The organism is Ruegeria sp. AU67, from assembly GCF_900312795.1.
Taxonomy (GTDB): Bacteria; Pseudomonadota; Alphaproteobacteria; order Rhodobacterales; family Rhodobacteraceae; genus Ruegeria; species Ruegeria atlantica.
In genome coordinates this window covers 55567-113237 of sequence record NZ_OMPH01000041.1, presented here as the reverse complement: position 1 = coordinate 113237, position 57671 = coordinate 55567, and the positions used below count along the sequence as shown (strand labels likewise).

53 protein-coding genes, 1 tRNA gene, 1 pseudogene and 1 riboswitch (2 of these 56 only partly in view) are annotated in these 57671 nt (G+C 58.5%); of the genes and pseudogenes, 21 read left to right on the top strand and 34 right to left on the bottom strand.

The genetic code is table 11. The features are described from left to right. The 3 genes in view from DK510_RS22160 to DK510_RS22150 are tightly spaced (each overlapping or abutting the next) and all read right to left on the bottom strand, a layout consistent with a single transcriptional unit that may run on beyond the window. On the bottom strand, positions 1–76 hold the 5' portion of the coding sequence (locus DK510_RS22160; protein WP_109313958.1) for a monovalent cation/H+ antiporter subunit D. The gene continues 1469 nt to the left of window position 1, outside the view; 76 of the gene's 1545 nt are visible here — the first part of the coding sequence; its start codon is at positions 74–76; its stop codon lies off the left edge, out of view. Further along, on the bottom strand, positions 73–432 hold the full coding sequence (locus tag DK510_RS22155; RefSeq protein WP_108860216.1) for a Na+/H+ antiporter subunit C: 360 nt from the start codon (positions 430–432) through the stop codon (positions 73–75). Before DK510_RS22155 ends, DK510_RS22160 begins: the two co-directional genes overlap by 4 nt. Continuing rightward, complete coding sequence (locus DK510_RS22150; protein WP_109313957.1) at positions 432–3302, bottom strand: monovalent cation/H+ antiporter subunit A; 2871 nt, start codon at positions 3300–3302, stop codon at positions 432–434. Before DK510_RS22150 ends, DK510_RS22155 begins: the two co-directional genes overlap by 1 nt. Before the next feature lie 218 nt (positions 3303–3520). On the opposite strand from DK510_RS22150, the gene DK510_RS22145 reads away from it, so the two are divergent. Together DK510_RS22145 and DK510_RS22140 are read left to right on the top strand one after the other, a co-directional pair. Then, positions 3521–3994: a rhodanese-like domain-containing protein gene (locus DK510_RS22145; RefSeq protein WP_109313956.1), complete on the top strand. Its 474-nt coding sequence runs from the start codon at positions 3521–3523 to the stop codon at positions 3992–3994. After that, the gene (locus tag DK510_RS22140; RefSeq protein ID WP_109313955.1) at positions 3991–4806 is read left to right on the top strand and encodes a PHB depolymerase family esterase; all 816 of its coding nucleotides are present in this window, start codon (positions 3991–3993) and stop codon (positions 4804–4806) included. Before DK510_RS22145 ends, DK510_RS22140 begins: the two co-directional genes overlap by 4 nt. Here the strand turns inward: DK510_RS22140 and mdoH are convergent, their stop codons facing one another. The 13 genes from mdoH to cbiE form a co-directional block, all read right to left on the bottom strand. After that, a complete protein-coding gene (gene mdoH, locus DK510_RS22135; protein WP_109313954.1) occupies positions 4807–6675 on the bottom strand; it encodes a glucans biosynthesis glucosyltransferase MdoH in 1869 nt (622 codons plus the stop codon). After that, a complete protein-coding gene (locus tag DK510_RS22130; protein WP_109313953.1) occupies positions 6672–8171 on the bottom strand; it encodes a glucan biosynthesis protein in 1500 nt (499 codons plus the stop codon). Before DK510_RS22130 ends, mdoH begins: the two co-directional genes overlap by 4 nt. After that, positions 8168–9385, bottom strand: coding sequence for an OpgC family protein (locus DK510_RS22125; RefSeq protein WP_109313952.1), 1218 nt, complete (start codon positions 9383–9385; stop codon positions 8168–8170). Before DK510_RS22125 ends, DK510_RS22130 begins: the two co-directional genes overlap by 4 nt. A 32-nt stretch (positions 9386–9417) precedes the next feature. Continuing rightward, on the bottom strand, positions 9418–10788 hold the full coding sequence (locus DK510_RS22120) for a tetratricopeptide repeat protein (RefSeq protein ID WP_109313951.1): 1371 nt from the start codon (positions 10786–10788) through the stop codon (positions 9418–9420). 181 nt (positions 10789–10969) lie between these two features. Continuing rightward, positions 10970–12154 carry a CaiB/BaiF CoA-transferase family protein gene (locus DK510_RS22115; RefSeq protein WP_109313996.1) on the bottom strand — a complete coding sequence of 395 codons (1185 nt, stop codon included), beginning with the start codon at positions 12152–12154 and terminating at the stop codon, positions 10970–10972. Beyond that, a complete protein-coding gene (locus tag DK510_RS22110; protein WP_109313950.1) occupies positions 12141–13760 on the bottom strand; it encodes a thiamine pyrophosphate-binding protein in 1620 nt (539 codons plus the stop codon). The genes DK510_RS22115 and DK510_RS22110 overlap by 14 nt, the downstream gene beginning before the upstream one ends. Before the next feature lie 78 nt (positions 13761–13838). Next, positions 13839–14297 carry a DUF302 domain-containing protein gene (locus DK510_RS22105; protein WP_109313949.1) on the bottom strand — a complete coding sequence of 153 codons (459 nt, stop codon included), beginning with the start codon at positions 14295–14297 and terminating at the stop codon, positions 13839–13841. Between the two features lie 100 nt (positions 14298–14397). Continuing rightward, entirely contained in the window at positions 14398–15141 is a 744-nt protein-coding gene (gene cobF / locus DK510_RS22100; protein WP_109313948.1) for a precorrin-6A synthase (deacetylating), read from the bottom strand. Further along, the gene (cobA, locus tag DK510_RS22095; RefSeq protein ID WP_109313947.1) at positions 15134–15862 is read right to left on the bottom strand and encodes a uroporphyrinogen-III C-methyltransferase; all 729 of its coding nucleotides are present in this window, start codon (positions 15860–15862) and stop codon (positions 15134–15136) included. Before cobA ends, cobF begins: the two co-directional genes overlap by 8 nt. Next, complete coding sequence (locus tag DK510_RS22090; RefSeq protein WP_109313946.1) at positions 15859–17187, bottom strand: cobyrinate a,c-diamide synthase; 1329 nt, start codon at positions 17185–17187, stop codon at positions 15859–15861. The genes cobA and DK510_RS22090 overlap by 4 nt, the downstream gene beginning before the upstream one ends. Continuing rightward, positions 17180–17974, bottom strand: coding sequence for a precorrin-4 C(11)-methyltransferase (gene cobM, locus DK510_RS22085; protein WP_109313945.1), 795 nt, complete (start codon positions 17972–17974; stop codon positions 17180–17182). Before cobM ends, DK510_RS22090 begins: the two co-directional genes overlap by 8 nt. Next, positions 17971–18339 (bottom strand): cobalamin biosynthesis protein, encoded by a 369-nt coding sequence (locus DK510_RS22080; protein ID WP_109313944.1) that lies wholly within the window; start codon positions 18337–18339, stop codon positions 17971–17973. The genes cobM and DK510_RS22080 overlap by 4 nt, the downstream gene beginning before the upstream one ends. Next, on the bottom strand, positions 18336–19535 hold the full coding sequence (gene cbiE / locus DK510_RS22075; RefSeq protein ID WP_109313943.1) for a precorrin-6y C5,15-methyltransferase (decarboxylating) subunit CbiE: 1200 nt from the start codon (positions 19533–19535) through the stop codon (positions 18336–18338). Before cbiE ends, DK510_RS22080 begins: the two co-directional genes overlap by 4 nt. Here cbiE and DK510_RS22070 point away from each other — a divergent pair. Then, positions 19534–20283: a cobalt-precorrin-6A reductase gene (locus tag DK510_RS22070; RefSeq protein ID WP_109313942.1), complete on the top strand. Its 750-nt coding sequence runs from the start codon at positions 19534–19536 to the stop codon at positions 20281–20283. The two genes, cbiE and DK510_RS22070, sit on opposite strands and share 2 nt — an antisense overlap. Here DK510_RS22070 and cobJ read toward each other — a convergent pair. The 8 genes from cobJ to DK510_RS22030 form a co-directional block, all read right to left on the bottom strand. After that, the gene (cobJ, locus tag DK510_RS22065) at positions 20256–21008 is read right to left on the bottom strand and encodes a precorrin-3B C(17)-methyltransferase (RefSeq protein WP_109313941.1); all 753 of its coding nucleotides are present in this window, start codon (positions 21006–21008) and stop codon (positions 20256–20258) included. The two genes, DK510_RS22070 and cobJ, sit on opposite strands and share 28 nt — an antisense overlap. After that, positions 21005–21733, bottom strand: a complete 729-nt coding sequence (locus DK510_RS22060; protein WP_109313940.1) for a precorrin-2 C(20)-methyltransferase — start codon at positions 21731–21733, stop codon at positions 21005–21007. Before DK510_RS22060 ends, cobJ begins: the two co-directional genes overlap by 4 nt. Next, positions 21730–22359, bottom strand: a complete 630-nt coding sequence (locus DK510_RS22055) for a precorrin-8X methylmutase (RefSeq protein WP_109313939.1) — start codon at positions 22357–22359, stop codon at positions 21730–21732. The genes DK510_RS22060 and DK510_RS22055 overlap by 4 nt, the downstream gene beginning before the upstream one ends. Next, complete coding sequence (locus tag DK510_RS22050) at positions 22359–23486, bottom strand: cobalamin biosynthesis protein CobG (RefSeq protein WP_109313938.1); 1128 nt, start codon at positions 23484–23486, stop codon at positions 22359–22361. Before DK510_RS22050 ends, DK510_RS22055 begins: the two co-directional genes overlap by 1 nt. After that, positions 23483–26776, bottom strand: a complete 3294-nt coding sequence (gene cobN / locus DK510_RS22045) for a cobaltochelatase subunit CobN (RefSeq protein ID WP_109313937.1) — start codon at positions 26774–26776, stop codon at positions 23483–23485. The genes DK510_RS22050 and cobN overlap by 4 nt, the downstream gene beginning before the upstream one ends. 3 nt (positions 26777–26779) lie before the next feature. Next, a complete protein-coding gene (cobW, locus tag DK510_RS22040) occupies positions 26780–27835 on the bottom strand; it encodes a cobalamin biosynthesis protein CobW (protein ID WP_109313936.1) in 1056 nt (351 codons plus the stop codon). Beyond that, complete coding sequence (locus tag DK510_RS22035) at positions 27832–28221, bottom strand: DUF1636 domain-containing protein (RefSeq protein WP_058274172.1); 390 nt, start codon at positions 28219–28221, stop codon at positions 27832–27834. The genes cobW and DK510_RS22035 overlap by 4 nt, the downstream gene beginning before the upstream one ends. 83 nt (positions 28222–28304) lie before the next feature. Beyond that, positions 28305–28515, bottom strand: a riboswitch (cobalamin riboswitch). A 285-nt stretch (positions 28516–28800) separates the two neighbouring features. Then, positions 28801–28874: transfer RNA gene (locus tag DK510_RS22030), tRNA-Cys, on the bottom strand. A gap of 227 nt (positions 28875–29101) precedes the next feature. Between DK510_RS22030 and DK510_RS22025 the strand changes: the two genes are divergently transcribed. The 3 genes from DK510_RS22025 (at position 29102) to DK510_RS22015 (ending at position 32108) form a co-directional block, all read left to right on the top strand. Beyond that, complete coding sequence (locus DK510_RS22025; RefSeq protein WP_109313995.1) at positions 29102–29755, top strand: protein-L-isoaspartate O-methyltransferase; 654 nt, start codon at positions 29102–29104, stop codon at positions 29753–29755. Between the two features lie 95 nt (positions 29756–29850). Beyond that, a complete protein-coding gene (locus DK510_RS22020) occupies positions 29851–31269 on the top strand; it encodes a TolC family outer membrane protein (protein ID WP_109313935.1) in 1419 nt (472 codons plus the stop codon). A gap of 74 nt (positions 31270–31343) precedes the next feature. Next, positions 31344–32108: a hypothetical protein gene (locus tag DK510_RS22015; RefSeq protein WP_109313934.1), complete on the top strand. Its 765-nt coding sequence runs from the start codon at positions 31344–31346 to the stop codon at positions 32106–32108. 3 nt (positions 32109–32111) lie between these two features. On the opposite strand, the gene DK510_RS22010 is transcribed toward DK510_RS22015, so the two are convergent. Beyond that, positions 32112–33569: a cobyric acid synthase gene (locus DK510_RS22010; protein WP_109313933.1), complete on the bottom strand. Its 1458-nt coding sequence runs from the start codon at positions 33567–33569 to the stop codon at positions 32112–32114. Positions 33570–33629: 60 nt separating this feature from the next. On the opposite strand from DK510_RS22010, the gene DK510_RS22005 reads away from it, so the two are divergent. Next, complete coding sequence (locus tag DK510_RS22005) at positions 33630–34199, top strand: cobalamin biosynthesis protein CobQ (protein WP_109313932.1); 570 nt, start codon at positions 33630–33632, stop codon at positions 34197–34199. Positions 34200–34272: 73 nt separating this feature from the next. On the opposite strand, the gene DK510_RS22000 is transcribed toward DK510_RS22005, so the two are convergent. Then, a complete protein-coding gene (locus tag DK510_RS22000; protein WP_008757056.1) occupies positions 34273–34593 on the bottom strand; it encodes a DUF6280 family protein in 321 nt (106 codons plus the stop codon). A gap of 218 nt (positions 34594–34811) precedes the next feature. On the opposite strand from DK510_RS22000, the gene efp reads away from it, so the two are divergent. Then, positions 34812–35375 (top strand): elongation factor P, encoded by a 564-nt coding sequence (gene efp / locus DK510_RS21995; protein ID WP_058274164.1) that lies wholly within the window; start codon positions 34812–34814, stop codon positions 35373–35375. Between the two features lie 58 nt (positions 35376–35433). On the opposite strand, the gene DK510_RS21990 is transcribed toward efp, so the two are convergent. Then, the gene (locus DK510_RS21990; protein WP_109313931.1) at positions 35434–36378 is read right to left on the bottom strand and encodes an ABC transporter transmembrane domain-containing protein; all 945 of its coding nucleotides are present in this window, start codon (positions 36376–36378) and stop codon (positions 35434–35436) included. Positions 36379–36484: 106 nt separating this feature from the next. Beyond that, on the bottom strand, positions 36485–37222 hold the full coding sequence (locus tag DK510_RS21985) for a folate-binding protein YgfZ (RefSeq protein ID WP_109313930.1): 738 nt from the start codon (positions 37220–37222) through the stop codon (positions 36485–36487). Positions 37223–37296: 74 nt separating this feature from the next. Between DK510_RS21985 and DK510_RS21980 the strand changes: the two genes are divergently transcribed. Further along, a complete protein-coding gene (locus DK510_RS21980) occupies positions 37297–37971 on the top strand; it encodes a TIGR04283 family arsenosugar biosynthesis glycosyltransferase (protein WP_109313929.1) in 675 nt (224 codons plus the stop codon). A 7-nt stretch (positions 37972–37978) separates the two neighbouring features. Here DK510_RS21980 and DK510_RS21975 read toward each other — a convergent pair. Then, positions 37979–38734 (bottom strand): annotated as a pseudogene (locus tag DK510_RS21975) (hypothetical protein); the annotation flags it as partial. Positions 38735–38812: 78 nt separating this feature from the next. Further along, on the bottom strand, positions 38813–39700 hold the full coding sequence (locus tag DK510_RS21970) for a MurR/RpiR family transcriptional regulator (RefSeq protein WP_109313928.1): 888 nt from the start codon (positions 39698–39700) through the stop codon (positions 38813–38815). Positions 39701–39836: 136 nt separating this feature from the next. Here DK510_RS21970 and DK510_RS21965 point away from each other — a divergent pair, with 136 nt between their 5' ends. The 10 genes from DK510_RS21965 (at position 39837) to DK510_RS21920 (ending at position 51299) form a co-directional block, all read left to right on the top strand. Continuing rightward, the gene (locus tag DK510_RS21965; protein WP_234999200.1) at positions 39837–40592 is read left to right on the top strand and encodes an N-formylglutamate amidohydrolase; all 756 of its coding nucleotides are present in this window, start codon (positions 39837–39839) and stop codon (positions 40590–40592) included. Then, the gene (locus DK510_RS21960) at positions 40589–41173 is read left to right on the top strand and encodes a TRAP transporter small permease subunit (RefSeq protein ID WP_058274159.1); all 585 of its coding nucleotides are present in this window, start codon (positions 40589–40591) and stop codon (positions 41171–41173) included. Before DK510_RS21965 ends, DK510_RS21960 begins: the two co-directional genes overlap by 4 nt. Beyond that, positions 41170–42489, top strand: coding sequence for a TRAP transporter large permease subunit (locus tag DK510_RS21955; protein WP_109313927.1), 1320 nt, complete (start codon positions 41170–41172; stop codon positions 42487–42489). The genes DK510_RS21960 and DK510_RS21955 overlap by 4 nt, the downstream gene beginning before the upstream one ends. A 50-nt stretch (positions 42490–42539) precedes the next feature. Then, on the top strand, positions 42540–43574 hold the full coding sequence (locus DK510_RS21950) for a TRAP transporter substrate-binding protein (protein WP_058274157.1): 1035 nt from the start codon (positions 42540–42542) through the stop codon (positions 43572–43574). A 148-nt stretch (positions 43575–43722) separates the two neighbouring features. Then, the gene (locus DK510_RS21945; protein ID WP_109313926.1) at positions 43723–45417 is read left to right on the top strand and encodes a Na/Pi cotransporter family protein; all 1695 of its coding nucleotides are present in this window, start codon (positions 43723–43725) and stop codon (positions 45415–45417) included. A 40-nt stretch (positions 45418–45457) separates the two neighbouring features. After that, a complete protein-coding gene (locus tag DK510_RS21940; RefSeq protein WP_109313993.1) occupies positions 45458–46819 on the top strand; it encodes a glutamine synthetase family protein in 1362 nt (453 codons plus the stop codon). 131 nt (positions 46820–46950) lie between these two features. Then, on the top strand, positions 46951–48333 hold the full coding sequence (locus tag DK510_RS21935) for an aldehyde dehydrogenase family protein (protein ID WP_109313925.1): 1383 nt from the start codon (positions 46951–46953) through the stop codon (positions 48331–48333). A gap of 67 nt (positions 48334–48400) precedes the next feature. Continuing rightward, on the top strand, positions 48401–49546 hold the full coding sequence (locus DK510_RS21930; RefSeq protein WP_109313924.1) for an iron-containing alcohol dehydrogenase: 1146 nt from the start codon (positions 48401–48403) through the stop codon (positions 49544–49546). Positions 49547–49620: 74 nt separating this feature from the next. After that, positions 49621–50460, top strand: a complete 840-nt coding sequence (locus DK510_RS21925) for a DMT family transporter (protein ID WP_109313923.1) — start codon at positions 49621–49623, stop codon at positions 50458–50460. Positions 50461–50528: 68 nt separating this feature from the next. After that, entirely contained in the window at positions 50529–51299 is a 771-nt protein-coding gene (locus DK510_RS21920) for an alpha/beta hydrolase (protein WP_109313922.1), read from the top strand. 18 nt (positions 51300–51317) lie between these two features. Here DK510_RS21920 and DK510_RS21915 read toward each other — a convergent pair whose 3' ends face one another. The 3 genes from DK510_RS21915 to DK510_RS21900 all read right to left on the bottom strand — a co-directional run bounded on the left by DK510_RS21915 (position 51318) and on the right by DK510_RS21900 (position 54997). Next, positions 51318–51599, bottom strand: coding sequence for a hypothetical protein (locus DK510_RS21915; RefSeq protein WP_109313921.1), 282 nt, complete (start codon positions 51597–51599; stop codon positions 51318–51320). Between the two features lie 726 nt (positions 51600–52325). After that, entirely contained in the window at positions 52326–54284 is a 1959-nt protein-coding gene (parE, locus tag DK510_RS21905; RefSeq protein ID WP_109313919.1) for a DNA topoisomerase IV subunit B, read from the bottom strand. Positions 54285–54442: 158 nt separating this feature from the next. Then, positions 54443–54997, bottom strand: coding sequence for a hypothetical protein (locus tag DK510_RS21900; RefSeq protein WP_109313918.1), 555 nt, complete (start codon positions 54995–54997; stop codon positions 54443–54445). A 190-nt stretch (positions 54998–55187) separates the two neighbouring features. On the opposite strand from DK510_RS21900, the gene DK510_RS21895 reads away from it, so the two are divergent. Further along, the gene (locus DK510_RS21895) at positions 55188–55796 is read left to right on the top strand and encodes a carboxymuconolactone decarboxylase family protein (RefSeq protein WP_109313992.1); all 609 of its coding nucleotides are present in this window, start codon (positions 55188–55190) and stop codon (positions 55794–55796) included. A gap of 6 nt (positions 55797–55802) precedes the next feature. Here DK510_RS21895 and DK510_RS21890 read toward each other — a convergent pair whose 3' ends face one another. Next, entirely contained in the window at positions 55803–56678 is an 876-nt protein-coding gene (locus DK510_RS21890) for an alpha/beta fold hydrolase (protein ID WP_109313991.1), read from the bottom strand. Positions 56679–56804: 126 nt separating this feature from the next. On the opposite strand from DK510_RS21890, the gene ppk2 reads away from it, so the two are divergent. Continuing rightward, a protein-coding gene (ppk2, locus tag DK510_RS21885) for a polyphosphate kinase 2 (protein WP_109313917.1) crosses the window boundary here: on the top strand, positions 56805–57671 show its 5' portion. The gene runs 57 nt beyond the window's last position; the window shows 867 of its 924 coding nt (coding positions 1–867); the start codon lies at positions 56805–56807; the stop codon falls past the right edge of the window.

Sequence of the window (57671 nt, the reverse complement as noted above, 5' to 3'; positions counted from 1 at the left end):
GAAAGCGCAGGACCATAATGATGAACGGGGCCAGGATCGCGGGCAGGACGATTGGCGCAACGATCCAATGGTTCATGCGTCTTCTCCCGGCGCGTCAACGCTGTCATGGGCGTTCATGTCGATATGGTCATCCTTCGAGGACAGGTAGGCGCTGAGTGCGATCATCACGATCACAGCGGTCATTCCGAACGAGATCACGATGGCCGTCAGCACCAAAGCCTGCGGCAGCGGATCGGTATAGGGCACCTCTTTGTATTTGTTCAAAACGGCAGGCGCGTCCAAAGCCAATCGGCCCGTTGCGAACAGGAACACGTTCACGGCGTAAGTCAGCAGAGACAGACCCAGAATGACAGGGAAGGTCCGGCGGCGCAGGATCAGGAATATCCCGGCAGCAGTCATGACGCCAACGGCAGAGGCTACGAGCGCTTCCATCAGACCTGCTCCTTGTTTTCTTCTTCTTGCGGCGGATTATCCCGCAATGGGTTGATATCCATCGGGAATTCCTGCGCCATGCCCGGTTGCCACGCGAACCTAGACAGGCTGTCCAGCGCCAGCATCACCGCCCCCAGAACAGCCAGGAAAACGCCGGTGTCAAACAGGATGGCGGTGGCCCATTCGAACTCTTCTAGCGGTGGCCAGTGAATATAGCCAAAATCGCTGGTCAGGAACGGACGATCGTTAAACCACGCACCCAATCCGGTGGCGGCAGCGATAAGGACACCCCAGCCGATGGAGCCATGGTAGTAGAACCTCTGGCGTTCGATGGCCCAAGTATAGCCGCTTGCCATGTATTGCATCAGGAAGGCGATTGCGACGACAAGGCCCGCGATGAAGCCTCCGCCCGGCTGATTGTGGCCGCGGAAAAAGATATAAGCCCCGACCATCAGCGCGATGGGCATCATCATTCGGGTCACGACCACCATCATCAACGGATGCGAGTCCCCCGACTGTGGCCAATGCGGTTTCCTGTTCAGCAGATAGCTTCGGACATTGGTGCCCAAAACAGCCTCGGTCAGGGCAAAGATGATCAGCGCGGCAATACCCAGAACGATGATTTCGCCAAAGGTATCAAAGCCCCTGAAGTCCACGAGGATGACGTTGACCACATTGGTGCCGCCACCACCTTTGTAAGAATTCGCCAGATGGAATTCCGAAATCGTCGGAAAGGCAAAATCCCGCAGCAGCAGCGCATAGATCAGCGCGCCCGAACCAATGCCCGCCACGACTGAAATAGCCGCGTCGCGCCAGCGGCGCGCGGCGCTGCTGTCCCAGGGCGTATCCGTGGGCAGGAAATTCAGCGACAGCAACAGCAGGATCATCGTGACCACTTCGACCGAGATCTGCGTCAGCGCCAGATCCGGGGCGGACAGATAGTTGAATGCCATCGAAACGATCAGGCCGACAACACCAATCAGCACCAGCGACAACAGGCGATTGCGGTGGAACCACATAATCGCCAGCGTTGCACCGACAAGGCAGATCCATCCGATAAGCGGAATAATCTGAATGGGCAGCGCCTCCCGCGTTTCGGGTCCAATCGTGCCGGTTGTATAGGCATAATAACCCAGCGCGAGGGTGAAACCGATCATAACGATCGCGTAACGGCTGAGGACGCCGTTATGCAAAGTATCGGTGATCAACCGACTGAGTTTTGTCAGCATGCCAATCACAGTGTCAAAGATCACCTTGGCCTCGGGACGCGGCAAAGCATTCCAGATTTTCTCTTCATGCCGATGCAAGCTTAGCAGGAACAAACCGCCCAGTGTCGCGACCACGGACATATAGAGGGCAGGCGTAAAGCCGTGCCACAGTTTTAACGAGTAATACGGCAGTTTCTCACCGCCAATGACCGCACTGGACACAACTGCAAGCAGGGGGCCCACGATGGCGGCAGAGTTCAGCCCGATCAGTACAACCAGCACGACAAGGAAGGCAGGAGCCAGCCACAGACCAACTGGCGGATCATGCGGATGGGCCGGGTAATCATGCCGCTCCGGGCCCAGGAACACGTGGCTGACAAACCGGAAGGAATAGGCCGCTGAAAACAGCGCCGCCAACAATGCCAGACCCGGCACAAGATAATGAGAGTGCAGCCATGTGGTGTGAACGGTCTCTTCCAGCATCATTTCCTTGGACAGGAACCCGTTCAGGGGCGGTATGCCCGCCATCGACAGCGCAGCGATTGTGCCAATCGTAAAGGTGATCGGCATCAGATGACGCAGACCACCCAGACGTTTGATATCCCGCGTACCGGTTTCGTGATCCACGATCCCTGCGGTCATGAACAGCGCAGCCTTGAACGTGGCGTGGTTGATGATGTGAAATATCGCGGCTACGGCGGCGATCTTTGTGCCAAAGCCCAGCAACATGGTGACCAACCCCAGATGCGACACGGTCGAAAACGCCAGAAGGGCCTTGAGGTCATCCTTGAACAGAGCGATCACCGCGCCCATCAGCATGGTGATAAGTCCAGTTGTGGCAACAATGTAGAACCAAGCGTCGGTGCCGGCCAAAACGGGCCACATCCGGGCCATCAGGAACAACCCGGCCTTCACCATGGTGGCCGAGTGCAGGTAGGCAGAAACCGGTGTCGGGGCCGCCATGGCGTGGGGCAGCCAGAAATGGAATGGGAATTGCGCCGACTTGGTAAAGCAACCTAGCAGGATCAGGATCAACGCGGGCAGGTAATAGGGTGACGCCTGGATCAGCTCTTTGTTCTGCAAAATTACGCTTAGGTCATAAGACCCGACGATATTGCCCAGGATCAGCATCCCGGCGATCATCGCCAACCCGCCAGAGCCGGTCACTGCAAGCGCCATCCGCGCACCTTGACGTCCTTCGGGCAGGTGTTTCCAATATCCGATCAACAGGAAGGAGCTAAGCGACGTGAGTTCCCAAAAGATAAGCAAAAGCAGTATGTTGTCGGACAGAACAATCCCGACCATCGCGCCCTGAAACAGCAGAAGATAGGTGTAGAACTGCCCCATCGGGTCCTCGCGCGACAGGTAAAATCGTGCGTAGAGGATGATAAGTAACCCGATACCAAGTATCAGCAAAGCAAACAAAAATCCCAAGCCATCCAGCATGAAATTTGCGTTCAATCCAAGGGCTGGTATCCACTCGAACCGGGCGGTCACAACATCGCCTCGCATCACAGACGGGATGTGGATCAACAGACCCATCAGCGCCAGAAATGTGGTCAACCCAGCAGCAGAAGCAGCTGCATTTCGTCCTGCCCTGATCAGAAGAGCTGGAAAAACAGCGCCGAGAAAAGGAAGGGCCGCGATGAGGAATAGGGACAAGTGCGATACTCCGTTCTGGGCGGTCAAGTAGTACTGATTTTGTAAGGATAATTTTCTTACTGTCCAGCTAATACAACTCATTTGCCGCGCGCCAACACAGCGAGGCTGCGGCTTTTGCCTGCAAAAATGACGTGAACTTGAACTGCCAGGATAAATTCGGCGCGGATTCCAAATCTGCGCTGTGATAGAAACCCCGTGTCAGGTCAGGAGGGTGCGACGTGGCCCGAAACTTAAACCGATCCCGCAGGTGGATCTTGATTGGAGGCTGTGCCGCAGTGGCGGGGGGATTTGCGATACGCGAATACCGGCTTATTCCGCCTGACTATTCGGGACGGCAACTTAGCGTGCAGGATGCGCATAGGCAGGCCGCGGCCGGAGACGTGTTGTTGCTGGACATTCGCACCCCGAAAGAGTGGCAGTCCACTGGGATCGGTGAGGGCGCGAAATATTTGGACATGCGCCGTGACGATTTCATTCCCGCTCTGACGCAGCTCGTCAAAGGTGACAAGGGCGCGGCAATTGCGTTGATCTGTGCGCGGGGCGTGCGTTCGGCGCGGTTGAGCAACCGGCTGACCGAAGCAGGATTTACGAATATCATTGATGTGCCCGAAGGCATGTTGGGGTCGGCCGCTGGGCCGGGATGGGTGCGCGCCGGATTGCCGGTTCGCGACTACGACAGGAGTGCAGTATGATCCGGGAATTAACACTGGCAACGGGTTTGGCGCTGGTCGGGCAGTCGGGGCTGGCCGCCTGTGCCGATCTGGAGGGTATGTGCGAAACCGCCTCAGGCGGGTACCATATCGAATTGCCAAAGGATGAGAACCCGCCACTGGTGGTGTTTCTGCACGGCTATGGTGGCAACGCCACCGGTACTTTGAAAAACCGTGGCATGGTGGAACCGTTGCTGGCGCGCGGCTACGCTGTAATGGCGCCAGAAGGGTCGGAGCGCAACGGGCGGCAAAGCTGGAACTTCTTTCCGGGCTGGGAAGGGCGCGATGAAACCGCATTTTTGACCGAGGCGGTGCAGGATGCCGCGGATCGGTTTGGTGTGGATACGGACCGGGTCGTTCTGGGCGGGTTCTCGGCGGGCGCGTTCATGGTCTACTACCTTGCCTGCGCCGCGCCCGATACGTTCTCGGCCTATGTGCCCGTTTCAGGTGGGTTCTGGCGCCCTGATCCTGAATCTTGCGATGGCCCGGTGCGGATGTTCCACACCCATGGCTGGACGGACAACGTGGTGCCGCTGGAAGGGCGCTTGTTGGGCGGTGGCCGGTTTCATCAGGGCGATATTTTTGCCGGGCTCGAGATTTGGCGCGTCGCAAATGGTTGTGTCGATACCAAGCCCAGCGGGTTCTCGACCACCGGACCTTTCATGCGCCGCTACTGGGGCGGATGTGACGATGGCAGCGCGCTGGAGTTTGCGCTGTTTCCCAGCGGTCACATGGTGCCCAAAGGCTGGGCCGACATGATGATCGATTGGTACGAAGGTCTGCCGGGTGGGTGATCACTCGGCAGGAGTCATCACGCCCTTGCCTTCGATCACCTTCTTCAGTTCATCCCTGTAGCGACGGGCCGAGCGTGTAATTGCGGGCTCGTTAAAGTCTTCCTTCATGCCAACCATACGGCGGGCTGCTCCGGCCGATACTCCGCTGAGCGCCGACAAGGGAATGGCAAAGGCAAGGCTGATCGCAATCGGGGCCAACCAGACTGATACAAGACCGGACAGGATGCCCGCGCTAAGGGCAACGCCGCTGATCGTTTCGACCGTGTGGCAAAGAATCAGCGTGCGCAGACCATAGCTGCCGCCATCCCGCGCCTGTGGGGACCAGCCCTTTTGGATACCAAAGGTGGTGCGAATGACGGCGATCATCTGTTGCACCATCAGAATAGGGGCGTAGAGGATCGACAGAACAACCTCGGCCAGGAATGAGGTCAGGAATTTGCGCCCGCCACCGAATTCGGCATAGCGCACACCGCTGAGTGGCAGGGCCAGAACACCCAGCACCTTTGGCGCAAGCAGCATCGCGTACATGACCAGAATGATCAGCACATGGCGGGTTTCCGTCATCTCGGGCCATTGCGGGAACAGTGGATTGTCTGGGCTGAAATAGTGCAGGACCGAGGCATCCTCACCCTGACCGATCAGCGCCCACATCACCAGCAGCGCAAACCAAAGCGGCGACATCAGATATCCGACTGCGCCGTGGAACATGTGGAACCGTGAAACCGACTGAAATCCGGCTGAGCCCAACAGCTTCAGGTGCTGCAAATTGCCCTGACACCAGCGCCGATCGCGCAGGGCGTGATCAATTAGTGTCGGCGGCGTTTCTTCATAAGACCCGCGAATGCGGGGCAGGAACCGCACACCCCAACCGGCCCGGCGCAACAGACCGGCCTCGACGAAGTCATGGCTCATGATCAGTTTTTCTTGACCGTTCAATGCCCGCAGTTTTGGCAAACCCGCGCAATTGGCGAATGCTTGGGTGCGGATAATGGCGTTATGACCCCAATAGTTGCCTTCCTGCCCGCACCAGCGCGCAAGCCCTTCGGCAAAAGCAATTCCATAGACGCCATTGGCGAATTGCTGCATCCGCGCAAAGACCGATTGTGCACCGATCAGCTGAGGATAGCTCTGAATCAATCCAGCGCCCGGGTCCCGCGCCAACGCATCGGTCAATCGGGCGATGGCGCGACCGGTCATCAGACTGTCTGCGTCCAAAACCAGCATCGCATCCCACTCGGCACCCCAGCGGCTGACCCAGTCGGCGATGTTGCCAACCTTGCGGTCGGTGTTTTGTTCGCGACGGCGGTAATACAATTCCAGCCCGGGGGCGAGGGTGGTACGCAGCGCCTCGACACTGGCTTGCTCCTGTGCCGCGATCTCGGGGTCGCGCGTGTCCGAGAGGATGAACATGGCATAGTGATGCTGCACACCGCGCGCCTGCAAATCTTCAAGCATGGTCCGGGCATTGCCCAGCACGTTCCAGGGAACCTCGTTATAGACCGGCATCAAAAGGGCGACACGCAACGGCTGGGCGCGACCCTGACATACGGGACGCTCCTGCCGGGACAGGGAGACCATGCCCAGCAACACAGTGCAGACCGTGAAGGAGATCCAGAAGAAGTTGAATGAAATTAGTGCCAGAAGGATGGCCTCGATCAGGTTGATGCCTTCGGCGTCGAACCAGTCCGTCATCACCCATAACAGTCCCAGCGTCGCCGCCATTGCGGGCGAAAAAGCCAGCGCACGCCAGAACCCGGCCGAGGGACGTTTGGCATCAGGAACCTGTGCATCCCGAAACCCTGCGCTGAAATCCTGCGCAGGCATGGCCAGAGGCGTCTCGGGCGGCATGATATGAAGATCTCTGCTCATGAGGTCCAACGGTAAAGCCAGACCTCAGAGGCTGGCTGTTTGTCTTTCAGCAACTGCGCGCGCAATTCGACATGGTCGCGGTCGCCGGGCTTGAACGAAAACGCCAGCCGCAAACCGCCTGTGTCGGGGTTGCGTTGCAGCACACCTTCGGATGTTTCGGCATGCGGCGAGTCCACGAAGATGGTCATCGCCTCTGGGTCGTCAAACAGCTCGCTTTCTTCAAAATCGATGACGGCCAGACGCCCTTCACCAAACGTGTTGTCGCCCATCGCGGTGTTGATCACGCGCGCCATCGGTGTGCGCTGGGGCTCATGCCCCCAGATCAGGCGATAGGACAGGTCGACCTGGCTGCCAGCCGTATAGGGTTCGGCAGGGCGCCAGTAGGCAACGATGTTATCGTAGATTTCCTGATCCGCCGGAATTTCAACCAGCGTGACCGCACCTTTGCCCCAATCCGCACCGGGTTCGACCCACAGGCTGGGGCGTTTGTGATAATTCGCCTCAAGATCCGCGTAATCCGAGAACTCACGCTTGCGCTGCAACAGGCCAAAGCCGCGCGGGTTGGTGTCGACGAACGACGAAATCTGCAGGCGGGTCGGGTTCGCCAATGGCCGCCACAGAACCTCTCCAGCACCGTTGCGCACCAACAGACCATCGCTGTCGTGTACGGCAGGGCGGAAGTCGTCGAACCGGCTGTGGTTGGTCTGATCGAACAGGAACATCGACGTGCCGGGGGCGATACCCACATGCGTCAGCTCTTCGCGTGGGAACAGCGTGGCTTCGATATCCATCACACAGTCCGCACCGGCGGTGACATTGAACCGATACGCTCCGGTCACGCTGGGGCTGTCCATCAGCGCATGGACGACCATGTCGCGCTGGCCGGGTTTTGGGCGTTCCAGCCAAAATCGGATGAATTCGGGGAATTCCTCTCCATCCGGGTCGCCAGTTTTCAGGGCCAGACCACGGGCAGAGAGGCCATAGACCTCATGCAGGCCAATAGCGCGAAAATAGCTGGCCCCTTGCCAGACGCAGAACTCATCGGTCTTGCCGGGACGGTGCATTTCGGTGCGCAATCGCAGGCCGGAGAAGCCCAGCGTGTCGTCGATTGGCAGTTCCGGGACGTCCTCGGATTTGTCGAACATCTCAAGATCAAACGCGATCGGAGTAGCCATTCCATTTTCGACGGTTTCAACTTTAACAGTGCGCGGGAAGTACAGGCCTGGTGTGAAAAAATCGACGTTGAAAGGCGTTTCGGTTTCATACCAAAGCGCGCGGTCTAGCCGGAATCGGATCGAGCGATATTGCTGGTACGTCAGATCCTGCCATTCCTGCGGCACCATCTCGCGTTCCGCATAAGGCCGGCTGGCCAGATCGCGGGCCATCTCAATGACGACGTTGCGGTCAAATGGGACCTCGCCGCCGGTGGCGAAGGTCGCGGGCGCAAATGCAAGCGCCGACGTTGAAACCAGAAATGCGCGACGTGTAAAATTCATTTCTTAGACTTCCAAGGTTGTGACTTAAACCAAGCGGCCATGTATGCCACGCCGATGATCATCGCAAAGCCAATCATGTTGGCGACGAAAACACTGGCAACATCCCGCCCACTCAGGTCCAGACCGACGCCGATAAGTCGTGCTGCAGCCATCGAAAATACGAACACCGCCAATGATTGTTGCCCAACTTTAGTGATGACGGTCAGCAGGAATTGCCAGACTTTGGCCGCGGTACCCTGACCGGTTGCAATCAGGCGATGCCCATGTTCCCCGGCGACAACCCAGCCCAGATACGCGAGTGACAGGAAATGCAGATAGCGGAACAGGCCAAAATCGGTTTTGTCACGGAACTCTTTCGTCACGGGCCAGACCTTGCGGATTTCGTCAGCCAGATCGGGGGCCGCTGCGTTGATCCATGTGAACACCTTCCACGAACCAAAGGGCATCGAGAAGATCAGGAACAGTGCTGCCGCCCAGATCAAGGTTTTCGATACCGGGGGGGCAGGTATCCAGCCGCGCATGAAGGCGAAACCAGTGAAAAACAGCAGCTGCCAACCGAAAGGATTGAAGAACCACTGCCGCTCAGACCACGGCTCGGCGGGTAGGTCCAGAACGTCGGTCTGCGCGACCAGCCAAATCGCGACGGATGCTGCGGCGACCGCCCAAAACCCGATCCGGTGGAGGCCCAGAAACATGGGCATCATCGCCAGAACCACCAAGTACATCGGAAGAATGTCGAAATAGTTCGGAACATAGGTCAGCGTGAACAAACCCACGATCTGAGGCGCAGGATCGTTGAAGAAGTGCTGCAGGTTCAAAGACGAAACGTAGGTCTTTTCAAACAGCCCTGATTGATCCAGCGCCGCCATTGACATGGCGACAAAGAAGAACAGGCAGATATGCGCCCAGTAGACCTGCCAGATACGGAACGACACGCGGGCCGTTCCAATCCACCACCCCTTGCGCAGGAACGCTCCGCCAAAGGCAATCGCCGACGCCATGCCCGAGCAGAACACGAAAATCTCGGTCGCGTCCGAGAATCCAAACCGCGCGGGAATCCACTTAGCCCATGGATCGTTCGGGATATGGGCGATCAGGATGATGAACATCGCGATGCCGCGATAGAAATCCAGGCGCGGGTCGCGCGTGCGGACAGGGGCCGCCGCAGAGGCAGCCACTGGCGCAAAATCAGAAGCGGGCGAAACTGTCGCCATACGTATTCTGTCCTTCTTGGTCTTAGTTTTTGTTATTCAGCCGGGACGCTTTGTGCGTCTCCGTTGTCGCGTGCTGCATCGATCAATGTGCGGCGCGCAAGAGCGTAATTGTCTTCGCCCCCGGCTCTTTTGGCGCGACGGTCATCCAGGATGCGCTCGACAGCATCCAGACGGCCGGCGCGCAGGCCGGAATCAATTGTGATGCGCTCGAATACATCACGTTGGGCGTGGCTTCCACCTGCCAGTTGCATACCTGCTCGGGCGTTCGACAAAAAGTCGAAAGCGTCGCCGTAAAGGCCTTCGCCAAAGGCCTCAAGCCCCTTGGCGGCTGCAATGCCCGGATCGGACATGCGGATCGGGGTGTCCCCCTGATTGCGCTGCGCATCTTTCTGAATACGCTGCAACATCTTGCTGGTCGCCTCTGGGCGATTGTCGCCGGTCAGGGCCAGAAGGTAGTGAAGATCGGCAAAAATCAGGCAGCCGTCTTCGGTCCGCGCCGCACTGAGATCCGCCAGTTCTTCCCAGCGGTTGCCCACATTGACGCCCTCAAGCTCAAGTCGTGACAGCAAGGACGTGGCGTTCGAGATATCGCGGTAGTCGTCGGTTTTGTCCTGACGGATGTAGTTGTCATACAGCTCCATTACCTGATCGACCTGACCCAGATCCAGATGCATCAGCGCCTTGTGCCACCAGACGTGATAGCGGAAGTTGTTGCAGTGGGTCCAAGCCTCTTCGCGTCCTGCCAACCAATCAAGGCCCAGCTGCGCGTTGCCTGTCATCTCATGCACGTGTGCAACGGCGTGCAGACCCCAGGCATCGTCCGACACCATCCACAGCGCCTGCCGACCTGCGATTTCGGCCTTTTCGTAGGCACCGGTTTCTTCCAACGCAAAGGAATGACAACCCAGCAAATACCCACGACCTGCATGATCGGGTTCGTACGCCGGCAGAATCCGCTCGATCGACCGGCGCATGCCTTCCGCGTCGCCAAGTACAAATCGCGTCGCGTGGCTGAGTTTCATTGCCAGCGAGTCTTGTGGGTGGTCGCGCAGAATCTCTTCGAATTTTTGTATGGCTTGCGTGGGCAGGTCAGCCAGATACAGACCCAGCGCTTCGACATACAGTCGCTCGCGCGCTGAGACCGGCTGGCGTTCCATGGCACTGTTGGCGGCTGCCATCGCTTCGACGGCGACCGGCATCATCTCGCGACGGCCCAGCAGGACCATGAACAAGCCTTTGATTGCGTGACCCAGGGCAAAATCGGGTTCAAGCTCCAGAACTTTGCCAAGATGCTGCGGCGTCACGGCGGCATGGGCCATGAACCCAAGCAGAACACCATCCCAGGCCTCGGCACTTGCCGGGTGGCTGAGGGTGTTCATCTGTCCGAAAACGTCTTGCTTCATGTTCATGTTCCGATCCAATCGAGAATATCTACATCACCTGATGTAGCAGAGACTCTGGGTGGGTCGTATCAGTATCGGCCCTGCTCTCGAATTGGTGAAATGCCGTGTGGGCAAAAATTGAAAAAAACCGCCGATTCAATGGCATGTTTCAGCAACATGCCGCCGAAATGGGCAGAGTGTTTCAATCGTCAAAGGGGTGTTCAGCGCGCAAAACGGCCTGCGTATCGGCCCCAAAGACGGGCGGAGCAGCCCGATATGTTACAGGTGTGCGCGACAGTTTCAGCGGATTCCCGATCAGTTGAACATCACCCGGTGCGGCCTGCATCGCGATCTGCATCTGGCGGGCTTCGACCTGATCGGTTGAAAAAACCTGATCCAAAGTCTGTACTGGACCAACCGGAACCTTGCGGGCTTCGAGCTGCTCAATCATGGTCTCTGAAGCATGGGTCTTCACCACCGGACGCAGCACGGCGTTTAACGCCTCACGATTTTCCAGCCTAGCTGGGTTGGTGGCGAAACGCGGATCATCCGCCAGATCGGGGTGATCGATGAATTCGCAGAACCGGCGGAACTGACTGTCATTTCCGACGGCCAGAATGACGTGGCCATCGGCGGTTTCATAAACGTCATAGGGTACGATGTTCGGATGCCCGTTACCGCGCCGTTGCGGTACGGTGCCTGAGGTCAGATAGTTCGCACCTTCGTTGATCAGCCACGCGATCTGCGCATCTACCAGCGCCAGATCAATCTGCTGGCCTTCGCCGGTCTGATCGCGGTGGCGCAGGGCCGCCAGAATGCCGACACTTGCGTACATTCCGCACATCACATCGGCGATGCCCACGCCCACCTTCATCGGCGCGCCATCGGGTTCGCCTGTTAGCGACATGATCCCGCCGTACCCCTGTGCCATCAGGTCATAGCCCGGCTTGGACGCATTTGGCCCGGTCTGGCCGTAACCCGATATCGAGCAATAGACGAGGCTGGGGAAGTCTTGCGACAACGTGGCGTAGTCCAGACCGTATTTCGCCAATCCGCCGGGTTTGAAGTTCTCGATCAGAATGTCCGCATGCGAGGCCAACCGTTTGATTTCAGATTGCCCCTCGGTCGTGGTGATGTCGATAGCCACGGATTTCTTGTTGCGGTTGGCCGACATGAAATAAGCGCTTAGATCGGACCGGTTGCCTTGCGCATCTTCGACGTAAGGAGGGCCCCATTGGCGGGTGTCATCCCCGCCGGTCGCGGGGTTTTCGATCTTGATCACGCTGGCCCCCAGATCGCCCAGCAACTGCGTGCAGGTCGGTCCGGCCAAAATGCGACTGAGGTCCAGGATTTTGACGCCCTTCAGCGGTCCTTCAGATCCGGCCATCATAGCCCCCACGGTCAATTTCTGCGGCAATCACGGTGAATGAGTTGGCTTTCATCGCCTCATTCAGGGCATTGCGCAGTTCCTCGCGGTTGCGAACGGTGTGACCTTTACCGCCAAACGCCCGGCCCATGGCTGCAAAGTCGTGATGGTCGAAATCCACGCCCCTGTTGCCCATCTGGCGCTGGCGCTGTTTCAGCTCGATCAGCGCAAGGCTGGCATCGACAAAGACAAGAAAGATCGGGTTTCCGCCCATTTCGGCGGCAGTCGACAGCTCTCCGGCTACCATCAGGAACCCGGCGTCGCCCGAAAAACTGATGACTGGGCGGTCCGGTTCGGCCAGTTTCATGCCAATCGCCATTGGCACGGCGCAGCCCATGGTACACAGCGCCGAGGACTGGATCAGTCCGCGTTCCTCGGAACAATCCCACATCTGACTCAGCAAGATACGATGCGCGCCACTGTCGGCTGTAGCCAGTGTTTCGGCAGGCAGGGTTGCACGGGTTTCGGCGATGACAGCGGCGGGGCCCCATTCCTCATCGGTCGGGAACGCCTCAGCCAGCGCGGTTTTGACCCGTGTGGGTTCGCCGTCCGGCCACGTTTCGCGGGCAGGGTTGCCCTTTGCCATGGCCTCCAACGTGGCACCCGTATCGGCGACCATATTCAGGCTGGCCTGATGCATATAGTGGTCATTGACCACAGCCGAGATGTCGATGACTCGCTTTTCTTCAGGGTCCCAGACCTCGCGCCAGCCGGGGCGCATCTCGATCGGGTCGTAGCCAAGGCACAAGACCAGATCGGCCTGTTCAACCAGCGGCAAAAGGTGTTTGTCGGCCAGCGGTGACAATCCGGCCCCGCCAAGGCAAAGGGGGTGATCTTCGGGCACAACTCCCTTGGCTTTGTAGGTGGTTACAAAGGGGATGCCGAAATGTTCCAGAAACGCCTGCACAACATTGCGCGATCCGTCATACAGCACGTCCAGCCCCACAATCGCAATGGGACGTTCCGCGTCAGCCACCCAACGGCGCGCTTTCTCAAGGCAATTGCCCTCGGGCGCGACGGCGGCAGCCTTGACCAGTCGCCGCTTCTTGACGCTGGATACGCACATATCCGCAACCGAGATCGGAATATCGATATGCACGGGTCCGGGGCGCGGCTGGTTGGCCAGCGATACGGCCTTGTCTGCCACGATATCCGCGCCCTGTGCCGTCAGTTTAAAGGTTCCTTTGGTGATCGAGCGATAGACCTGTGCGTGATCCATAACCTGATGGGTATAAGTCAGCGCTTCATCCGCATCGACGCAACCGGTCAGCACGATCATCGGCACCCGGTCCTGCAAGGCGTTGGCGACCACGTTGATCCCGTTCATCGCGCCGGGGCCAAGCGTCGCCACCAGAATAGCAGGTGCGCCGTCGCGGTGATGCACGGCTTCGGCCATGAATCCGGCGGCGTTTTCGTGCTTGGTCAGGTGAAAGGTGATCCCCGCCTGTTCCAGCGCATCCACCAACGTCAGAACCTCGCCACCGGGCATACCAAAGGCATGGCGGCATCCGGCCTCGTAAAGTCTTTGGGCCAAAAGGTCCGCGGCGCGGGGCGAAAGGTCCTGCATTAGTTATGCTCCGAAATAATACGTCATTGCAGATTGCGGAGGACGCGTCCGGACGCAAGCAGGTTCACGGCAGTGTGACTAATTGACTGCGGATTCCGCCACTGCCTGAAACTTTTCATCCAGTTCCGTCGCAATTTCTTGCAGTGGCTCACCGCCTTGCTGGGCATAGGGGGCAAAGACGTGGCTTGGGGTTTTGTAGGACAAAGTCGCCGTGCCGTCCGCATTCTCGGTCACGTAGAATCGGATGGGCGCTTCGATCATTGCGTTGACCGAGGTTTCCAGAACCCGCACCGCGTAGTCGTTGTTAAAGGCACCGATTACCAAGTTTCCGGGAATAATGATGCCACGGGCCGCCGCCGCCTTGGTGGGCCCGGCCTGCGTTACAACAATCAGACCATTTTCTTTGACAGCGGCCTTCGTATCCGCGACCAAAGCATCATAGCTTTTGTCGGTGAAGTGAACGGCCCAGCCCGGCAGCGGTTCTTGCGCCAGCGCGGGAAGGGCCAGTAAACACAGTACGGTCGAAATAGCCTTCATCGTGCTGTCCTCATGGGTATGGGTACGAAATTGATGCCAGAAACTCGTATTTCGCGCAGTCACAATCCCGTGGGTAGCAGTCGCAGAAGTTGCCTTCGGATCAGTCCACGTGCCTTTTCAGGAGATAGATGTCCATGATCCAGCCATGATCCGCCCGCGCTTTTGCCCGCGTTTCGACTATCAGCGACGCCATATCAGCCAAAGGACCGTGGATCAGGATTTCTTCCTTCATCCCCACATAAGCGCCCCACCAGATTTCGTAGTCAGCCATCTCAAGGCTTTGAAACGAACACTCGCCGTCCAGCATAACAGCTACTTTTGAAGCGTTTAGCGGCCAGCCTTCATCCCGAATGCGCCGACCGGTAGTCACGACATACGGCGCGCCCAGATCGTTAATCGGTATCGCATGCGCCGCGGTCAGCGCCTGAAGCGCGGTGATACCGGGGATTACGCGCGTCTCCGGCTGGGGTTGTAGCCGCGAGGCGATACGCAGCGAACTATCGTAAAGCGAGGGATCGCCCCAGATCAAAAGGGCAACCCGCATTGCATCGGGATGCGCCGCGATCGCCTCCTGCCACCGCAGAGCGATGGCATCGTGCCATTCATCAACGCCGCGCAGATACCCATCATCGGCGCGTCGTTTGGGAATATCAAAATATGCGATCTGTGGCGCGGTGTCGGTCACCTGCGCGATAATCTCTTCCCGCAAACCGGCCAGATCGGCCTTGTTCTCGCCCTTGCGCGGGATCAGGATCAGGTCTGCGTCCCGAATGGCATTAGCGCCTTGAAACGTCAGGTGGTCCGGATTCCCGGTGCCAATACCGATCAGAGTTAAGTCAAACATTGTCGGTCTCTGCCAGAGGGCCATAGAGGATCAGGGCAGGGGCCGTGCCGATCTCAGCGCCCAGCTTGTCCGCCAACTCACCAACCGTAGATCGGTGTAGCACCTGATCCGGGGTCGAAACGGATTCGGCCATCAGCGCCGGCGTCTCCAGCGGCAAGCCATGTTCATTCAGTGCCTTGACCAGTAACGGAAATGTGCGCTTGCCCATGAATACAACTGTAGTGGCATCTGGGTCGGCAAGGGCGGTCAGATTCAGATCATCGGGCAGCTTGCCACTGACATCGTGGCCGGTGACGAATTGTACGCGGCGCGCCGTGAGTCGCCGTGTCAGGGGAATGCCAGCTGCCGCTGCTGCGGCAACCGCCGAAGGGATGCCAGGGATAATCTCATATTCGATCCCTGCCTCGCGCAGCGCCACCAGTTCTTCTTCCAGACGTCCAAACAGACCGCCATCGCCGGATTTCAGTCGCACGACGCGGGCACCGGTTTTGGCATAGTCCACCAACAGGCGGCTGACGTGGTCTTGTTTCGGTGACGGGCGGCCGGCGCGTTTGCCGACGCCAACAAGGTCTGCGTCCTGATGCACATGGCTCAGGATTGGGCCACTGCTGAGGTCATCGAACAGCACCGCGTCCGCCTTTTGCATACGGTCCACGGCCTTAAGCGTTAGCAGTTCCGGATCCCCGGGACCGGAGCCAATGAACGAAACGAAACCGCTCATGCCTGCGCCTCTGCGATCAGATGAAAAAATGTTCCGGTCACGTTGCCCCGAAATGATCCAGTTTGTGGTCCCTCAACCTCTTCAGCATCGAACACCCGGGCCAAAGGCGCATCGGGTTGTTCCACGATCGAAGAATAGTGAAACTCATGGCCACGCAATGTCGCTTCAGCGGCATACCCTGCCATTGGGGCCAACAATTGCGCCTTGCGATACCCAAGATTGAACTTTCGCTTCTCATGGGAGGTCACGAGCCCAAGCAGACCTGCCATTTGATGTCGGACCCCTTCCTTGTCGACCAGAGCTTCGCCCAAGGCCATATACCCACCGCACTCACCATGAACGGGTTTTGTCTCCGCATGTTTGCGCAGACCGCTCAGGAATGTGTCGGCAGCAGCCAAAGTGCCCGCGTGCAATTCAGGATAGCCACCGGGCAACCAGACCATGTCGGCATCCGCAGCCGGGGATTCGTTGGCCAGCGGTGAAAACGGCAGGATTTCCGCCCCTGCTGCGCGCCAGCCTTCCAGCAAATGCGGGTAGGTGAACGAAAACGCCGCATCCCGTGCCAGCGCGATCCGCTGTGCCGGAGGCCGCGGCAGCGCGGCTGACGATGGCCCCTTGGGGCCTGAGGAAGCCGCCGCCTTGATCGCCTCAAGGTCCACGTGTTCGCGAAGGAACGCGGCATACCCGGCAATCGCGCTTTCCAGATCTGGGTGCTCGACCGCCTGAATCAAACCAAGATGCCGCTCGGGCAAGGTCAGATCTCCACGCCGGGGCAACACGCCCAGAACCGGCAATCCTGCTCGCTCCATACCCAACCGGGTCAGGCGTTCGTGGCGTGGGCTGGCGCAGCGGTTCAGGATCACACCGGCAACGGGCAGCTCGGGATTGTACATCCGAAATCCCAGCGCAGTGGCCGCCGCAGATTGGGCCTGACCGCCCACATCCAGCACCAGAACCACGGGCCAGCCCATACGCTGTGCGGTTTCGGCACTTGATCCGTGCCCAAGCTCTCCGGGCTTGGCAACGCCGTCGAACAGGCCCATCGATCCTTCGGCCACGACGATATCCGCGCCTTCGGCTTGGGCAGAAATCGCGTTCAGCAAAGGTTCGGCCATCGCCCAGCTGTCCAGATTGAACGAGGCGCGTCCCGCTGCGGCACGGTGAAAGGCTGGATCGATATAGTCCGGTCCGCTCTTGAACGGTTGCACCGTCAGGCCATCCTCGGCTAGCGCCCGCAACAAGCCTAACATGACGGTGGTTTTACCCGTCCCGGAAGACGGCGCAGAAATCAGTAGTCCCGGAGGGTTGGTCATCCCGTCATTCATTCTCGGGGCTCCAGCTTGACCAAGGGCTGTCCGCGCTTTGCGGGCGATACCGGCGGTCGTAATCTTTTGAATAGAGACAGCTTTCGTCAAAGCCTTCGCCCGCAAGTGCCGGGCCAACCATGATCAGAGCGGTGCGAGAGATACTCTCGTCCAGTGCGTCTTTCAGGGTCGCCAACGTGGCGCGAATGATCCGTTCGTCCGGCCAGCTGGCGCGATATACCACTGCCACCGGGCAGTCTGCTCCATAGGCCGGGGTAAGTTCTGCGATCACATTGTCCAGATTTCCGATCGACAGGTGAATGGCCAGGGTTGCGCCGGTGCGGGCAAAGTTCTCAAGCGTTTCGCCTTCGGGCATAGAGGACGCGCGGCCGGGCGTCCGGGTCAGAACCACAGATTGCGCCAGTCCGGGCAAGGTCAGTTCCGTTCCCAGCGATGCAGCCGCTGCGGCGAACGATGGGACACCGGGGGTCACGCTGACTTGAATGCCCATCGCCTTCAATCGCCGGATCTGTTCACCCATTGCCGACCAAACCGACAGGTCGCCGGAATGCAGACGTGCAATGTCATTGCCAGCCTTATGCGCTGCCTCGATCTCGGCCATGATCTGATCCAGATCCATTGGCGCGGTGTTGATGATCTTTGCGCCCTCGGGGCAGTGGGCCAGAATCTCCTCCGGCACCAGCGATCCTGCATACAGGCACACCGGGCACGACGCGATGATATCACGCCCCCGCAGGGTCAGAAGGTCGGCAGCGCCGGGTCCGGCGCCGATGAAATGAACGGTCATGTTTGTCCTCCGATGGCGACGGCGCAGGTCGCAAGCCGGTCGTCCGAAATCTGTCTGGGTGAGGTCAGCCGCGCGCCTGTTCCGGCGGCGGCAAGGGCGGATGCTTCGGCTACGCTGCCGGTGCCATAGGTGGCACGGCTGCGGTTCGAGCAGGTGAGAGTGCGCTGTCCCGCCAGATCGGCAGCTGCGATGAAATGCAGGGGCAGGGCGGTCTCTGCGGCAAACTCCGACAGCGCGGCGTGACCTTCCTTGTCGGCAACAGTGGCCAGCGCGTCGACGTTTTGCCCAACGCTGGCCCGCTCAAATACAGCGCGCAGGCTGTCCACGGTCGCCGTTGATGAAAACCCCAAACCTGCGATGATCATAAGATTACGCTCCACTGCACCACCGGATATGCGGATTTCCAGCCGCGCCGAGGTCCCAGTGCCGAAGCCTGCGCCAGTTCGATGCGCAAAAGTTCTCCGCCTAGTTTTTCGTGCCATTGCGCCAGTAAGGCTTCGCTTTCCAGCGTCACAGCATTGGCGACCAACCTGGTGCCGGAGGGCAGGGCGGTGTGCAACCAATTCAGCAATTCGGTACTCAGGCCGCCGCCGATGAATACCGCATCCGGAAACCCAAGGCCGTCCAGCGCGGTCGGCGCGGTGCCATGCACCACTTGCAGCCGGTCTTGCCCTAACGTGTCGGCATTGCGGCGAATGCGGTCCGCGCGATCCTCGCGGGGTTCGATCGTGGTTGCGGTCAGGGTCGGGTCGCACATCAGCCACTCGATACTGATCGAGCCGGTGCCGCCGCCGATATCCCACAGATGCTCGCCGCGCTTGGGGGCCAGCGCCGACAGGGTCAGCGCCCGCACTGGGCGTTTGGTGATCTGGCCATCATTCTCGAAGATCTCATCCGGCTTACCCGAGGCCTTGGGCAGCGCCTGTCCTTCACCCGCAACTTCAAGCCCAACGCAGACCGGATGATCGAACCCGCCCAGCAGGGCTTCGGTCAGCGACACGCTGCGCGACCGTTCGCGGGGGCCGCCAAGGGCTTCCATGACATGCAATTGCGTATCGGCAAAGCCAGTTTCGTTCAGATATGTCGCAAGCTCGGCCACCGCAGCGCCGTTGCGCAGCAGCAGGATGGCGCGCAATCCAGGCGAAAGATGCGGGCGCAGACGAGTCAGCGGGGCGGCGTGCAGACCGAATGTCTGCGTACTTTCTAACGGCCAGCCCAGACGTGCCGCAGCCAGCGAGAACGTGGACTGACCCGGATGGGCTGTCCATTCTCCGGCGTCGAAGTTGCGCGCGATTACCGAGCCCGCGCCGAACCAGAACGGATCGCCCGAGGCCAGAACAACCGTTGGGTGTCCGCGAAACCCGGTCAGGATCGGCAGGCCGTCGGAAAAAGGCACGGGCCAATCTACGCGCTGTGCGCCTGTGTCGGGGATCAGTGACAAATGGCGCGGCGGGCCCATGATGATTTCGGCACGCTCCAGTACTTGACGACTTGCGGGTGACAGGCCATCCAGTCCATCTTCGCCCAAGCCCAAAACGCTTAGCCACGGAGCTTCATGCATGACCAACCTCCTGATCCTTGGTGGCACGACCGAGGCAAATGCACTGGCCAAATCTTTGGCCGATCAGGGCATCCCGGCAACCTATTCCTATGCCGGTCGGGTAGACAATCCAAGACCGCAGCCCCTGCCGGTGCGTGTTGCAGGGTTCGGAGGTACTGAAGGCCTGGCCCGTTACCTGACGGACCACGCGATCACTCATGTAGTCGATGCCACCCATCCCTTTGCCGCGCAAATAAGCACAAACGCCATTTCCGCGTGCTGCGAGGCCGGGGTGCCCCTTGCCGCATTGACCCGTCCGGCATGGCGCGCGCAAGATGGAGATCGTTGGCAGCACGTTTCTGACATAGGCGCGGCGGTTACCGCTCTGCGCGGTCCTAAACGGCGCGTTTTTCTGGCCGTTGGCCGCCTGCATCTTGAAGATTTTGCGGCTCAGCCCCAACATCATTTTTTGCTGAGGTTGGTGGATGAACCGGATGCACTGCCGCTGCCCGATTGCGAGGCGATCGTGTCGCGCGGACCTTTCACTGAAGCAGGGGACCGGGCGCTGATGCTGCAGCATGGCATTGAACTGGTTGTGTCCAAGAACTCTGGCGGCACCGGTGCACGCGCCAAACTGGATGCCGCGCGCGCTCTGGGCGTACCGGTGCTGATGATTGACAGGCCGACCCTTCCGCAAAGGACCGAATTGTCGAACGTGACGCAGGTTCTGGACTGGTTGGCTCATTCCGGGGTGAACCTCGGGGTATAGACGATCGGTGCGCTGTCACGGTTGATGACGCGCGTCAGGGATGACCCGACAATGACGACGGTTTGCATGTCAGCCATGTCAGGCGTCGCCTCGGCGAGTGTCGAAATCCGGATCGCCTCATCCGCGCGGGATACGGCACGCGCGAACAGGATCAGGCGCTCGGGCTCGCATTCTTCGCGTAGGATTTCCAGTGTTTTTACAAAGCCTTCCGGGCGGGATTTCGAGCGCGGGTTATAAAACGCCATCGCGAAATCCGCCTGCGCTGCTAGGCGAAGACGTTTTTCAACCAGCGACCAGGGTTTCAGATTGTCGCTGAGGTTGATGGCACAGAAATCATGACCCAGCGGTGCCCCGGCCCGCGCGGATGCCGCCAGCATCGCGGTTATGCCGGGAAGGACGTCTATGTGGATGTTACGCCACTCGGCTGGACCGTTTTCCAGGGCTTCGAACACCGCAGCCGCCATAGCGAACACACCGGGATCGCCCGAGGAGACAACGACCACGCGTTTGCCCTCAGCCGCCATCTGCAACGCGTGTTGGGATCGGTCGATCTCGACACGGTTGTCGCTGGCATGCAACGTCAGACCAGGGCGCTCGGTCACGCGCGCGACATAGGGGATGTACCCGACCACGTCCGTGGCATCCGTCAACGCAGCTGAAACCTCGGGGGTTACGAGATCTTCGTTACCAGGCCCCAGACCCGCAATCTTTACCCAACCGCTCATGGCCGCCGTCCCTGACCATGCACGATGATGATCGAGAAATAGGGCGTCACTTTTTCGCATGCCTCGGACAGTTTCGTCACCACCTGGTTCGGCATCTGTGCAAACTCGACGATCCATGCGCGGTCATACAAACCGGCTGTTTTCAGTGCGCGCTTTACCTTGTCTATATTGCGTCCGATTTTCATGACAACCAAAGCGTCAGTCTGCGCCATGCGAATTGCCAGATCTTCTTCCGGCAGGGTGCCGACCAGTACTGTAAGCACATCATCGCCCCAGGTGATCGGGTTACCCGTTGCTGTCCATGCGCCGGACATGCCGGTAATGGCTGGCACGACCTCTACATCAGCCTGATCGCGCAAGCGGCTGTAAAGATGCATGAAAGACCCATAGAAAAACGGATCACCCTCACACAGAACCACCACATCCTCACCCTGATCCGATAGGGCTTTGAGATGCGCGGCGCAGTCTTTGTAAAAGGCCGAGAGCAGTTCGTTATAGCGCGGATCAGCCAGCGGAATTTCCGTAGTGACAGGGTATTCCATGGGAAACTCAACTGCGCTGTCCGGGATCATCCCATTGACGATCTTGCGTGCCTGACCGCTGCGACCAGGCTTGCGAAAGAACGCGACGTGACGTGCATTGCGGAGCAGGCGGTCGGCCCGCACGCTCATCAGGTCCGGATCACCGGGACCAAGGCCAACGCCGTATATCTTGCCGGCGCTCATTCGGTGCGGCTCGCAATGGCGTTGATTGCGGCGACGGTGATGGCGCTGCCGCCCAGACGGCCTTTGACGATGCAAGATGGTACAGGCTGGGCCTCCCACAATGCGTCCTTGGATTCGACGGCACCGACAAAGCCCACCGGGCAGCCGATGATGGCGGCCGGGCGCGGGCAGTCGGGGTCTTCCAGCATATTCAGCAGGTGAAATAGCGCGGTCGGCGCATTGCCGATAGCGACCAGAGCGCCTTCCAGATGCGGGCGCCACAGCTCCAGCGCGGCGGCAGAGCGGGTGTTGCTCATCTCAGCTGCCAACGGGCGCACGCGCTCGTCATGCAGGGTGCAGATCACCGGGTTTTCGGCGGGAAGGCGGAACCGGGTCACGCCTTCGCTGACCATCCGGGCGTCGCACAGGATAGGCGCGCCATTCTCCAACGCGGTCCGTGCGGCTGGCACGAAACCAGGTGAAAAATGTACGAATTCTTCCAGACCGACCATTCCGGCGGCGTGGATCATGCGAACCGCAACCTGCTCTTCATCAGCGTCAAAACGCGCCAGATCGGCCTCGGACCGGATTGTGGCAAAGCTTTGCTTATAGATCGCTGCGCCGTCGGTTTCGTATTCATAGGGCATCAGGTGAGGTCCATAGTCATAAGTGTTTCGGGTGTCAGCCCGCGTTGGGAGGGCTCATCCCCCGCGCGACCGTTTTTGACAAGATCAAATCGTCCGTCGTTGCCGACCAGTGTGACATTTGCCGGACCCATAAGGGCACAGCCTTTGGCGCAACCGGATACATGCAAACTTCCTGGGATTTGGGCGGCTAAGACGCGGGCAACTTCGCGGGTTTCCACCTGAGCTTGCGGGCAGAACGGTGCGCCGGGGCAGGCGTCGGTTGTCATCAGCGGGTCGGTGCCATCAATAACAAAGTCCGGTGCTTGTATCGCCGCCCCGCCTTCCAGCAGGATCAGTCGCCACGGAGTGACGCGCAGGGCAGTGGCTCCGCTGTTTGTAACAAGGGCTAAGAGCTGTCGCGCCGGCAATTGTCCGAACGCCGCGCCATACAACACACCCAGATCGCAGACGCCGGGCTGCGGCGGTGTGCCGATGTCACCGGGCGCGCTGCCTTGCCACTCTGCTGGCAAATCCTGCGTCGCGGCCACCCGCGCCATGCGGCGGGTTTCTGGCGTGAAACGTTCGGAAAACCATCCGGCCAAGGCGATAAGCCGGTCAATTGCGTTGGTTTCTGTGACCCGGCAGCCAGTCTTGGCCCCGTCGGCGCGCAGGATGAGGCCATCAGTGCCTGCCTCGACCCGGATATCGGCCGAATCCGCCGCCAACAGGCGCTTGGGGCCAGTGTCGATGGCAAAGCCGAATTTGGCGGGCAGAGTCGGCAATTCCTCCAACCGGTCGATCAGTTCCTGTGTCAGATGTGCGGTTCGATCACCTGATCGGTATAGGGGCGACACCAGGATATTGCGGCGCATTTCAATACCGGGCTCAGCATCCAAAAGGTTCAGCGCGGCCAACTCGGCCAGCAATGCTTGATGATCGACTTCTTTTACCCCGCGCAGCTGTAAATTGGCGCGGTTGGTCAGGTCGATTGTGCCATTGCCAAATTGCTCGGCCAACTCACAAAGACCACGTGTTTGTTCGGCGCTCAAACGGGCCAGACGCGGGCGCACCCGAACCACCAGACCATCGCCCGACATCATCGGCCGATGCGCGCCGGGGCACCAACCCTGAACGACCGGGGCGCTCATCCCAGCCCCTCCAGATCGGCCCGGATCGAGTTGCGGCGGGTGTTCCAAAGGCCCGCGTCCAACAACGCGCGGAACCTGTCCTGCATCGCCTGATACGCGCGCGGGTTGGCCTCTTGCAAAAATGCGTCGACCTCGGCGTCGCCCAAAGTCGTGTCGTGATAGAGGTCGAACAGATGCGGCGCGACCGTGCCTGACAGATGGGCGAAAGAGGCCATGTGATCCAGTGTCGCTGCAATTTCGGCAGCGCCCCGAAAGCCATGCCTTTGCATGCCTGCAATCCAGTTCGGGTTGGCGGCACGGGCATGAACCACACGGCTGATTTCTTCAGGCAGCGTTCGGGCGCGCGGGTTATCCGGGTTGGTGTTGTCCAGATGGTATAGCTGCGCCGTACCACCGGTGACTTTCTTGGCGGCGGCGAATCCGGCCTCATGGGTGGCATAGTCGTTGGCCAACAGCAGATCGGTTTCGGTCAGATCCTGCAGGTGCACGAAACTGTCGGCATTCGTGACCCGTTGGGTAATGCCGTCCATATCATGTGTGATGTGTTCGCCTTCCAAAGCGAAAGAGCTGGCCTCAAGCCATGCCTTACCCGCCTGCGCGCGGGCCTCATCCGTATAGATTTCGGACAGTTGGGTCATGTTCACGCCATAGCTGCCCGGGGCCGGGCCAAAGACGCGCGCCGCCGGGGCCTGTCCGGCATAAGGGTTCCAGTCCGGGGCTTCATCGCGATCCGACAACGCGCGAACAGCTTGACCATAAAGCGCTGAAAGGGTCGGGAACACATCGCGGAACAGGCCTGAGACGCGCAAGGTCACGTCCAGACGTGGGCGACTGAGGTCAGTGATAGGTAGCACTTCGATGCCCGACACCCGCTCGGACCCTTTGTCCCAAACGGGTTTGACGCCCAGCAAGTGCAGCGCCATGGCAAACTCTTCGCCCGCCGTGCGCATCGTGGCTGAACCCCAGAGATCAACGATCAGCCCCTTGGGATAATCGCCCTCTTCCTGCAGGTGTCGCCGCACCAATTCTTCGGCCAGCTTCACGCCTTGGGTATAGGCTGCACGGGTGGGGACTGAGCGCGGATCGGTGGTATACAGATTGCGCCCGGTGGGCAGGACGTCTGACCGTCCGCGGTACGGGGACCCGGACGGGCCTGCCTCGATCCGTTTGCCAGCCAGCGCGTCGATCAATGCCTGGCGTTCGGCATCGGCCGAAGGGGCCGTGTCAAAATTGGCGGCGGCTTTGGGCACACGCCCAAAAATATGCAACCCGTCTCCGAACTGGCTTTCCTTGATGTCACAGACGAAACGATCGATCCGGGTGATCGCCTCGGCGATGCAGGTGGCCTGATCGAGACCGAGGTCGTTCTCCAGCCCGATGGCTTGCGCTTCGTCCCGAATATCTTCTTGCAGGCGGTCGCGGCGCTTGGGGTCCAGACCATCTGCGTTCGAGAACTCATCCAGCAGCGATTCCAGCCGAACCATCCGATCCGGGGTACCGCTTTCTTTCATTGGCGGTGGGATATGGCCGAGCGTGACCGCCCCGATCCGGCGCTTGGCCTGCGCGGCCTCGCCAGGGTCGTTGACGATGAAGGGGTAGATGACAGGTAGATCGCCAATCAGTACCTCGGGCCAGCATTCGTTGGACAGTGCCACAGATTTGCCTGGCAGCCATTCCAGCGTACCGTGCGCGCCGATATGGATCAGTGCATCCGTACCAAGACCTTTGCGCAGCCAAAGGTAGAAGGCCACGTAGCTGTGGCGCGGGGTACGCGACAGGTCATGATAATCGTCATCACGCAACTCGGGCGTGCCGCGTTCAGGTTGCAACGCGACCAGCGCCTTGCCGCGGCGCAGGGCGGTGAAGTGGAACGCGCCATCTGCAAAGGCCGGATCATCCTCGGGCTTGCCCCAGACGATTTCGAGGTCTGCGCGCAGTTGTTCCGGCAATTCTGCCAGCGCAGTCAGATATTCGCCAAGCGACCACGTAATCCGCGCGTCCAACAACGTATCAGAAATCGGCTGGGCAGGAGCGGTGTCATACCCTTCGCCCTGCAGGTCGGCCAGCATCGCCTCGGCCGAGGCCAAAGCATCGAGGCCCACCGCATGGGCCATCTGCCAGTCTTTGCCGGGATAGGTGGACAGCACCAAGGCGGGGACCTGATCCCCTTTGGGCTTGTCGTTCAGGTTCAACCAGCCGGTGACCCTGTCGATGATAGCCTCGATCCGTTCCGGTTCAGCCCGGTGGGCAAAACGGGAATACTCCAGATGCGGGTCACGCTTGCCCGGTTCCTTGAAAGAGGCGATGCCTGCCGAGATCCGACCGTCCACTTCGGGCAGGACGACATGCATCGCTAGATCAGCGGGCGAAAGACCGCGTTCCTCCTCGGCCCAAGCCTGGCGGCGTGAGGTGGCCAGAGCAACCTGAAACACCGGCACATTGGCGGCGTCCAGTGGAGAGGTGCCGGATGCGCCCTTGCCCGAGAAAGAGGTGGCATTAATGATCGCCGCCGGGTTCAGCGCCACGACATTTTCGCGCAGCCAATCGGCGGCAAGCGGGGCTTTCAGCGAAGGCGCGAACAAGCCAACCGCTTCGAAGCCTCGCTCTCGCAACCGGCGGATCAGCGCTGCGACCGGGGCGGTGTCCGCCGACGTCAGATATGCTCGGTAGAAGGTTACGAAGATGCGCTTTGCGTCGCCCAAAAACGCCCTATCTATTGGGATCACACCACGATCCGGGCACCATGCGCCGCATTCCGGCAGGGCCTTTGCCCCCATCACCGGCCCGGCATAAAGCCCCGCCGCAAGCGCCAATTGCGCCAAGGCCGCTTGCGCGGCGACTTCGCCGCCGATGTCACACAGATGTGCAAGCCGCCGCAAAGTCGAAACGGGTAGGGTGGAGTAGTCATCCAGACGCGTGTCCTCGCGCCCGTCGGCGGGTAGGACGGCCAGCGCGACGCCCTTGGCCTGTGCGAGCGCCAGAACTTGCTGCAAGCCGTAGGACCAGTAAGGGACACCGCCGATCAGGCGGATCAGGATGCCCTTAGCCCCCTCAAGCGTTTGCTCGACATAGGTGTCGACGGACAGCGGGTGCTTCAACGCGGTCAGGTTGGCGAGCCGCATCGTCGGCATGCGACCTTCGGACCCGCCACCGCGATGCCATCCTGCCGCGAAAGCGCCAAGGTCGCTGTCCGAAAAGGATAGCACCACCAGATCCGCCGGGCTCTGACCCAGATCGGTCGGGGTTTCGGTCTCTTCTAACCCGTGGCTTTCGCGGAAGACGACGTGCATGGCTTACTCGGCGGCCTCGGTCACACCCACGAGGATATCGCGGATTGCGGCCTCATTGATGTCGTCATGCTCGGCAATGACCACCAGACGCGAGCGGCGCTCTTCGCCGGGCTCCCACGGCCGGTCATACTGGTGACGTACGCGGGCACCAACGGCCTGCACCAGCAGACGCATAGGTTTGCCCTGAACGGCGGCATAGCCTTTGACGCGCAGAATGTTCAGATCATTGGCCAGACGTTCGATATTGGCGACCAGTTCCGCCGGGTCGGTTTGTTCGGGCAACTCGACGATGATGCTTTCGAAATCGTCGTGTTCGTGGTCGTGGTGGCCGTCGTGATGCGACGGGCGCGCGTCCATGTCATCCTCGGCGGCGGCTTCGAGGCCCAATACGACGCGGACGTCCACGGCGCCTTCGGCGACTTCCACTACGGGCAGGGGGCGGGGAGCTTCGTCGGCGATGATCCCTTTGGCCTTCACCACGCCTTCGGGGCCAGCCAGATCGGGCTTGGTCAGCAGGATGATATCCGCGCAGGAGATCTGATCCTCGAACACCTCAGACAGGGGCGTTTCGTGGTCGATCGAGTCGTCAGCCAGGCGCTGGGCGTCCACGGCTTCGACATTTGGTGCGAAACGCCCAGCGGCGACGGCCTCGGCGTCCGCCAGAGCGATCACACCATCAACGGTGATTTTCGAGCGGATATCGGGCCAATCAAACGCCTTGAGCAGCGGTTTGGGCAGGGCGAGACCGGACGTTTCGATCAGGATGTGATCGGGGCGCGGCTCCAGCGCCATCAGCGCCTCAATGGTCGGGATGAAATCATCGGCTACGGTGCAGCAGATGCAGCCATTCGCCAGTTCCATGATGTTTTCCGCCGGGCAATCCGGAATGGCGCAGGATTTCAGAATATCGCCATCCACACCCACATCACCAAATTCGTTGACGATAACGGCCAGGCGCTTGCCCTGCGGATTCTGCATCAGGTGCTTTACCAGGGTGGTTTTGCCCGAGCCCAGAAAGCCGGTGATCACAGTGACGGGGAGTTTTTCAAGGTTGCTCATTTCAGGGCTCCAATCGGGGGAATGCGGGCCGCACAGTTTTTGCGGAAATGTTCGGGGCGTTCGCGCCATTTCACCAGACCGTCTTCAGCGGCCAGATACTTGGTGACGCCTTCAACGATGGTCTCGACATGGTCAGTCTCGTCGAGGTTTTCATAAACGAAGGTCCATCGGGACGGGCCGCCACGCAAAACGATCGAGCATCCCTGATCACAGTTCGACAGACATTCCACCGGTTTCAGGTCGACGCCGTCCGGCAAGCCAGCCTGTTCAAGTGCTTTATGCAGCAAAGTGCCAGGTCGCTGGGCGTCATCTTCGATAGGTAGCCCACGGCGGCATGTCGTGCAGACCAGCAACTCGACTGGTGCGGTCTCGGTCACGTCTCTCATCCCCCTCATCCTTTATACGGGGGACGGGGTTTCATGCGGGCCACGCGTCTGCACATGGACCCGACACCGGAACACCCCGCCCGGTTTCAACTTCGGGTGCTGGCAGGTCTCCCGGCTTGCGGATGTCAGAGGCGAGCCTCTGTTGGATGTCCCGCCTTCCCGGCCTATTAGGCCAGTGGCTTTGGGCACCCTCTCCGGTCACGGTCGCGGGGGCGGCTGTGCTTGGCGGAATAACCGCTGGCACATTCCCTTTTCATCCATCCGGGGATGGACACCAACGCATGCGACATGCGGCACGGGCAGGGGCTTGTCAAGCACGACTGGGGTTTGAAAACCCGCTACGTCAGAAAAGCGACTTGCCGAAGTCAGTCAGCGGCATCCGATGCGATCCGATCACGCAGCGAGGCGCAATTCAGCCCGGCCGTCGCAGATGATTCAGCACTTCTCAGTTTGGCAATCAAGTAGTGCGGTTGTGTAAATGGAATCGCTGGACCCGCAATCGCAACATGCATCTGATACTGAACTTTAGGCGTCCGAAATTGCGAAAGCAGCGCAGAAAGCTAAGTGCTTGGAAATAAATGGAGGCGAGTACCGGAATCGAACCGGTGTACACGGATTTGCAATCCGCTGCGTCACCACTCCGCCAACTCGCCTTTTCAAGTAAAATCAAATACTTGCCGTGGTGTGACCGGCGTTTTAGCAGCTTTCGACAGGAGCGTCCAGAGGGGGGAGCGCAATTTTCAGGGCCGGGTGCCAACTTAGTCTTTGGTTGCGACGTTGTATCTTGTGAAGATTGGAAAGTTTCCGTGTCTGGACCGTTGCCGGTTTTTCAAGGATGTGGCAGAACTCAATCACCCAAGGGAGCAAGATGAGCGATCCAATGACAGATTTCGCAGCCCGCCGCCGGACGATGGTCGATACGCAGATACGTCCTTCTGATGTCACGAAGTTTCCCATCATAGACGCGATGCTGACCGTCAAGCGCGAGAATTTCGTGCCGGACGCGCAGCGCGAAGCGGCATATGTCGAGGGATTGATCGAACTGGGTGATGGGCGCTGCATGTTGGAGCCGCGGACCTTGGCTAAGATGCTGGACATATTAAATATCTCCAACGACGAGTCGGTTTTGGATATTGCTCCAACCTTGGGGTATTCGACCGCTGTTGCCGCGCGCATGGCACAGCTGGTTATTGCCGTAGAGGAAGATGAAAATCTGGCGGCCGAATCTCAGACTATCCTGATGGAGGCGGAGGCAGACAATGCGATTGTCCATGTCGGCCCGCTTGAACAAGGTGCCCCCGAACATGGGCCCTATGACGTGATAATGGTCCAGGGTGGTGTGGAACAGGTTCCGGATGCGTTGATCGCGCAACTTAAGGACCATGGGCGAATTGCGTGCCTTTTTGTCCAAGGTGCACTGGGGATCGTTCGTATCGGCCATAAATCTGGGGGTCGGGTGACCTGGCGGGACGCGTTTAATGCCAATGCACCGATTTTGCAGGCATTTTCCACGGACCGTGTATTTTCGCTATAGTTTGATAGCTGATTTTTCTGCCGCCTTGATTAGTTTAACGCAAACGCGCAAACTATCGGCAGAGCAGAGTAATTTCGATTTGAGAGGATTTCGTTATGGGTTCTATGGCGGGAGGGAAGCTGGTCAAAGCGCTGGCGCTGACTGCGGGGGTCGCACTTAGCTTTGTACCAGGACGGGCCGTTTGGGCCGACAACATAACTGACGCATTCATTGGCGCCTACAATACCAGCGGGTTGCTTGAACAGAACCGCGCATTGTTGCGCGCGGCCGACGAAGACGTGGCAATCGCATTGTCGGCGCTTCGTCCGATCATCAATTGGACGGTTGCGATCAGCAGCGACTACACACGTCGCAACATCAACAATGTGGTGACAAGAACCGACCCGAACAACTTCTTTACGGGGCTGACCCTCAGCCAACTGCTCTACGATGGTGGGGCTGCCGTTCTGGGCAAACAGTCAGCGCAAGAAACGGTGCTGTCGACCAGGCAGACCCTTGTTGATATCGAACAGCAGGTTCTGTTCCGCGGTGCCAATGCGTATCTCGAAGTGCTTCTGCAGGAAGAAACCGTACAGATTCGCTTGAACAACGTCGATGTATCGGCTGAAGAACTGCGCGCATCGCAGGACCGGTTCGATGTAGGCGAAGTTACACGCACGGACGTTGCACTGTCACAAGCCCAGCTTGCAAGCTCGCAGGCTGATCTGGCCGTTGCGCGCGGTAATCTCGATACAGCGCAAGCGGAATATGTAAATGCCGTTGGCAAATCGCCCGGACGCACAGCGGGTCAACCGAGCCTGCCAAACCTGCCTAATTCGGAACCGCAGGCCGTTAGCCTGGCGCAGCGTAACCACCCGGCTATTCTTTCGGCACAGCACCAGGTGCGTGCCTTCGATCTGATCGTTGCGCAACAACGCGCCAATCTGGGTCCGAACGTCAGCCTGAACGCCGACGCCGGTATCACCGAGACCTATGACAACGATGATAGTATCGAAGACGGGACGGTGTCGCTGAACTTCAGTCAGCCAATTTACGCTGGTGGGCGTTTGGCCGCAAGCGTACGCCGCGCCATGGCAACACGGGATGCATCGCGTGCCAACCTCTTGAATGTGCAAAAAGATATCACTCAGGGTGTGACAGAAGCCTACGCTCGTTTCCAAGCCGCATCAGCAAGTTTGCGGGCGTCGAGCGAACGGGTTCGCGCATCAAACGTGGCGTTTGACGGTATCCGCGAAGAGGCCACTCTGGGTGCACGGACCACGCTGGACGTTTTGAACGCTCAGCAGGATCTGCTGGATGCGCAGCTGGCCGAGGTCGCGTCGCGGATCGAGCGTTCGCGCGCTGCTTACCAGCTGTTGCAGGCACAGGGTCTGTTGACTGCTGAACGTCTGGGACTGGCGGTGCAAATTTATGATCCGACGCTGTATTACAACCTGGTCAAGAAAGCGCCGGCTCAGGTCAGCAGACAAAGCAAGGACCTGGATCGCGTTCTCAAAGCGTTGCGTCGCGACTAAGGGCCAATACTATCTGTTGTGACGCCCGGCTTGTTTGGCTACACTCAATCCTGAGGATAGAGCGGTAGAGAACAATGACGGAAAAAGTCGTGAACGGCAGAGTAGAGGACGTGCTGTCCTCGATCAAACGGCTGGTCGGTGAAAGAGGTGAACAAACCTCGGAGCCGACGCCTTCAATCGCCCGCAAGCCCGGGCGATTAGTGCTGACCGATGCATTGCGGGTCGGCGGAACATCCAGCATTCAGGACGGCCCGGAGAATGAAGCCGAGGCCAACGAAGGTTACACGGTCGACGCGTCGGTCAAGCCGATGCTTTTGCGCGCGTGTGACATCATAGATCGTGAAGATCCCGCCAACAAAGAACAGGCCGCGCCAGAACCGCCCAAAAACCCGACCAACAGCTTGAGCGCAAAGATCGAAGCCCTAGAGGCGGCGATTGCACGCACTGAGGACCAGTGGGAGCCGGACGGCGACAGCGAAGACGAGTATTCCGGCACTCCTGCGAAAGCCCTTGAGTTCAGCGTGCGCAAAGAATTTTCGGATACCGAGGAAAATAACGCCGAACCCACTCAGGCAAAGTCTAAAAAAGCCGTGGCGACGACCAGGGCAACTTTCGTTCGCGACCCCGAGGTGATCGCCGCAACACCTGTTGACCCTGTCGAAACAGCAGCGGAAGATTCAGCGATAGCTGGCATAAGCGAAGACGCATTGCGCAAAATGATCGCCGAGGTTGTCCGTGAAGAATTGCAGGGTGTTTTGGGCGAACGTATCACCCGCAACGTCCGTAAGATGGTTCGGCGCGAAATCTATAAGGCCCTGGCCGAGCAGGACCTCGAGTAACACTCAGACGCTTTTGGGCGTTTCTGCAAGCGCCAGCAGGCGGTCCAGATCCATATTCTGTTCAAGGTGGTCGGCCAGCGCGTTCAACGTATCTTCGACCCCGTCTTCATAGGCCAGGTCCGAGGTCACGCCCAATTGCGACAGGTAAGACGCGCGGAATGTGTCCGAGCTGAAGATACCGTGCAGGTAACTACCGCGGATACGACCAGAGGCGTTTGCTGCACCTTCTGGCCGCCCCTCGACCTCTAGCCAAGCGCGGGCGCAATCAGGGCCTTCGGTACGGCCCATGTGGATTTCGTAGCCCGACACCGGTTCTCCTCCGTTAAGGGCGCGGGCTGAAGTGAGCGTTACCTGTTTCTTCCCTGCCATCACGGTCTCAACATCCAGCAGGCCTAACGCTTCAACAGTCCCCGGTTGTCCGTCGACGCCATCCGGATCAGCGATTGTCTTGCCCAGCATTTGATAGCCGCCGCACAGGCCCAGAACATGGCCGCCCCGGCGGACATGGGCATATAGGTCGATATCCCAGCCCTGAGCCCGGAAATAAGCCAGATCGCCGATGGTGGATTTGCTGCCGGGCAGCAGTACCAAATCGGCATCACCGGGCAGGGGGCGTCCTGCTGGCACGATCTCGACCGAGACACCGGGTTCGGCAGACAAAGGGTCGAGGTCGTCAAAATTTGCCATGCGTTCCAACTGCGGAACAACCACCTTGCAGGCCCCGCCAGAGTGGGACCGAATATCCATCATATCCTCGGCTGGCAGTTTCCACGCATCATGGAACCAGGGAACGACGCCCAGACAGGGCCATCCGGTACGTGCAGCGATTTCATCGCGACCTTCATCGAAAAGGGATACGTCGCCTTTGAACCGATTGACGGCAAAACCCCGGATCATCTCCAGATCGCCTGCATCCAATACCGCCTGGGTGCCTACGATCTGGGCAATGACACCCCCGCGGTGAATGTCACCTACCAGAATAACGGGTACGCCTGCAGCGCGCGCAAATCCCATATTGGCGATGTCACCCTTGCGCAGGTTGGTTTCGGCCGGGCTGCCCGCGCCTTCGATCAGGACAAGATCCGCGTCTCTGCACAAGCGGGCAAAGCTTTCAAGCGCTGCACCCAACAGTTTGGATTTATCCTTGCGGTAATCGCCCGCTTTCATCGTGCCTGCGCGTTGGCCCTGTACGATGATCTGAGCACCAGTGTCGGTTTCCGGCTTCAGCAGAATTGGATTCATGTCTGTATGCTTCGCACGCCGCGCCGCCAGCGCTTGCAGGGCCTGCGCGCGCCCGATCTCGCCGCCATTTTCGGTGACGGCGGCATTGTTCGACATGTTCTGCGGTTTGAACGGTGCAACGCGCAACCCGCGCCGGGTGAAAGCCCGCGCCAGACCGGCCACTAGAACCGATTTCCCGACATTGCTGCCGGTGCCCTGAATCATGATGGACCGAACCATGGCCTGTCTCCTATGTTGACGCGCAGATGACCTGATTTGCGGGCAAAGGAAAAGCCAAAGTTGAACACGCCAGCGCATCTTTTGATCGGAGCTGCCGCCTTTGCCCGCCCAGCCCAGGGACGTATCCTGTGGGCGGCTCTGTTGGGTTCGCTATTGCCGGACCTGTCGCTTTACCTGATGGCGGGCACGTCCCTTTACGTACTTGGGATTCCACCAAGCGTGGTCTACGACCAGCTTTATTTTTCCGACGGCTGGCAGACCGTGTTTGCTATCGACAATTCCTTTGTCCTTTGGGGGGGTGCCTTGCTTGTCGGGGTATGGATGCGCTGGATGGTCTGGACCGTTGGGGCGTCCGCCGGGTTGCTGCATCTTTCGATGGATTTTCTGTTGCATGCCGGGGACGGGCGGCCACAGTTTTGGCCATTCAGCGATTGGGTGTTTCACAGCCCCGTCAGCTATTGGGACAGCACGCATCACGCCTTATGGGTGGCGCCAATTTCGGCCGCGCTTTGTGTCACGTGTTACGCCATTTTGTGGCGTCGCGGCTTGTCCATCTGGGCGAAAGCGTTCTTTGCCCTGCTGCTGATGGCCGAACTGTGGGTCGCGCGGCAGTGGCTGTTGTTCTTTTGATTGATGGCATAAGAATAAGAAAAGCGCGCTCCCAGCTAGGGAGCGCGCTTTTTCATGCGAAAGTCACCTTGGATCAGGCGGCTTCTGCTTGTTGGGCCGCGTTGCGACGTTCGCTTTCTTCACGCGACAGCGCAACCGAGGTGCGCACACCACGTCCAACGAACTCCATCAGTCCGCCAACAACGCGCTCATTCGGGTCGATACCCGCGCAGGACAGGACCTCGCGACCATCACGAGAGCGCGCCCACCGGGCGATTTGTTCCGGACCATTGCCATATTTTTTGTCATCGGCAATAGCGTCATCCAGCGCAGCCAGTACGACAGCCGCGAAAAGTTTGCGTGCACGATTGCCTTGCTCGTTGTTAAAGGCAGTGCCGTCAACGAAATCTCTCATCTCGTCTTCCTTGTTGTTCTTGCTCTTGCATTTTCGGCGTGACGGTTCTTATGACCGATTAAGTGCGATTCGGATACACTTAAAATGCATAGTTGCGTTGCGTCATTTGCATGGCTTGCTGCAGGTGCAGCACTAAGTCTCGTCATCTTGTCAGGTGTGTTCCCGCCAGATATAGGAGCAGGAACTGACGCATCAACCGTTTGTGAAGGATTTAAGTCATGCCCAAGATAAATGGGAACGAAATTCGCCCCGGAAATGTGCTTGAGCATAACGGCGGGCTATGGGCCGCTGTCAAAGTTGACCACGTAAAGCCCGGTAAAGGCGGTGCTTTTGCACAGGTCGAACTGCGCAATCTGCGTAATGGCTCGAAGTTGAACGAGCGGTTCCGCTCGGCTGACAAAGTGGAACGCGTGCGTCTTGAGCAGAAAGACCAGCAGTTTCTGTACGAATCTGACGGCATGCTGGTTTTCATGGATTCCGAGACATATGAGCAGATCGAATTGCCTGCGGAACTGCTGGGCGAACGCCGCCCGTTTCTGCAGGACGGCATGACAATTGTCGTCGAATTTTATGAAAGCGAGGCTCTGAACGCCACGGTGCCTCAGAAAGTGACCTGCAAGATCGTTGAGACCGAGCCTGTGGTCAAAGGTCAGACCGCCGCGAATTCGTTCAAACCGGCCATTCTGGACAACGGTGTCAAAGTCATGGTGCCGCCATTCGTCGGTCAGGATGAGATGATCGTGGTGAACACCGAAACCATGGATTATTCCGAACGCGCCTAACCACGCGATTGCCAGAGTAAAGAAAAACCGCGTGGACCCGTGCCGCGCGGTTTATTTGTCAGCTGCCCCATCTGATTTGGCGATACCGTTCGGGGTTGGGGCCAAACAGTTCAAGCATCAGTTCATACTTAATGCGATTGGCGCTGACCTGCCGATAAAAGGCGATCAGGAATGCCGTGGGGCCTTGAATGCGGCTGAGGCCGCTTGTGGCAGCGACAACAGTGCCGACATCCGTTTTCCCGTTCAGAACTAAATAGCCACCCAGCATCAGCACGCCAACGGTTCCGGCTCCGTTTATGACGCTGAGCAGAAACTTGGCAGAAAGCTTCCAGATGAACATCCTGCGCCGCGTTTCGTAGATATCGTCGAACTGCGCCTCAACCTCGCGCGCGATTTCGTTGATCCGCTCGACATTCAGCATATCGTTGGCTCCGCGTAATATCCGGACACGTTCGGCGACAAACACGTTCACCTTGCGTTGGGATACCAGCACGATGATGATCTGCGGCACGATCATCGAAAAGGCGATCATGCCCAGCCCCGGTTGCGTTGATGAGATATAACCGATCACACTGATCAACGTGCCGATCTGAACGACCGGGTCCGAGAAAGCGCCGCCCGCGAATTTCCCCAGCTCTTCTGCCTCGGCTGAAATCGCCGTGGTCATCGTGCCCTTGCGCATCGTTTCGCCCGAGACATTGATATCTGAGGCGCGCAGCAGCAGCCTTTGGCGGATCATGCGGATCAGATCTTCGCCCAACGTTCCTGCGCGATAGCTCAAAAGCCACTTTAGGGCGAGGCTGAGTAAGATGACCGACATCATTCCGGCACCCAGGTAGATCAGCCTGTCCGTGCTTACATCGGCCGAGGTCAGGTGGTTGATGATGTCGCGCTGAAACTCCAGCGGAACTGCAGCCAGACCCGAGATCGCAATGGACAGAACGATGAGGATGATCTGCCGTCCGGCGCTGGCGCGCCAGATTGCCCTGTATAGCTGGAACATACGTGCATCCGGATTGCTGAATTCAAACCAGTGTGACAGCGCACTTGGCTATGTTCAAACCACACCAATTCAGTCGGTTGCTCAGCCGTGCCGGTTCGGCAACACGTTAAGTGTCTAACTGTATGGTGGCGTCACCGGCCTGCATGTCGTTACCTACGCGGTCCAATCGCAAATAGGCGATCCCGCGGCCATTGGATTGGGTGAACAATGTACCGGCCGGTTTTCCGCCAGAAGTAATTACAGTTCCAACCGCTGCAGACCCAGTGACGCTAACGCTGCGCAAACCCTTGCGCAGTTCAGTCTTGTGTTTCATCCGCGCGGTGACTTCTTGCCCGACATAACAGCCTTTCTTGAAGTCCAAGCCGTTCAGCGCCTCGAACCCGGCCTCAAGGATATAACTGTCGGGGGTCAGTTCGACTCCGGTTTCGGGAATGCAGTGTCGCACGCGGATTGCATCCCAATCTGTACCGTCGTCGCTTTCCGCACCCGCTTTATAGGCCCGCCACCCCATGCCTGGGTGGCGCGGGTCGGGCAGGGCACCTTCGGGCGCAGGGCCGGTGCCGTGCTGCAGGTTCAGGCCGCTGTCTTCAATGCTGACATCTGCGCGCAGCTTGTACATGCCCAACCGTTTGGCAAATCCATCGGCAAGGCTTTCGGCAACGTCCAGCAAAACTGCGTCACCCTCCCGCTTCAGAAAGAAGTCCGCCAGATACTTGCCTTGGGGGGTCAGCAGGGCGGCGTAGACCAGCCCATTGTCCAACCCTGCAATATCGTTGGTGATCAACCCTTGAAGAAAGCTGTCGGTGTCCGAGCCGCTCAGGCGCAATATACGGCGGTTGGGCATCTGGGTTGTCCTCGTCTTTTCCTCGGACCTCGTGATATAGGGGTTTCCGCTGCCATGACCAGAGGGTTTCCGCCGTGCCTGCGCCGATTAGCATCGTTATCCCAACCCTGAATTCGGACGGGAACCTTCCCGCGACCCTTGCGGCCTTGATGGAAGGCCTGCATGCGGGGCTGATCCGCGAATTGATCGTCTCGGACGGTGGGTCGAATGATCAGACGCTAAAGATTGCGAATGAGGCCGGCGCTGAGATCGTGACTGGGCCACCTTCGCGCGGGGGGCAATTGGCCCGAGGATGCGCCGCAGCCAAAGGGGACTGGCTGTTGGTCCTGCACGCGGACACGGTTTTGCAAGCGGGGTGGAGCAAAGTTGTAGGCGACCACCTTGGCACCGGAACCCCGGCGGCGTTTCGTCTGGCGTTTCGGGCATCAGGCTTAGCGCCGGTATGGGTGGCGGGTTGGGCCAATTTACGCAGTCGACTGTTTGGCCTGCCATATGGCGATCAGGGCCTGTTGGTCCCGAGTGAGATGTATCGAAAGGCAGGGGGCTTTCCCGATCAACCTTTGATGGAGGACGTCGCTTTGGTCCGCAGCTTGCGCGGCATCACTTTGCTGCCCAGCCGGGCAGTTACGAGCGCGGATCGCTATGAGCGTGCGGGCTGGTTGCGTCGGGGAGGGCGGAACCTGTGGACCCTGACGCGGTATTTTCTGGGGGCAGATCCTGCGAATCTGGCGCAGGACTATCGGCGCTGAGCGACGCGCGCAGCTCGACGACGGACTTGCCCAGCCGGAACGGCGCCGCGAAACTGACCAGACATAACGCGATGATCTGCAGCACAAGTATATGCGCATTGTCCTGCAGGTATTCCCATTCGTCCTTTAACTTGCCGACCTGTTCCACCAGATCATCATAGCTTTGCGCCAGGATCAGATAATCTCCCGCAATCGCGGGGACTTTGCGGCGCATGTTGTCGATCGCGGCCTGTGTTATGTCGTCCAACGTGGTAAAGACAAGGAACTGATCGATGTTGAACGCATCAGCCTTGTCGGCCATTGCGCGCATTTCGTCCTGTTCGTCTTTTGCCTGACTGCCAAACAGAAAATGCAGCCCCTGTAGCGGCGCGACCTCATTTGTGACTGCGATGAACAATGGCAGGTCGGCATTGCTGGCGGTTGAGGCCGACAGGAATTCGACCTTTTCGCACAGCACTGCAGTATCCGGATCAAAAGCCGGGTCGCAGAACCGCAGGCGGAACCGCGCGGCATCACGGTCAAAGGCCAGCCCGGCGGCGTAAGCCACGTCTATCTGGCGATCCAGTCGCGAGCTATCCGAAGTGTAAAGCCCGGCCAAAACTGCGACCAGCGCGCCAACGCCACCCAGTACAACCCAGACGAGGTCCGCGAGTTTCCAGGCGCGATGCCCGGCGGGTTTACGGAAAAGAAAGGCGGTGCCAATCGATCCAATCAGAAAGAACAGGATCAAAAGCGGCAGTTGGTTTTGGGTCACGAAACTCATGCCTTCAAAGTGACGGCCTGCCATGCGGCTGGCAACACTCCTCACGCTCAGTTGTTCTGTTTGGGTGGGAAAAAGCCGTTATGAGGCTGAGCTTTGACCGAATTTCCGGAACAGTTTGGTGCGGTCAAAAGCTTGTTCCAGCTCATCCGTGCGCTCTTTAACCGAATCCCACAGCCTTTCCTGTACTTCGGCGATGACGCATTCCATCAGAACCAGAATGGCCGCCATGGAATCCCACGCGGACGGCACGGCAATGCGTGCTGCAAAGGTATGCTTTGCCAACCGGTGAATGGGCGAGCGCCACTGATCGGTGAACAGAACAATTTCAGCCTCACGTTCATGGCACAGCTGGCCGATCAGCAGTGACGCGTTTTCATATCGGCGAACATCCAGCGTCACCAGCACATCATCTTTGCGTATGTCCAGCAAATCATGCGTCCACGATGCAGCAACGGGCAGTAGTCGGACATCTGGGCGGATCATCTGCAGGTGCAGGTACAAGTATTGGGCCAGCGTACCGGTGATGCGGCCGCCGGTAATGAAAATGCGCCTGTTGGGGTCACATAACAGATTGCAGAAGCTGTCGAATTCACCGGGGTCGACCTCATCAATCGTGCGTTTCTGATTGGCGAGAGTCTGTTGGGAATACCGGTTCAGAATGTGTTCTTCGGGCAGGTCGTTCTGCCACAGGTCTCGCTTGGCGACCGGCCCCGAGATCATCTCTTTCACCTCACCCCGCAGGGCGGCCTGAAACTGCGGATAGCCGTCAAAGCCGGTTTTCTGCAGCATCCGTGCGACGGTCGTGGTGGAAACCGAGGCCGTGCTGGCCAGTTCGGTAATACTGCCAAGGCCGGCCATGGGGTAGTCGTCCAGCAATACACTGACCAGTTGCCGCTCGGATGGGGTCATCTTGTCTTTGTGGGCCAGCAGCCTGTCCGTCACCCGCACGCGGCGTTCCTCCTGCATCTTTTCGATCTTAGTGTGAAAAATTTTTCAGCAAGATCAAGAGTGGTGAATTTTATACAGGAAAAATATTGACAGGTTAAGGTCTCTTGTGGAAATTTTTCCACACGCATCTTAATTGGAATCGCAAGGCGGTATTTTGGACTTCGGAACAGTCGTTCACACGGACATAGTGGATGGTCCCTATTCGGTAATGCTGGTCTGCGAACACGCGTCCAGCCGCATTCCCGCGTTTTTGGGGGATATGGGATTGCCTGTGGACGCGCTTCAAAGCCACATCGCTTGGGATCCGGGGGCATTGGCTGTGGCCAAGCTGATGGCAGAACGCCTGTCGGCACCGCTGGTGTATGGCGGGGTGTCCCGGCTGGTCTATGACTGCAATCGCCCTCCTGAAGCCGCAGGGGCCATGCCGGCGCGCAGCGAGGACTATCAAATCCCAGCGAATGTCGATCTGTCCGAGGAAGAGCGCGAAAGCAGGATTGAGAGCATCTACCGGCCCTTCAGCAGGGCGCTGTCTGACTTGATCTCCCAAAACGGGTACACGCTTGAACTCATGGTGACAATCCACAGCTTTACGCCAGTCTATCATGGTCAGACGCGTGAGGTGGAACTAGGCATATTACACGGGGTGGACGACCGGTTCGCCCGGGCAATGATGACGACAACACCCGCCGACCAAGCCTATGAGACTTGCTTGAATGAGCCGTATTCGGCGGCGGACGGAGTTGCCCATACCCTTGACGCGCAGGCGCTGCCGAAAGGGCTGTTGAACGTCATGATCGAGATCCGCAATGACCTGATTCAAACGCCCGAGCAGCAAGAGGCGATGGCCGATTGCCTGGCGTCATGGATCGCGCGGACCCTTGCAGATTTTCAGAAAGGGGGCGCGGCGTGATCAAGGCGATGGCGTCATATGTCCGGATCGTCGATACGGTCAACTACAGGATCGGACGGGTCATGATGTGGGGCCTGTTCGTGATGATGGGCATCCTGCTGTGGTCTTCGATCTCAAAAACGTTTTTCGTGCCATCGCATTGGACGCTGGAAATGGCGCAGTTTGCGATGGTGACCTACTACATTATGGGTGGACCGTATTCGATCCAGCTGGGATCGAACGTACGCATGGATCTGTTTTATCATAACTGGAGCCCGCACCGGAAAGCCTGGTTCGATGCCTTCACCGTTCTGCTGCTGATCTTCTACCTGGGGGTATTGTTTTATGGCGGGCTTGGGTCGACGGCCTACAGCCTTGGCTATTGGGGCGATGAACCGGTCTCCTACTTTTTTGGACTGTTGACGGGCAGTGAGGAAATTGGCCGGCTTGAACGCTCATCAACGGCGTGGCGGCCGTATATTTGGCCGGTAAAAACCATCATGGTATTCGGTTTCTTCCTGATGCTGCTGCAGGCGATATCAGAATTCTTCAAAGACATAGCCCGGATCAACGGGCAGGAAATCGGGGTCGTGCGGGCATGAGCCAGGAATATATCGCCATCTTCATGTTCGCATTGATGATGCTGATGCTGTTCACAGGTCAGCGCGTCTTTGGCGCGATTGGCGCGGTGGCTACCATTGCCGCGCTGGCGCTTTGGGGCACAGGCGGGCAGGACATCACGTTCTCGGCCGCGATGAAGCTGATGAAATGGTATCCGCTGCTGACGCTGCCGATGTTTATCTTCATGGGCTATGTGCTCAGCGAAAGCCGGCTGGCGGATGACTTGTATAAGATGTTCCACGTCTGGATGGGGCCCATCAATGGTGGTCTGGCCATCGGCACCATCGGGTTGATGGTGCTGGTCTCGGCCATGAACGGCCTGAGCGTTGCAGGTATGGCTATTGGCGCGACCATTGCGCTGCCGGAGCTGCTTCGGCGCGGTTACGACAAGACGATGGTGACCGGGGTCATTCAGGCGGGTTCTAGTCTTGGTATTCTGGTGCCACCCTCAGTGGTTCTGGTCCTCTATGCGATGATCGCGCGGCAACCTGTCGGGCAACTGTGGCTGGCGGGGATTATCCCGGGTCTGCTGATGGCCGCGATGTTCATTCTGTACATCTGGATCCGCTGCCGCATTCAACCCGAGCTGGGACCCGCAATGGAAGACACGCATGAAGTGCCGTGGGCCGAGAAAATCCGGCTGCTGGGGGCAGGGGCGCTGCCGCTGATCATCTTCGCGGCGATGATGGTACCGTTTGTGAATGGTTGGACCTCGCTGGTCGAAAGCTCGGCGATCGGAGCGCTGACCGCGCTGGCTGTGTCCGTCATCAAGCGCCGCATGACCTGGAAGATTTTCGAAGACTGCACCAAGCAGACGTTGGCCATTTCCTGTATGTTCATGTGGATCATTCTGGCCGCGTTGGGCTTTGGGGCCGTATTTGACGGTCTCGGCGCGGTGAAAGCCATCGACAATCTGTTCACCGATCAACTTGGCTTGTCGCCCTGGATGATCCTGATCCTGATGCAGCTGAGCTTTATCGTCATGGGCACGTTCCTGGACGATACAGCAATGCTGGTCATCGTGGCACCGCTATATGTACCGCTGGTCGGCGAGTTGGGCTTTGATCTGATCTGGTACGGGGTGCTTTATACGATCACGACGCAGATCGCCTATATGACGCCGCCCTTCGGGTACAACCTGTTCCTGATGCGCGCGATGGCCCCGCCCGAGATCACCCTGCGGGACATCTATGGTTCGATCTTTCCTTTTGTCGCGGTGATGGTGCTGGCGCTGACAATCATCATGATTTTCCCGGAAATCGCTCTGTGGTTGCCCGGGTATGTCTATGGAAATTAACAAGAATGCTCGGTGAACGGGCACAGAAACTTTAACGGAGAGGAATTGACATGACGACAAGACGTAAGTTTCTGAAAACCGCTGGGGTTGGCGTTGCTGCCGCACCACTGGCGACGCCTGCCTTGGCGCAGAACACGATCACATGGCGGATGCAAACATATGCTGGCCCAGCCTTGGCCGAGCACGTGATTGATCCTGCGATCAAGATGTTCAACCAAATCGCCGGTGACCGGATGCAGATTGAGCTGTTCTATGCTGATCAGCTGGTTCCCACGGGAGAGTTGTTCCGGGCGATGCAGAAAGGCACCATCGACGCGGTACAGTCGGACGACGACTCGATGGCATCGCCTACCGAAGTCACTGTTTTCGGTGGCTATTTCCCGTTCGCTTCGCGCTATTCTCTGGACGTGCCTGTGCTGTTCAACCAGTGGGGCCTGAACGAGATCTGGGATGAGGAATATTCCAAGGTCGGCGTCAAGCACATTAGCGCCGGTGCATGGGACCCATGCCACTTTGCGACCAAGGACCCGATCAACTCGCTGGCGGATATGAAGGGCAAGCGCATCTTCACCTTCCCGACGGCGGGGCGCTTCCTGTCACAGTTTGGCGTTGTGCCGGTCACCCTGCCATGGGAAGACATCGAGGTTGCCGTGCAGACAGGTGAGCTGGACGGTATCGCATGGTCGGGCATCACCGAGGACTACACTGTTGGTTGGGCCGATGTGACTAACTATTTCCTGACCAACAACGTGTCGGGCGCATGGGCAGGTCACTTCTTTGCCAATATGGACCGCTGGAACGAACTGCCCGAAGATCTGCAGACCCTGTTCAAGGTCTGCTGTGATCAGTCACATTACTACCGTCAGTGGTGGTATTGGGGTGGTGAGGCCAACCTGCGCGTCAACGGCACCAAGATGCAATTGACCTCTATCCCGGACGAAGAATGGGTAACCGTTGAGGAAGCCGCCGTGAAGTTCTGGGACGAAGTTGCAGCCGAGTCCGAGACCAAAGCGAAAGTTGTCGACATCTTCAAGCGTTACAACGCCGAGATGCTAAAGGCTGGTCGGCCTTATCGTTACACCTAAGAAACCCTTCTTCCCGACGCGTGGGGCACCCCGTGCGTCGGGATTGGACATCAATAAGCGACACCATTTATGCTCTCGTCTGTTCCAAGAATAGAAAAACAAACCCGGAAGCACATTTGTGCGCACCGGTCAGACGAGGTGTGAACATATGGCTATCGCGAGCTTTTTGATTGAGATTTTTGCCGCAACCATGTTGCTGCTATTCGCCGTACGCTTGGTTCGTACCGGTATCGAACGGCGCTTTGGTTCGCTGTTCCAGTCGATCCTGACACGCCACTCCAACAGCTTTGTTGCAGGGGGGGCTGGCATGGTTCTGGCCACGATCCTGCAAAGCTCGGCCGCCGTTACGGTTTTGCTGACCGGTTTCGCTGCGGCGGGGATGGTGACGTTTGGGATGGCGCTGGCGGGTGTTCTGGGCGCGGATTTGGGCGCCGCTTTAGTCATTCAGGTTCTGTCCTATGATCTGGGCTGGCTTCAACCCGCATTGTTGGCGTTGGGCGGTTGGCTGTACCTGAAATCCGAACGGTCGAATGTACGGCTTATGGGCCGGATCGTTCTGGGCGTCGCCTTTATCCTGATCTCGCTTCAATTCCTGCGCGAAGCAGTTGATCCGATCCGCGAAAGCACGTTTTTGCCCGCAATCGCAGGGTATCTTGAGACCGATTATTTCAGCGCCTTTATCGTTGGTGCGGTGCTGGCCTTTGTAATGCACAGCTCGGTCGCGACGATCCTGATGTGCGTGGCCTTGGTTCAGATCGGTGCAATTCCCTTTGCCGCCGGGTTGTCGCTGGTGCTGGGAGCAAATCTGGGTTCGGCCTTTATTCCAATGTGGCTGACGCGCGATATGACGGTCACAGCCCGGCGTATCCCTCTGGCAAATCTCTTATTGCGGGGAAGCGCGGCGCTGGTAATGCTGATCGTCGTGAATGTTGGCGGGTTGCACGAGGCGCTATTGGTGACGAGCCCGGCGCAGTCTCTGATTTTTGCACATATCGGATTCAATTTGGCTGTATTCCTGCTGGCCACAGGCTTCGTGAACCAGTTGGAACAGCCGATGGCCGTTCTGATGTCGGAGCCCAAAGCTGAGGCCAATGCGCTGGATCAGTTCTCGGATGCGCTGACACCGCTGGGGGACCCCAGCGGCGAAAGGGCGAGCGTTGCGATGTCCTCGGTGCGTCACGAGCTGTTGCAGATGATCACGCAGGTCGAGCGTATGTTCCGCCCCGTTTTGGATATCTACGAACAGGATGACAGCGACGCGATTTCCGCGCTTTGGCAGCAGGATGAGCGGGTCAATACGCAACTGACCGAGATCCGCCGTTTCGTCGCGCGCATGCCGCGGCAGAATATGAGCAAAGGGCAGATCAAAGCCGCACGAGGGTTGGTCGAATATGCCATCCGTCTTGAGGCTGCAGGCGATGTTGTCTCGAACCGGATGACCCGGACGGCGCAGATCAAGCACACCGAACGTTCGGAGTTCTCAGCGCAGGGCTGGAAAGAGCTGAAAGATTTGCACGCGGCCATTCTGGAAAGTTTCTCACTGGCGCGTCACGTGCTGTTGGTGGACGACATGGATTGTGCCCGCCGGCTGGTGTTGGACAAGGCCGAGGTCAAGCGGATGTCCCGCAATAGCCGCAAGGCGCACCTCAAACGGTTGGAGCGCGGTCAGACTGAGAGTTTCCAGTCCTCCGACCTGCATCTGGAAACGCTGCGGTCCATGCGGGACCTGCACGGGCACATCGCCGCCATCGCCTATCCGATCCTCTACAAAAGCGGTCAGGTTCTGGAAACGCGCCTGGTGATGGAAATGGAAAAGAAGCCAACGATGACTGACGGCAGGTAATCGAAACCGAGGTCTCTGTAAGTGACAAAGGATACCAATGATGGGCAATGATGCGATTTTGGCTGATCTGAAAGCCAAATTCGAGGCGGGCGAGGTCGACACGGTGCTGGTCTGCATGGTGGACATGCAGGGCCGCCTGATGGGTAAGCGGTTTCACGCAGGCCATTTCGTGGCGGGCGCATGGGAAGAGACACATTGCTGCAACTACCTGCTGGCCACAGATCTGGAGATGGCGACACCCGACGGCTATGCCTCGACCAGTTGGGAGCGGGGTTATGGCGATTATGTCATGAAGCCGGATCTCAGCACTTTGCGCCCGGTGCCATGGCTGGAAGGCACCGCAATGGTGATGTGCGATATGCTGGATCACCACACGCATGAAGAGGTTCCACACGCGCCTCGGTCTATTTTGAAAAAGCAGGTCAACCGGCTGAAAGCCATGGGCTATGACGCGATGTGTGCCACCGAGCTGGAGTTTTTCCTCTTTGAGAAGAGCTTTGACCAGATCCGCAAGGAAGGCTTCCGCGATCTGGAGCCGATCTCGGGCTATAACGAAGATTATCACATCCTTCAGACCACCAAGGAAGAGCATGTGATGCGCCCGATCCGCAACCATCTGTGGAATGCGGGGATTCCGGTTGAGAATTCGAAAGGCGAGGCCGAGACCGGGCAGGAAGAGCTGAACATCAAATATGCACCGGCGATGGACACGGCCGAATACCACTCGATCGCCAAGAACGCGGTGAAAGAGATTGCCTGGCAACACGGTCACGCGGCGACATTCCTGCCGAAGTGGCACCATGACAAGGTGGGCAGTTCGTCCCACGTGCATCAGTCGCTTTGGGCGGATGGCAAGCCAGCGTTTTATGATGCGGATGATGCGTTGGGTATGTCGGTGCTGATGAAAAACTATATGGCGGGCCTGCTGAAATATGCCGCTGACTATACCTATTTCATGGCCCCCTACATCAACAGTTACAAGCGCTTCATGAAGGGCACCTTTGCGCCGACACGGATTATCTGGTCGGTGGACAACCGTACGGCTGGCTTCCGTCTGTGCGGCGATGGGACGAAGGCTGTGCGGGTTGAGTGTCGTATTCCGGGATCAGATATGAACCCGTATCTGGCGATGGCTGGCATGTTGGCCGCCGGGATTGCCGGTATTGAAGAAGGCCTGGAACTGCAATCGCCCACCACCGGTGATGTCTATCAGGGTGACACCGGCATGATCCCCGGCAATTTGCGCGCAGCACGGGATGGGTTGCACGGGTCGTCGATGCTGCGGGCTGCCATGGGCGATGAGGTGGTCGAACACTATACCCGCGCGGCGGAAGTTGAGATCGAGGAATTCGAGCGGGTTGTGACGGATTGGGAAATTGCCCGGGGGTTTGAGCGGGCTTGAGATTGGGTCCGGCTGGGGGCTTTGCCCGACGCCATTGGCGCTCGAACCAATGGCGCACCAATGGCAGCACCCAAAGGATATTTGTGGCCAGACGAAGCAGGGATCCTGTTTCTTTCGGAATTGGAGTGGATATGGGGCAGATGTTGAAATGTGTCTCGCCGATTGATGGATCGGTTTTTGCTGAACGTGAGGTGTTGTCACGGGATGCAGCGTTTGAAGCTGCAGCGCGATCGCGGGCGGCACAGGCAGAATGGGCGGCGCGGCCGTTGCAGGAACGTATCGATCTTGTCATGGCAGGCGTGGCTGCGGTTGGGGCGATGAACGATGAGATTGTGCCCGAGTTGGCGCATATGATGGGTCGTCCGGTACGTTATGGCGGTGAGTTCGGCGGCTTTAACGAGCGTGCGAGCCATATGGCTCAGATTGCCGAGGCGTCTCTGGCTGATATCGCAGTGGGCGAGGATGAAACCTTCAAACGCTATATCAAGCGCATTCCGCACGGCGTGGTCTTTGTAGTGGCGCCCTGGAACTATCCCTACATGACCGCAATCAACACTGTGGCCCCGGCGCTGATCGCGGGGAACACTGTGATCCTGAAACATGCCACGCAGACGCTGCTGGCGGGCGAGCGCATGGCGGAAGCGTTTTATTCCGTGGGTATACCCGATGATGTGTTTCAGAATGTCTTCCTGAGCCATGACATGACCAATGACCTGATCGCAGGCAATGCGTTCGACTTTGTGAACTTCACCGGGTCAGTAGGGGGCGGTCAGGCGATGGAGCGCGCGGCTGCTGGGACATTCACCGGTGTTGGCACCGAGCTGGGAGGCAAGGATCCGGGCTATGTCATGGATGACGCTGATCTGGATGCAGCGGTCGAAACGCTGATCGACGGTGCCATGTTCAACTCGGGCCAGTGCTGTTGTGGGATTGAGCGGATTTATGTTCACGAAAGCCTTTATGACGACTTCGTCGCCAAGGCAGTCGATGTGGTGAAAGGCTATAAGCTGGGCAATCCTCTGGACGGCGATACAACGATTGGTCCGATGGCCAATGTGCGCTTTGCCAAAGAGGTGCGCGCGCAGATTGCTGAGGCTGTTGCGGCCGGGGCGGTGGCTCATATCGGCACGTTCCCCGAAGACGATGGCGGGGCCTATCTGACACCGCAGATCCTGACCAACGTCACCCATGACATGCGGGTGATGCAGGACGAGAGTTTCGGCCCCGTGGTCGGCATCATGAAAGTGTCCTCGGACGACGAAGCCATCGCCTTGATGAATGACAGTGAATTTGGTCTGACCGCCAGCCTGTGGACCCGCGATGTAGAGCGGGCTGCGCGCGTGGGCGATGCGATCGAAACCGGAACCGTGTTCATGAACCGTGCCGATTATCTGGATCCGGGCCTTTGCTGGACCGGCTGCAAGAATACCGGCCGCGGCGGCGGATTGTCCGTCATTGGCTATCACAACCTGACACGTCCTAAATCCTACCACCTGAAAAAGGTCACGGGCTAAGGGCAACGGCCTGCCCGGTTCAGACCCCCTCGGCCGGGCAGGTCTCAAATCACAAAGGAAACCTGACATGTCACTTGTTGGAAACTGGTCCTATCCGACCGCTATCAAATTCGGCGCAGGCCGCATCAAGGAACTGCCTGAGGCATGTGCCGCCGCTGGTATGCAAAAGCCGTTGCTGGTCACCGACAAAGGGTTGGCCGATCTACCGATCACCGCAGCGACGCTGGATATCATGGAGGCCGCAGGGCTGGGGCGCGGGCTGTTCAGCGATGTGGATCCGAACCCGAACGAAAAAAATCTTGAGGCAGGGGTCGCGGCCTACAATGCGGGCGGCCATGATGGCGTGATCGCTTTTGGCGGCGGTTCCGGGTTGGATCTGGGCAAGATGGTTGCCTTTATGGCAGGGCAGACGCGTCCGGTTTGGGATTTTGAAGATATCGGCGATTGGTGGACTCGCGCCGATGCCGATGTGATCGCGCCGATTATCGCTGTGCCGACCACAGCCGGGACCGGGTCCGAGGTCGGGCGCGCCAGTGTCATCACGAATTCCGAAACCCACGCGAAAAAGATTATTTTCCATCCCAAGGTTCTGCCGACCGTGGTGATCTGCGACCCCGAGCTGACAGTTGGCATGCCCAAGTTCATCACGGCGGGCACCGGTCTGGATGCATTTGCGCATTGTGTCGAGGCGTATTCCAGCCCGCATTATCATCCGATGAGCCACGGCATTGCGTTGGAAGGTATGCGGCTGGTCAAGGAGTACCTGCCACGTGCCTATGCAGACGGCAAAGATATCGAGGCCCGCGCACAGATGATGAGCGCCGCAGCCATGGGGGCGACCGCCTTTCAGAAAGGTCTGGGCGCGATCCACGCCATGAGCCACCCGATTGGTGCGGTTTTCAACACTCACCACGGCACAACTAATGCGGTTTGCATGCCTGCAGTGCTGGAGTTTAATTCGCCAGCTATCGCTGATCGGTTTCAGTCAGCGGCGGCCTATCTGGGAATTGATGGCGGATTTGATGGCGTCCGCGGCTTTGTGCAGGAGTTCAACGACGCGCTGGGTATCCCAACCAGGCTGTCCGAACTGGGTGTGACCGAAGCTGCGATCCCGGAACTGGTGCAAGGCGCGATCATCGATCCGTCTTGTGGGGGTAACCCAATCGAATTGACAGAAGACAATCTGACCGCTCTGTTCAAGGCTGCATTGTGATCGGTCTTGCTCTGTGCAAGTAACGAAACCGGCCCGTATCTTGGGCCGGTTCTCTCTGCGCGAAAGGTTCGGACGTGACTCTGTTTGTCATCGCCATCATTTTGACGGCTGCGTTGCTGCATGCGGTGTGGAACGCCATCGTCAAAACAGCCGCCGACCGAACGACCACTTTGGGTCTTGTCGCATTTGGGCATGTCATCCCTGCGACAGCGATGATCCTGCTGCTGCCTCTGCCCAGTGCTGAAAGCTTTCCCTATATCCTGATCTCGACCGTCGTGCATTTTGGGTACTACTACATGCTAGGAAAAGCCTATCAGCATGGGGATCTGAGCGTCGTCTATCCGATCGCCCGCGGTATCGTGCCTGCGTTGGTCTCGCTCTGGGCGATGATCCTGGTGGGCGAGGTGCTGCCGGTGCAGGCGTGGGGCGGGATCGCTCTGATCGCGCTTGGTATTCAGCTCAGCAGTTGGAGTGCCTTGCGGTCCGGTGTCGGGCACTGGGCGCTGGGGTTTGCACTGGGTACGGGGTTTTGCATCTCGATCTATTCAGTTGTGGACGGCATCGGCGTGCGGTTGTCGGGCAATACGCTCAGCTATTGGGCTTGGGGCGCGTTTCTGCACCTGTTCATCGCCGGGTTCGTTGGCATCAAAAAGCGGGACACGCTGGCCAGCCTTCCTGCAAAGGTCTGGATGATCGGAATCCTGGGCGGGCTGGTGTCGATGACGGCCTATGGTCTGGTGCTTTACGCCAAGAATTTCGCACCACTGGGTGCGGTTTCAGCACTGCGCGAGACTTCGGTGATCTTCGCTGCGTTGATCGGGTTTATCTTCCTGCATGAAGGCAACTGGATGCGTCGCCTTGGTGCGGCCCTACTGATGGCCGTTGGGGTAGCCCTGATCGGTTTGTCCGTCTGACGCCGGCGGTATTGCCGCGCGCGCCTGTCGTCTCGCATAGTGGGGGCAAGTGACGAGAGGGCGTTTTGATGACCAAAGACATTGTTCTGATCCACGGGGCCTTTGCCGGACCTTGGTGTATGGCTGACTACGCGGGTTTCTTCCGCGCGCGTGGTTGGACGGTGCACACCCCTGCGCTGCGCTTTCATGGCGGGGACCCCAAGGCCGAACCTGACCCCGGACTTACGGATACCAGTGTCGCGGATTATGCCAATGATATTGCCGAGTTCGTGCAGGGCTTGGACAGCAAACCAGTCATCCTCGGCCATGCCATCGCGGGCGTGGTGGCGCAGCAGGTGGCCGCGCGTGGGTTGGCCAGTGCCATTGTTCTAATCAACCCGAACGCGCCGTGGGGCACCTTGCCCGAAACCGACGACGAGCGCGCCATCCCGCGCGCGCTGATGGAGGGCGGGGCGTTCTGGAAACAGCCCATGCATGTCGAGTTCGACCTGATGGCGCCCTTTGCGCTGAATAAGATGCCCGCGGCGCAGCAACATCAAGTGTTCGACCAGCTGGGTGCAGAAAGCGGGCGGGTGATGTTCGAGATGTTCTTTTGGATGTTCGACGATCACCACGCGATGAAGGTCGATATCGACAAGGTCGATTGCCCTGTGCTGATCGTTTCAGGAACTGAGGATCGCGCCGTCAACCCCAACACGTGCCGTGCGTTGGCCAATCTGTACGGGGATCGCGCGACGTTTATGCCGGTGGAAAACCACGCGCATTTCTTGTTCATGGAGCCCGGCTGGGAACGCCCCGCCGGCCAGATCGCGGACTGGATGGAGGGGAAGGTGGGTTAGGCGGCCCGACCTTTCAATTCAGCGATTGACCTGAATACCGCTCTCCGGTTTCCACTTCATGACACCGTCGCCGCTTTTGATACAACGCAGAAGGTGTTCTTCGCGCGTACTGGACGTTTCGGTCACGGTGTTGTTGCCAGAGATCACAACAAAGGCGTCCACCGAATAAGCGAGGCCGTTGTAATAGCAGAACCGTAACTCTGCCCCGACCGGAATAGGCGACGCGCCGATCAGCGACTGCTGCGCGCTTGCCTGACTGGCCAGCAAGGCAAAGGCCAGCCCGAGGGTTAGTGCTTTCATATTGTCCTCCCGTTCGAAATTTATGTTCGTTCAAATTGGGTCTTGGACGCTCGGATCCTCAAAATTTTTTCTTTGATGACAATTGCGCGCAAGTGTGAACGAGATCAACGGGTTAGGCAAGGGGTTTGCGGGCGCCGCCCACATGAACAACCCACACTCAAATCGTTGTATCTTGGCTAGGTAAGAGTTTAGGTTTTTTGGTGGGTGTGAACGCTGGGCCGTTCACTTTCGATTGGAACCACGTGCACCAAAGTTGCCGTTAATCACAAACTATCTTTCTACGCATACCCCAGCTCTCTACGTTCGTGCCCATAGTCAGAATCGACTTTGTCTTGCCAGTCCAAGTTATCTCAAACTCGTACACCTTTATCTCATGAATAAATAACTCGTTGTTTGACTTCCGTTTTATTGAGACAGCGTATGGTGAGGGACTAAATCCTGATCGCGTAAATTCCGGAGAGGATGCCCGATAGTAATTTTCGAGGAATTCCTGAAAAGACGCAGGTTCTCCCCTCCTTATGATTTCCCATTCGTGCCAAGTTCGCGCAATATCACATTCGTCGATAGGCTCGATTATCCAGTCACGAGGAATAACGGCCGCAGACACTGCAAGGCCACCTAGTACAACGAAAAGCGCGATTTGAGCTGTTCTTACAATAGCCAATTGGATTTCAAAGGTCCCTTTAAGCCGATTTTAGGCTGAAATACCTGATTTTGAGGAAAACCTCACACATCCAACTCCTCCACAAACCGCGCGTTCTCCTGAATGTATTGGAATCGCAGTTCGGGTTTTTTGCCCATCAGGCGCTCGACCAGATCGCCGGTCTCGCCGGGTTCGTCCTCGTCGATGGTGACCCGGATCAATTTCCGGGACGCGGGGTCCATCGTGGTCTCTTTCAGGTCCTTGGCGTCCATCTCACCCAGACCCTTGAAGCGGGACACGTCGATCTTGCCTTTGCCGCCCAGACCTTTCTCAAGCCATTCGTCGCGCTCGGCCTCGTCCAGACAATAAACCCGCTTGGCGCCTTGGGTCAGGCGATATAGGGGCGGGCAGGCCAGGTACAGGTGGCCCGTGTCGATCATCGGGCGCATCTGGGTGAAGAAGAATGTCATCAGAAGCGCCGCAATATGCGCCCCGTCCACGTCCGCGTCGGTCATGATGATGATCTTGTCATAGCGCAGGTCGTCAACGTTGAACTTGGTACCCAGACCCACACCCAGAGCCTGGGTCAGATCGTTGATCTCGGCATTGGTGCCCAGTTTCGAACTGGCCGCGCCCAGCACGTTCAGAATCTTGCCGCGCAGGGGCAGCAGTGCCTGCGTTTTGCGGTTGCGACCCATCTTGGCCGAACCGCCCGCAGAATCTCCTTCGACGATGAATAATTCTGTTCCGTCGCGTGTTGAACTAGAACAGTCCACCAACTTGCCGGGAAGACGAAGTTTTTTAGTGGCGGACTTACGTTGTGTTTCTTTCTCGGCGCGTCGGCGCAGACGTTCTTCGGACCTCAGAATGAGGAAATCGAGAATAGCACCGGCGGATTTCGTGTCCGCGGCCAGCCAGTTATCGAAATGGTCGCGGACCGAATTCTCTACCAACCGCTGTGCTTCGACCGTGGCGAGGCGGTCTTTGGTCTGGCCGACGAACTCCGGTTCACTGATAAAGCAGGACACCAACGCGCAGCCACCTGTGATCAGGTCGTCGCGGGTGATCTGCGCGGCCTTCTTGTTGTTGATCAGCTCGCCATAAGCCTTGATCCCTTTCAGGACTGCAGCCCAGAACCCGGCGACATGAGTGCCGCCTTCGGGGGTGGGGACAGTGTTACAGTAGGACTGGATGAAGCCATCGCGCGATGGCGTCCAGTTGATCGCCCATTCGACCTTGCCAGGGGTGCCGAACTTTTCCCGAAAGTCCACGGTGCCAGCAAAAGGTTGCTCGGCATAGGTGGACGAGCCATTCATCGTTTCCTTCAGGTAGTCCGATAGACCGCCGGGAAAGTGGAAGCTGGCCTCGGTTGGCGTTTCGCCGTCGTCGATAGCGGATTTCCAGCGGATTTCGACGCCCGAGAACAGGTAGGCCTTGGAGCGGATGGATTTGAACAACCGTGCGGGTTTGAACTTGTGATGGCCGAAGATTTCTTCGTCCGCGTGGAATGTCACGGTGGTGCCACGCCGGTTGGGCGCAGCGCCGACTTTTTCGACGGGGCCCAGAGGGATGCCGCGTGAAAAGCGCTGTTCGAACAGCGTCTTGTCCCGCGCCACCTGCACGACCATCGAATCCGACAAGGCGTTGACCACGGATGCACCCACACCGTGCAGACCGCCCGAGGTCTGATAGGCCTTCCCCGAGAATTTGCCGCCCGCATGTAGGGTGCAAAGAATGACTTCAAGCGCCGATTTGTCCGGGAATTTGGGATGCGGATCAATCGGGATACCGCGCCCGTTGTCGCGCACCGTCAGTGCGTAATCTGCGTGCAGCTCGACCTCAATCCGGTTGGCGTGACCTGCGACCGCTTCGTCCATCGAGTTGTCGAGGATTTCGGCCACCATATGGTGCAGCGCACGCTCATCCGTGCCGCCGATATACATACCGGGGCGTTTGCGGACCGGTTCCAGACCTTCAAGCACCTCGATCGAGGAGGCGTCATAGGTATTGGTCGCTTCTGGCGTCAACAGATCGTCGGGCATGGGTGCTGCTCTTGTTTTGGGTTTGGTCCCATTATGGCAGGGGATGTGGTCCGGGGGAAGGGGCGCGCGAAGTGTTGTGTGCGGTTTGTCGGCTGTGATGCGCCGTGATTGGGAGCTGAGGTTGAAACGCTACATGTTTGACTAGGCTGGAACCACGGTCACAACGCCAGCCAGAGAGCCCCATTCCGGTAGCCACCCTGCACAGGCTCTTTGGCCTGCAGCACATCCGGATAATCGTCAACCCAGTCGCGAAAACGGTCGTTTGTGACAATGGTAGCACTTAGGTCGCGAGCGACCTGTAGAACAAGCGGGTCGGCTGGCGTTCCATTGGGTGCGACCATAACGCGGTCAACGGGCAACCCAAGCAGTAAGGCAAGGGCTTTGTCATTCATGTAGCGATCCGAGATTTTGTAGCCGACATTTGCATCGAACACGACGCCGGGCGTCAGGCCGGAGGCGGTCAAAGCATCGACAACTTCTCGCACGGTGGCAATGTCCGGAATGCCCTCTCGCCAGTGCAAAATATTTGATCCATCAACCACGGCCCAGTTCTCTGGCGCTTTCGATCTGCGCAACCATTTTCCGAGCAGCAATATCGCGCTTGCAACGGTGCAAAGCCCTGCGACCATTGCCCAATCAGAAAAAGCAGGGCGGGACAGTGCCGCGAACAGGCCGCAGATTGACAGGACAAACAAGAACAGAGGAAGGCGCATCGCTGGAAAATCAATATAGTGAAACGGGGTGTCGGCAGTTCTTTATCAGGTGGCGGTGGAGGATGCCCAGAGCGTTCTCATTGCAGTCACGTGAAATGTTCCAGATAAACGTGGCCGTCAAGACCTCGCATTGTTTCTGCATTCTGTTTAGGTTTGGCTGCAAAAGCAAATGGATACGGGAGGCAAAGAGATGAGCTGGATCAGAACCATCCCTTTTGATGAAGCAACAGGAAAACTCCGGAAACTGTACGACCGTGTTACGGGCCCCGGCAACAATGTCGACAACATCATGATGGTGCATTCCTTGCGGCCACATTCGATGGAAGGTCACATGGCCATGTACAAGAACGTGCTGCACCATTCGGCCAACACGATCCCGAAGTGGTTTCTTGAGGTGCTGGGCGTGTGGGTCAGCGCGTTGAACAAATGCAGTTATTGTGTTGAGCACCATTACAGCGGTCTGCAGCGCTTGTTGGGCGATCCGGAGCGTAGTCAGGCAATTCGCGCGGCGATTGAGGCTGGCTCGCCAAAAGAGGCCCCGTTGGATGCGGCCCAGATTGAGGCCATGCGTTACGCGCGCAAACTGACCGAGGTCCCGGCGGAGTTGAAACAGCAAGACGTGGAAGCCCTGCGCACGGCCGGATGGGACGATGGAGAGATCCTCGAAATCAATCAGGTCTGCGCGTATTTCTCTTATGCGAACCGGACCGTTTTGGGGCTGGGGTGTTCAACGGATGGCGACATATTGGGCCTGTCGCCCAACAACTCGGATGACCCGGCGGATTGGGGGCACCGGTAAACGGAATTAGCGCGCTATCCAGCCCATGATTGCCTGCGCCACCGCTTTGGGTTGTTGGTGATGCAGCCAGTGATCAGCGTTCGGAATGTCGATGCGCGTCAGGTCGGGCGCGTAGTCTTCCAGCCCCTCAGTCGACTCTGGCAGCAACGCCTTGTCTTCACGCCCCCACAGCAACAGGTGGGGGCAGCGAACCATCAACCGCTCCTTCGGCAGCTCTGGCAGATCCGTGCGCGGTTCGCCGGGTTTCGCGACCACCAGCGGTGACGCCCGATACCAGTTCAACATGGCTTCCAGCCGCCCGGGCCGCGCCCATTCCTTACGACAGACCTGCATTTGCTGGTCCGTCAGCCAGTCTGTTCCCATCCCGAAACGAAAGAACTGTTCGAGCTTGGCGAAATTGTCCGCCGACAAACGCTCTGCCGCGTCAGGTGCGCGCAAGGCATTGATGTATTGCGAAGCCTCGGATTGCGCGCCTCCTGCGGCCATGGCCCGTTGGAAGGGCGCCGGGTGCACGCCGTTGGCGATGATCAACCGGTCCACCAGGTCAGGGCGGAACATGGCCAAACCATAGGCCACGGACGCTCCCCAATCGTGGCCAAGAACACAAACCGGACGGGCGAGCCCTTCGATCAGCGTCACCATGTCCGAGACCAGTCGCGACAGGGCATAATGGCCAACGCCTTCCGGCGCCCAGCTTTGCCCGTAACCGCGTTGATCGGGGGCGATGCAATGAAAGTCGGAGGACAAATGCGGGGCCAGGTCCTGCCACGCGCCGCCATACTCGGGAAAACCGTGAAGCATTAAAAAGGGCGGAAGGTCGGGGTCCCCCCAGCTGCGCAGTAGGAACCTCTGGCCGTTAAGATCAATGAACTTGTTTTCCATAGCCGAAGCCCTTTGTTGTACCTGAAGCACACGCCCAGAAAGATGTAGAAATTTGACACCAATCAAAGCGTGTTTTTCACCCGACTGCTAGGCGTTTTCCCGGACAGTGAGACAAGGAGAACCTGGATGGAAGTAGTGACGCAGATCGATAATGTGCAAGACCCTGCCAACCTGTCGGCGATAGCCAAAACCTCACCGACCGAGCCTAGCCCCGAGAAAATTCGTCAGGCCTTTGAAAGCGGCAAATATCCTTATGATCGCAAGATGGCGCGCAAAGCTTATGAGGCGGAGAAGGCGCAACTGCAGGCAGAATTGCTAAAAGTACAACATTGGGCACAGGAAACCGGCCAGCGGTTTGTCCTGCTGTTCGAGGGCAGGGATGCCGCAGGCAAAGGTGGAACGATCAAACGATTCATGGAGCACCTGAACCCACGCCAAGCGCGTGTAGTTGCGCTGAATAAACCCACCTGGGAAGAGAAGGGACAGTGGTACTATCAGCGCTATGTTCAGGAATTGCCCACGGTCGGCGAAATGGTTTTCTACGACCGGTCCTGGTACAACCGCGCCGGGGTTGAACGGGTGATGGGATTTTGCTCACCCAACGAGTATCTTGAGTTCATGCGCCAAACGCCCGAGCTGGAGCGGATGCTGGTGCGCTCGGGTATCCAGCTCTACAAATACTGGTTTTCGGTCACGCAACCTGAACAGCAACGCCGGTTCAAAAGCCGCGAAACCGATCCTCTGAAACAGTGGAAACTGTCACCGATCGACAAGGCCAGCCTTGATAAATGGGACGATTATACCGAGGCCAAGGAGGCGATGTTCTTCTATACCGATACCGCCGACGCCCCGTGGACCATCGTGAAATCGAACGACAAAAAGCGCGCTCGGCTCAACTGCATGCGCCACTTTCTGTCCACTCTGGATTACCCGGACAAAAACCAGGATGTAGTCGACAGCCCCGATCCTTTGATCGTTGGGCAGGCGCACCAC

What these genes read in the sequence shown, in the direction of transcription:
- DK510_RS22015 (WP_109313934.1), top strand. Translation starts at nt 31,344, where the DNA reads ATGACGGAAAAAGTCGTGAACGGCAGAGTAGAGGACGTGCTGTCCTCG.
- DK510_RS21895 (WP_109313992.1), top strand. Translation starts at nt 55,188, where the DNA reads ATGAGCTGGATCAGAACCATCCCTTTTGATGAAGCAACAGGAAAACTC.
- DK510_RS21945 (WP_109313926.1), top strand. Translation starts at nt 43,723, where the DNA reads ATGGCTATCGCGAGCTTTTTGATTGAGATTTTTGCCGCAACCATGTTG.
- DK510_RS22090 (WP_109313946.1), bottom strand. Translation starts at nt 17,187, where the DNA reads ATGAATGACGGGATGACCAACCCTCCGGGACTACTGATTTCTGCGCCG.
- DK510_RS21920 (WP_109313922.1), top strand. Translation starts at nt 50,529, where the DNA reads ATGACCAAAGACATTGTTCTGATCCACGGGGCCTTTGCCGGACCTTGG.
- cobA (WP_109313947.1), bottom strand. Translation starts at nt 15,862, where the DNA reads ATGAGCGGTTTCGTTTCGTTCATTGGCTCCGGTCCCGGGGATCCGGAA.
- efp (WP_058274164.1), top strand. Translation starts at nt 34,812, where the DNA reads ATGCCCAAGATAAATGGGAACGAAATTCGCCCCGGAAATGTGCTTGAG.
- DK510_RS21970 (WP_109313928.1), bottom strand. Translation starts at nt 39,700, where the DNA reads ATGCAGGAGGAACGCCGCGTGCGGGTGACGGACAGGCTGCTGGCCCAC.
- DK510_RS21955 (WP_109313927.1), top strand. Translation starts at nt 41,170, where the DNA reads ATGAGCCAGGAATATATCGCCATCTTCATGTTCGCATTGATGATGCTG.
- DK510_RS22035 (WP_058274172.1), bottom strand. Translation starts at nt 28,221, where the DNA reads ATGAGAGACGTGACCGAGACCGCACCAGTCGAGTTGCTGGTCTGCACG.
- DK510_RS22060 (WP_109313940.1), bottom strand. Translation starts at nt 21,733, where the DNA reads ATGAGCGCCGGCAAGATATACGGCGTTGGCCTTGGTCCCGGTGATCCG.
- DK510_RS21935 (WP_109313925.1), top strand. Translation starts at nt 46,951, where the DNA reads ATGGGGCAGATGTTGAAATGTGTCTCGCCGATTGATGGATCGGTTTTT.
- DK510_RS22000 (WP_008757056.1), bottom strand. Translation starts at nt 34,593, where the DNA reads ATGAGAGATTTCGTTGACGGCACTGCCTTTAACAACGAGCAAGGCAAT.
- cobN (WP_109313937.1), bottom strand. Translation starts at nt 26,776, where the DNA reads ATGCACGTCGTCTTCCGCGAAAGCCACGGGTTAGAAGAGACCGAAACC.
- DK510_RS22125 (WP_109313952.1), bottom strand. Translation starts at nt 9,385, where the DNA reads ATGGCGACAGTTTCGCCCGCTTCTGATTTTGCGCCAGTGGCTGCCTCT.
- DK510_RS21900 (WP_109313918.1), bottom strand. Translation starts at nt 54,997, where the DNA reads ATGCGCCTTCCTCTGTTCTTGTTTGTCCTGTCAATCTGCGGCCTGTTC.
- DK510_RS22110 (WP_109313950.1), bottom strand. Translation starts at nt 13,760, where the DNA reads ATGCAGGACCTTTCGCCCCGCGCCGCGGACCTTTTGGCCCAAAGACTT.
- DK510_RS21990 (WP_109313931.1), bottom strand. Translation starts at nt 36,378, where the DNA reads ATGTTCCAGCTATACAGGGCAATCTGGCGCGCCAGCGCCGGACGGCAG.
- DK510_RS21985 (WP_109313930.1), bottom strand. Translation starts at nt 37,222, where the DNA reads ATGCCCAACCGCCGTATATTGCGCCTGAGCGGCTCGGACACCGACAGC.
- DK510_RS22010 (WP_109313933.1), bottom strand. Translation starts at nt 33,569, where the DNA reads ATGGTTCGGTCCATCATGATTCAGGGCACCGGCAGCAATGTCGGGAAA.
- DK510_RS22130 (WP_109313953.1), bottom strand. Translation starts at nt 8,171, where the DNA reads ATGAATTTTACACGTCGCGCATTTCTGGTTTCAACGTCGGCGCTTGCA.
- mdoH (WP_109313954.1), bottom strand. Translation starts at nt 6,675, where the DNA reads ATGAGCAGAGATCTTCATATCATGCCGCCCGAGACGCCTCTGGCCATG.
- DK510_RS22155 (WP_108860216.1), bottom strand. Translation starts at nt 432, where the DNA reads ATGGAAGCGCTCGTAGCCTCTGCCGTTGGCGTCATGACTGCTGCCGGG.
- DK510_RS21950 (WP_058274157.1), top strand. Translation starts at nt 42,540, where the DNA reads ATGACGACAAGACGTAAGTTTCTGAAAACCGCTGGGGTTGGCGTTGCT.
- cobM (WP_109313945.1), bottom strand. Translation starts at nt 17,974, where the DNA reads ATGACCGTTCATTTCATCGGCGCCGGACCCGGCGCTGCCGACCTTCTG.
- DK510_RS21890 (WP_109313991.1), bottom strand. Translation starts at nt 56,678, where the DNA reads ATGGAAAACAAGTTCATTGATCTTAACGGCCAGAGGTTCCTACTGCGC.
- DK510_RS22140 (WP_109313955.1), top strand. Translation starts at nt 3,991, where the DNA reads ATGATCCGGGAATTAACACTGGCAACGGGTTTGGCGCTGGTCGGGCAG.
- DK510_RS22025 (WP_109313995.1), top strand. Translation starts at nt 29,102, where the DNA reads ATGACAGATTTCGCAGCCCGCCGCCGGACGATGGTCGATACGCAGATA.
- DK510_RS22055 (WP_109313939.1), bottom strand. Translation starts at nt 22,359, where the DNA reads ATGCCCTATGAATACGAAACCGACGGCGCAGCGATCTATAAGCAAAGC.
- DK510_RS22020 (WP_109313935.1), top strand. Translation starts at nt 29,851, where the DNA reads ATGGGTTCTATGGCGGGAGGGAAGCTGGTCAAAGCGCTGGCGCTGACT.
- DK510_RS22070 (WP_109313942.1), top strand. Translation starts at nt 19,534, where the DNA reads ATGACCAACCTCCTGATCCTTGGTGGCACGACCGAGGCAAATGCACTG.
- cobW (WP_109313936.1), bottom strand. Translation starts at nt 27,835, where the DNA reads ATGAGCAACCTTGAAAAACTCCCCGTCACTGTGATCACCGGCTTTCTG.
- cbiE (WP_109313943.1), bottom strand. Translation starts at nt 19,535, where the DNA reads ATGCATGAAGCTCCGTGGCTAAGCGTTTTGGGCTTGGGCGAAGATGGA.
- parE (WP_109313919.1), bottom strand. Translation starts at nt 54,284, where the DNA reads ATGCCCGACGATCTGTTGACGCCAGAAGCGACCAATACCTATGACGCC.
- DK510_RS22105 (WP_109313949.1), bottom strand. Translation starts at nt 14,297, where the DNA reads ATGAAGGCTATTTCGACCGTACTGTGTTTACTGGCCCTTCCCGCGCTG.
- DK510_RS22115 (WP_109313996.1), bottom strand. Translation starts at nt 12,154, where the DNA reads ATGGCCGGATCTGAAGGACCGCTGAAGGGCGTCAAAATCCTGGACCTC.
- DK510_RS21930 (WP_109313924.1), top strand. Translation starts at nt 48,401, where the DNA reads ATGTCACTTGTTGGAAACTGGTCCTATCCGACCGCTATCAAATTCGGC.
- cobF (WP_109313948.1), bottom strand. Translation starts at nt 15,141, where the DNA reads ATGTTTGACTTAACTCTGATCGGTATTGGCACCGGGAATCCGGACCAC.
- DK510_RS21915 (WP_109313921.1), bottom strand. Translation starts at nt 51,599, where the DNA reads ATGAAAGCACTAACCCTCGGGCTGGCCTTTGCCTTGCTGGCCAGTCAG.
- DK510_RS22080 (WP_109313944.1), bottom strand. Translation starts at nt 18,339, where the DNA reads ATGATCATCGCAGGTTTGGGGTTTTCATCAACGGCGACCGTGGACAGC.
- DK510_RS22120 (WP_109313951.1), bottom strand. Translation starts at nt 10,788, where the DNA reads ATGAAGCAAGACGTTTTCGGACAGATGAACACCCTCAGCCACCCGGCA.
- DK510_RS22050 (WP_109313938.1), bottom strand. Translation starts at nt 23,486, where the DNA reads ATGAGCGCCCCGGTCGTTCAGGGTTGGTGCCCCGGCGCGCATCGGCCG.
- DK510_RS21940 (WP_109313993.1), top strand. Translation starts at nt 45,458, where the DNA reads ATGGGCAATGATGCGATTTTGGCTGATCTGAAAGCCAAATTCGAGGCG.
- cobJ (WP_109313941.1), bottom strand. Translation starts at nt 21,008, where the DNA reads ATGAGCGGTTGGGTAAAGATTGCGGGTCTGGGGCCTGGTAACGAAGAT.